The 56,648-nt window shown below is 63.8% G+C and carries 45 protein-coding genes and 1 pseudogene (1 of these 46 running past the window's edge); 19 read left to right on the forward strand and 27 right to left on the reverse strand.

From position 1 onward, the window contains the following. The 3 genes in view from gatA to DL237_RS17325 are tightly spaced (at most 33 nt apart) and all read right to left on the reverse strand, a layout consistent with a single transcriptional unit that may run on beyond the window. Positions 1-579, reverse strand: partial view of an Asp-tRNA(Asn)/Glu-tRNA(Gln) amidotransferase subunit GatA gene (gatA, locus tag DL237_RS17315; RefSeq protein ID WP_119400348.1) — the 5' end (the start) only. It extends 909 nt beyond the left edge of the window; 579 of the gene's 1,488 nt are visible here — the first part of the coding sequence; the start codon lies at positions 577-579; the stop codon falls past the left edge of the window. Continuing rightward, on the reverse strand, positions 579-866 hold the full coding sequence (gene gatC, locus DL237_RS17320) for an Asp-tRNA(Asn)/Glu-tRNA(Gln) amidotransferase subunit GatC (RefSeq protein WP_119400349.1): 288 nt from the start codon (positions 864-866) through the stop codon (positions 579-581). The genes gatA and gatC overlap by 1 nt, the downstream gene beginning before the upstream one ends. 33 nt (positions 867-899) lie before the next feature. Then, positions 900-1,574, reverse strand: a complete 675-nt coding sequence (locus tag DL237_RS17325) for a ceramidase domain-containing protein (protein ID WP_119400350.1) — start codon at positions 1,572-1,574, stop codon at positions 900-902. Positions 1,575-1,680: 106 nt separating this feature from the next. Here DL237_RS17325 and DL237_RS17330 point away from each other — a divergent pair, with 106 nt between their 5' ends. Beyond that, the gene (locus DL237_RS17330) at positions 1,681-2,373 is read left to right on the forward strand and encodes a metal-dependent hydrolase (protein WP_119400351.1); all 693 of its coding nucleotides are present in this window, start codon (positions 1,681-1,683) and stop codon (positions 2,371-2,373) included. 84 nt (positions 2,374-2,457) lie between these two features. Here DL237_RS17330 and DL237_RS17335 read toward each other — a convergent pair whose 3' ends face one another. The 6 genes and pseudogenes from DL237_RS17335 to DL237_RS17360 all read right to left on the reverse strand — a co-directional run. Further along, positions 2,458-2,886, reverse strand: coding sequence for a F0F1 ATP synthase subunit epsilon (locus DL237_RS17335; protein ID WP_119400352.1), 429 nt, complete (start codon positions 2,884-2,886; stop codon positions 2,458-2,460). A gap of 11 nt (positions 2,887-2,897) precedes the next feature. Continuing rightward, entirely contained in the window at positions 2,898-4,322 is a 1,425-nt protein-coding gene (gene atpD, locus DL237_RS17340) for a F0F1 ATP synthase subunit beta (protein ID WP_119400353.1), read from the reverse strand. A 19-nt stretch (positions 4,323-4,341) separates the two neighbouring features. After that, the gene (locus DL237_RS17345; RefSeq protein ID WP_119400354.1) at positions 4,342-5,217 is read right to left on the reverse strand and encodes a F0F1 ATP synthase subunit gamma; all 876 of its coding nucleotides are present in this window, start codon (positions 5,215-5,217) and stop codon (positions 4,342-4,344) included. A 17-nt stretch (positions 5,218-5,234) separates the two neighbouring features. Next, a complete protein-coding gene (gene atpA / locus DL237_RS17350) occupies positions 5,235-6,773 on the reverse strand; it encodes a F0F1 ATP synthase subunit alpha (protein WP_119400355.1) in 1,539 nt (512 codons plus the stop codon). Continuing rightward, positions 6,773-7,339, reverse strand: a complete 567-nt coding sequence (locus DL237_RS17355) for a F0F1 ATP synthase subunit delta (protein ID WP_119400356.1) — start codon at positions 7,337-7,339, stop codon at positions 6,773-6,775. The genes atpA and DL237_RS17355 overlap by 1 nt, the downstream gene beginning before the upstream one ends. Positions 7,340-8,243: 904 nt before the next feature. Continuing rightward, positions 8,244-8,987 (reverse strand): annotated as a pseudogene (locus DL237_RS17360) (hypothetical protein); the annotation flags it as partial. Positions 8,988-9,047: 60 nt separating this feature from the next. Between DL237_RS17360 and gloB the strand changes: the two are divergent. Next, positions 9,048-9,812, forward strand: coding sequence for a hydroxyacylglutathione hydrolase (gloB, locus tag DL237_RS17365; protein ID WP_199672132.1), 765 nt, complete (start codon positions 9,048-9,050; stop codon positions 9,810-9,812). Positions 9,813-9,985: 173 nt separating this feature from the next. Further along, on the forward strand, positions 9,986-12,325 hold the full coding sequence (gene clpA, locus DL237_RS17370; RefSeq protein WP_119400358.1) for an ATP-dependent Clp protease ATP-binding subunit ClpA: 2,340 nt from the start codon (positions 9,986-9,988) through the stop codon (positions 12,323-12,325). A gap of 945 nt (positions 12,326-13,270) precedes the next feature. Here the strand turns inward: clpA and DL237_RS17380 are convergent. From DL237_RS17380 to DL237_RS17390, 3 genes are all read right to left on the reverse strand, one after another. Beyond that, the gene (locus tag DL237_RS17380; protein WP_119400360.1) at positions 13,271-15,829 is read right to left on the reverse strand and encodes a peptidoglycan -binding protein; all 2,559 of its coding nucleotides are present in this window, start codon (positions 15,827-15,829) and stop codon (positions 13,271-13,273) included. Positions 15,830-15,831: 2 nt separating this feature from the next. Continuing rightward, complete coding sequence (locus tag DL237_RS17385) at positions 15,832-17,037, reverse strand: biopolymer transporter ExbB (protein WP_119400361.1); 1,206 nt, start codon at positions 17,035-17,037, stop codon at positions 15,832-15,834. Between the two features lie 80 nt (positions 17,038-17,117). Next, the gene (locus DL237_RS17390) at positions 17,118-17,648 is read right to left on the reverse strand and encodes a gamma-glutamylcyclotransferase (RefSeq protein ID WP_119400362.1); all 531 of its coding nucleotides are present in this window, start codon (positions 17,646-17,648) and stop codon (positions 17,118-17,120) included. A gap of 66 nt (positions 17,649-17,714) precedes the next feature. Here DL237_RS17390 and DL237_RS17395 point away from each other — a divergent pair, with 66 nt between their 5' ends. Then, positions 17,715-18,710, forward strand: a complete 996-nt coding sequence (locus tag DL237_RS17395) for a DUF2125 domain-containing protein (protein ID WP_119400363.1) — start codon at positions 17,715-17,717, stop codon at positions 18,708-18,710. On the opposite strand, the gene DL237_RS17400 is transcribed toward DL237_RS17395, so the two are convergent. The 8 genes from DL237_RS17400 to uvrB all read right to left on the reverse strand — a co-directional run bounded on the left by DL237_RS17400 (position 18,711) and on the right by uvrB (position 28,171). Further along, the gene (locus DL237_RS17400) at positions 18,711-19,634 is read right to left on the reverse strand and encodes an extensin-like domain-containing protein (protein WP_233545041.1); all 924 of its coding nucleotides are present in this window, start codon (positions 19,632-19,634) and stop codon (positions 18,711-18,713) included. It lies immediately after the preceding gene. After that, on the reverse strand, positions 19,631-20,545 hold the full coding sequence (locus DL237_RS17405; RefSeq protein WP_119400364.1) for a prephenate/arogenate dehydrogenase family protein: 915 nt from the start codon (positions 20,543-20,545) through the stop codon (positions 19,631-19,633). Before DL237_RS17405 ends, DL237_RS17400 begins: the two co-directional genes overlap by 4 nt. Next, on the reverse strand, positions 20,542-21,633 hold the full coding sequence (gene hisC, locus DL237_RS17410) for a histidinol-phosphate transaminase (RefSeq protein WP_119400365.1): 1,092 nt from the start codon (positions 21,631-21,633) through the stop codon (positions 20,542-20,544). Before hisC ends, DL237_RS17405 begins: the two co-directional genes overlap by 4 nt. Before the next feature lie 1,124 nt (positions 21,634-22,757). Then, positions 22,758-23,378 carry a 30S ribosomal protein S4 gene (gene rpsD, locus DL237_RS17415; RefSeq protein ID WP_119400366.1) on the reverse strand — a complete coding sequence of 207 codons (621 nt, stop codon included), beginning with the start codon at positions 23,376-23,378 and terminating at the stop codon, positions 22,758-22,760. A 330-nt stretch (positions 23,379-23,708) separates the two neighbouring features. Next, positions 23,709-24,611, reverse strand: a complete 903-nt coding sequence (locus tag DL237_RS17420; RefSeq protein ID WP_119400367.1) for a lipid A-modifier LpxR family protein — start codon at positions 24,609-24,611, stop codon at positions 23,709-23,711. Between the two features lie 482 nt (positions 24,612-25,093). Further along, positions 25,094-25,279: a PLDc N-terminal domain-containing protein gene (locus DL237_RS17425; RefSeq protein ID WP_119400368.1), complete on the reverse strand. Its 186-nt coding sequence runs from the start codon at positions 25,277-25,279 to the stop codon at positions 25,094-25,096. Positions 25,280-25,418: 139 nt separating this feature from the next. Then, positions 25,419-25,952: a YdcF family protein gene (locus tag DL237_RS17430; protein WP_119400369.1), complete on the reverse strand. Its 534-nt coding sequence runs from the start codon at positions 25,950-25,952 to the stop codon at positions 25,419-25,421. A 17-nt stretch (positions 25,953-25,969) separates the two neighbouring features. After that, complete coding sequence (uvrB, locus tag DL237_RS17435) at positions 25,970-28,171, reverse strand: excinuclease ABC subunit UvrB (protein WP_119400370.1); 2,202 nt, start codon at positions 28,169-28,171, stop codon at positions 25,970-25,972. Positions 28,172-28,398: 227 nt separating this feature from the next. Here uvrB and DL237_RS17440 point away from each other — a divergent pair, with 227 nt between their 5' ends. From DL237_RS17440 to DL237_RS17450, 3 genes are all read left to right on the forward strand, one after another. Then, positions 28,399-28,710: an ETC complex I subunit gene (locus DL237_RS17440; RefSeq protein WP_119400400.1), complete on the forward strand. Its 312-nt coding sequence runs from the start codon at positions 28,399-28,401 to the stop codon at positions 28,708-28,710. A 132-nt stretch (positions 28,711-28,842) separates the two neighbouring features. Further along, the gene (locus DL237_RS17445) at positions 28,843-29,511 is read left to right on the forward strand and encodes an alpha/beta family hydrolase (RefSeq protein WP_119400371.1); all 669 of its coding nucleotides are present in this window, start codon (positions 28,843-28,845) and stop codon (positions 29,509-29,511) included. 284 nt (positions 29,512-29,795) lie between these two features. Beyond that, positions 29,796-30,809, forward strand: a complete 1,014-nt coding sequence (locus DL237_RS17450; RefSeq protein ID WP_158585674.1) for an alpha/beta hydrolase family protein — start codon at positions 29,796-29,798, stop codon at positions 30,807-30,809. Here DL237_RS17450 and DL237_RS17455 read toward each other — a convergent pair. Beyond that, positions 30,754-31,860, reverse strand: coding sequence for a helix-turn-helix domain-containing protein (locus tag DL237_RS17455; RefSeq protein WP_119400373.1), 1,107 nt, complete (start codon positions 31,858-31,860; stop codon positions 30,754-30,756). The genes DL237_RS17450 and DL237_RS17455 overlap by 56 nt on opposite strands. A gap of 260 nt (positions 31,861-32,120) precedes the next feature. Continuing rightward, positions 32,121-33,020, reverse strand: a complete 900-nt coding sequence (locus DL237_RS17460) for a LysR family transcriptional regulator (RefSeq protein WP_119400374.1) — start codon at positions 33,018-33,020, stop codon at positions 32,121-32,123. Between the two features lie 93 nt (positions 33,021-33,113). On the opposite strand from DL237_RS17460, the gene DL237_RS17465 reads away from it, so the two are divergent. After that, positions 33,114-33,986, forward strand: a complete 873-nt coding sequence (locus tag DL237_RS17465; RefSeq protein WP_119400375.1) for an aldo/keto reductase family oxidoreductase — start codon at positions 33,114-33,116, stop codon at positions 33,984-33,986. Positions 33,987-34,249: 263 nt separating this feature from the next. On the opposite strand, the gene DL237_RS17470 is transcribed toward DL237_RS17465, so the two are convergent. Then, positions 34,250-35,890: a GMC family oxidoreductase gene (locus DL237_RS17470; protein ID WP_119400376.1), complete on the reverse strand. Its 1,641-nt coding sequence runs from the start codon at positions 35,888-35,890 to the stop codon at positions 34,250-34,252. Positions 35,891-36,162: 272 nt separating this feature from the next. Between DL237_RS17470 and DL237_RS17475 the strand changes: the two genes are divergently transcribed. The 3 genes from DL237_RS17475 to DL237_RS17485 all read left to right on the forward strand — a co-directional run bounded on the left by DL237_RS17475 (position 36,163) and on the right by DL237_RS17485 (position 40,159). Then, positions 36,163-37,014 carry a TauD/TfdA dioxygenase family protein gene (locus DL237_RS17475; protein WP_119400401.1) on the forward strand — a complete coding sequence of 284 codons (852 nt, stop codon included), beginning with the start codon at positions 36,163-36,165 and terminating at the stop codon, positions 37,012-37,014. Between the two features lie 84 nt (positions 37,015-37,098). Continuing rightward, complete coding sequence (locus tag DL237_RS17480) at positions 37,099-38,094, forward strand: TAXI family TRAP transporter solute-binding subunit (protein ID WP_119400377.1); 996 nt, start codon at positions 37,099-37,101, stop codon at positions 38,092-38,094. Between the two features lie 76 nt (positions 38,095-38,170). Next, positions 38,171-40,159 carry a TRAP transporter permease gene (locus DL237_RS17485; protein ID WP_119400378.1) on the forward strand — a complete coding sequence of 663 codons (1,989 nt, stop codon included), beginning with the start codon at positions 38,171-38,173 and terminating at the stop codon, positions 40,157-40,159. Positions 40,160-40,292: 133 nt separating this feature from the next. Here the strand turns inward: DL237_RS17485 and DL237_RS17490 are convergent, their stop codons facing one another. From DL237_RS17490 to DL237_RS17505, 4 genes are all read right to left on the reverse strand, one after another. Next, the gene (locus tag DL237_RS17490) at positions 40,293-42,602 is read right to left on the reverse strand and encodes a xanthine dehydrogenase family protein molybdopterin-binding subunit (RefSeq protein WP_119400379.1); all 2,310 of its coding nucleotides are present in this window, start codon (positions 42,600-42,602) and stop codon (positions 40,293-40,295) included. Next, complete coding sequence (locus tag DL237_RS17495; protein WP_119400380.1) at positions 42,599-43,105, reverse strand: (2Fe-2S)-binding protein; 507 nt, start codon at positions 43,103-43,105, stop codon at positions 42,599-42,601. Before DL237_RS17495 ends, DL237_RS17490 begins: the two co-directional genes overlap by 4 nt. Beyond that, positions 43,102-43,911, reverse strand: a complete 810-nt coding sequence (locus DL237_RS17500; protein WP_119400381.1) for an FAD binding domain-containing protein — start codon at positions 43,909-43,911, stop codon at positions 43,102-43,104. The genes DL237_RS17495 and DL237_RS17500 overlap by 4 nt, the downstream gene beginning before the upstream one ends. A 376-nt stretch (positions 43,912-44,287) precedes the next feature. Further along, the gene (locus DL237_RS17505) at positions 44,288-45,292 is read right to left on the reverse strand and encodes a LacI family DNA-binding transcriptional regulator (protein WP_119400382.1); all 1,005 of its coding nucleotides are present in this window, start codon (positions 45,290-45,292) and stop codon (positions 44,288-44,290) included. Between the two features lie 130 nt (positions 45,293-45,422). On the opposite strand from DL237_RS17505, the gene DL237_RS17510 reads away from it, so the two are divergent. The 8 genes from DL237_RS17510 to DL237_RS17545 are packed head-to-tail and all read left to right on the forward strand — an operon-like array spanning position 45,423 to position 56,237. Beyond that, the gene (locus tag DL237_RS17510; RefSeq protein WP_119400383.1) at positions 45,423-46,535 is read left to right on the forward strand and encodes an ABC transporter ATP-binding protein; all 1,113 of its coding nucleotides are present in this window, start codon (positions 45,423-45,425) and stop codon (positions 46,533-46,535) included. Between the two features lie 3 nt (positions 46,536-46,538). Beyond that, positions 46,539-48,605 carry a hydantoinase/oxoprolinase family protein gene (locus tag DL237_RS17515; RefSeq protein ID WP_119400384.1) on the forward strand — a complete coding sequence of 689 codons (2,067 nt, stop codon included), beginning with the start codon at positions 46,539-46,541 and terminating at the stop codon, positions 48,603-48,605. Then, positions 48,602-50,593, forward strand: coding sequence for a hydantoinase B/oxoprolinase family protein (locus DL237_RS17520; RefSeq protein ID WP_119400385.1), 1,992 nt, complete (start codon positions 48,602-48,604; stop codon positions 50,591-50,593). Before DL237_RS17515 ends, DL237_RS17520 begins: the two co-directional genes overlap by 4 nt. Before the next feature lie 35 nt (positions 50,594-50,628). Further along, positions 50,629-51,669, forward strand: coding sequence for an ABC transporter substrate-binding protein (locus DL237_RS17525; RefSeq protein ID WP_199672134.1), 1,041 nt, complete (start codon positions 50,629-50,631; stop codon positions 51,667-51,669). Positions 51,670-51,721: 52 nt separating this feature from the next. After that, the gene (locus DL237_RS17530) at positions 51,722-52,564 is read left to right on the forward strand and encodes an ABC transporter permease (protein WP_119400386.1); all 843 of its coding nucleotides are present in this window, start codon (positions 51,722-51,724) and stop codon (positions 52,562-52,564) included. A gap of 1 nt (position 52,565) precedes the next feature. Next, a complete protein-coding gene (locus tag DL237_RS17535; protein ID WP_119400387.1) occupies positions 52,566-53,357 on the forward strand; it encodes an ABC transporter permease in 792 nt (263 codons plus the stop codon). 16 nt (positions 53,358-53,373) lie between these two features. Beyond that, the gene (locus tag DL237_RS17540) at positions 53,374-54,822 is read left to right on the forward strand and encodes an aminotransferase class V-fold PLP-dependent enzyme (RefSeq protein ID WP_119400388.1); all 1,449 of its coding nucleotides are present in this window, start codon (positions 53,374-53,376) and stop codon (positions 54,820-54,822) included. Beyond that, a complete protein-coding gene (locus DL237_RS17545) occupies positions 54,819-56,237 on the forward strand; it encodes an NAD(P)-binding domain-containing protein (RefSeq protein WP_119400389.1) in 1,419 nt (472 codons plus the stop codon). The genes DL237_RS17540 and DL237_RS17545 overlap by 4 nt, the downstream gene beginning before the upstream one ends. The last annotated feature ends 411 nt before the right edge of the window (positions 56,238-56,648 follow it).

A 56,648-nucleotide genomic window follows, 5' to 3' on the forward strand; every position in this document is an offset into this window, starting at 1 on the left:
GGTGATGCCGGTAAAGGCCGCAGGCTGGCGAATCGAGCCGCCGGTATCGGTGCCGGTCGCCGCAAGGCAGAGGTCCGCCGCCACGGCCGAGGCCGACCCGCCGGAGGAGCCACCGGGCGTCAACGCGGTATCGTCATTGCCGCGCCGCCACGGGTTCACCGCATTGCCATAGGCCGAGGTTTCGTTCGAGCTGCCCATGGCAAACTCGTCCATGTTCAGCTTGCCCAGCATGACCGCGCCCGCGTCGAACAGGTTCTGCGTGACGGTGGATTCGTATTCCGGCTTGAACCCCTTGAGGATATTCGAGGCCGCTTGGCTCGGCACGCCTCTGGTGCAGAACAGATCCTTGATGCCAAGGGGGATGCCGCACATGTCTGGCGCATCGCCCGCCTGAATGCGCGCATCGGCGGCTTCGGCCTGCTGCATCGCAAGGTCGGGGGTGTTGTGCACAAAGGCGTTCAGTGCGCCCGCCCCTTCGATGGCCGAGAGGCAGGCCGCGGTCAGCGCGGCGGCGGTCGTATCGCCCTTGCGCAGGGCATCGCGGGCGGCGGCGATGGTCAGGGTGTTGAGATCAGACATTATTCGACCACCTTCGGCACTGCAAAAAAGCCCTCTCGGGCATCGGGGGCATTCGACAGGATCCGGGCCTGCTGATCGCCTTCGGTCACGACATCCTCACGCCGTTTCAGGCGCTGCGGGGTGACCGAGGTCATCGGTTCGACGCCTTCGACATCGACTTCGTTCAACTGCTCGATAAAGCCGAGGATGGTATTGAACTCTTCCGCCAGCGCGGGAAGCTGGTCGTCTTCCACCTTGATACGGGCCAGTTTCGCAACGCGGGCCGCGGTTGCTGTGTCGATCGACATGGAACGCCTCTTTCACTTGGATCGCGCACGGGTTTAGCGCCGCAAGGCCCCGCCCGCAAGCATATGGCGGGTTTGCATGTGAAACCTATAGGTCAGGATCATCCATCCCAGCATCGTGGCGTTCAGCAAATGCCAAAGGAAGTGCGTGCCGATGCCGTCGGTTGCGTCGCAAAGCGGCGCGTCGAGCGAGCGGAAGGTGAGCGAGAGCATCAACAAGGCGGCCCCCGCCGCCAGCCGCCCCGCCGTGGCGGGTGCCCGTTTCGCAAGCAGCGCCGCATAGAGGAAGATCAGCAGTGGCACCGGCATGTAGGCGGCGCTGGCGCCATAGAGCGGCAGCAGGCGCAGCACGGGCGTCAGCAGGACCGAGGCAGGCAGGAACAGCGCCGGGATCAACACGGCGACCCAGAGCGGCGCGCTGAAAAAGTGGCGCGTGGCGGCGAAGATGTAGATCAGGATGAACAGCAGGATGGGCAGGGTGTCGGCAATCCCTGCCCAGCCGGTCGCGAGGGTGTGAAACAGGCCCGATCCGACACCGATCACGAACAGCACGAGACAGAGCAGTCGCGCCAGCGGCAGACCGGCCACGGCGCGCCACAGCGCCAGCGCAACAGCGATGAAAGCAAGGTTGGTCAGCGCATTCAGCGGCTCGGCCCAGAGGCCGGGGCCAAGGCGTTCGCAATAGGCATCCACCTGCGCCATCAGGTCCATGGGTCTTTCCTTTCGTCCTTGCGACGCTAGTGTCTGGGCCAGAACAGACCCCGGACTGACCGCCAATCCTGACGGCAGGCTGGGTGCAAACCTTCGGAGGTTCAACATGAAAATCATCTGGCTCGGCCACGGCTCATTCCGGATCGAGATCGCGGACAAGGTTCTGCTGCTCGACCCGTGGTTCGACGGCAACCCGTCCTTTCCCGAAGAGCGCCGCGCCGAGGCGATCGCGGGGGCCACGCATATTTTCGTCACCCATGGCCACGGCGACCACGTGACCGATACGGCCGGTATCGCCAAGGAACTGGGCATCCCGGTCTTCGGTATGGTCGAGCTGATGGGCTGGCTGGCCGCCAACCACGAGATCGAGACGACGGGCTTCAACAAGGGCGGTACGATCAAGCTGGACGAGGTGTCGGTGACGATGGTTCACGCGACGCATTCCTCGTCGACGGATGGCCCGAATGGCCCGGTCTATCTCGGCTCGGAATCGGGGTTCATCATCGAGGGCGAAGGCCATTCGATCTATTTCTCGGGCGACACGGATGTGATGGCCGACATGAAGATCTTCCACGATCTGCATGAACCCGACATCGGCATCCTGTGCGCCGGCGGCCATTACACGATGGACATGAAACGGGCGGCCTATGCGGCCAAGACCTTCTTCAAGTTCAAGACGGTCATCCCGATGCACTACAAGACCTTCCCGGCGCTGGAGCAGAACGCCGACCTGCTGGCGAAAAGCCTGCCGGGTGTCATGGTGATCGAACCCGAAGTGATGACCGCCATCGAGATCTGAGGCACCACCGCCACACATCCCGCCGCAAAACGCAAAAGGCCCCGGACGCAATGCCGGGGCCTTTCGCTTGTTAGAAACGCGGGATCACTCGTAGTAGTTGGCGTGATCCGGGTCGAGACCGACATGGGTGCCCATGGCCACCATATCCGCCAACAGCTTGGCGGTATGGGCGACGGCATTGTCATCCGTCGCGTCTTTCCAGGCCTTGCGTGCCTCGACAACCCAGTCATTCAGAATGTCCTGGGTCATCTCTTTCTGGTGCAGTGCACGTTCGGCCAGGACGGTAACGCCCTCGGCCGAAATCTCGGCGAAACCGCCGGTGACGACGTAATCGTCTTCACCATTCGGGCCCGAGATGTGCAGCAGGCCGGGGCGCAGGGTGGTGATCATCGGCGCATGCCCGGGCATCGCTGTCAGATCGCCATCCGTTCCCGGAATCTGCACCTCGCTCACCGGGCCGGAGACAAGGCTCCGTTCCGGCGAGACAAGGCTGAAGTCCATCGTGTTTGCCATTTCTCAGCCCCTTACGCGGCTTCCGAGGCCATCTTCTCGGCCTTGGCGATCACCTCGTCGATGCCGCCGACCATGTAGAAGGCGGATTCGGGCAGGTGGTCGTATTCGCCAGCCACAACGGCTTTGAACGACTTGATCGTGTCTTCGAGAGGCACCTGCACACCGTCGGAGCCGGTGAACACCTTTGCCACGTCGAAGGGCTGCGACAGGAAGCGCTGGATCTTGCGCGCGCGCGTCACGGTCAGTTTGTCTTCTTCCGACAGTTCGTCCATCCCGAGGATGGCGATGATGTCCTGCAGCGACTTGTAGCGTTGCAGGATACCCTGAACGTCACGGGCCACCTGATAGTGCTCTTCACCGATGATCTGCGGGTCCATCAGACGCGAGGTCGAGTCGAGCGGGTCAACGGCGGGGTAGATGCCGAGTTCCGAGATCGCACGGTTGAGGTTGGTCGTGGCGTCAAGGTGGGCAAAGGTGGTTGCCGGCGCCGGGTCGGTAAGGTCATCCGCGGGAACGTAGACGGCCTGGATCGAGGTGATCGAACCGGACTTGGTCGAGGTAATGCGTTCCTGCATCGCACCCATGTCGGTGGCCAGCGTCGGCTGGTAGCCCACAGCCGAAGGAATACGGCCGAGCAGAGCCGAAACCTCGGAACCCGCTTGCGTAAAGCGGAAGATGTTGTCGACGAAGAACAGAACGTCGGTGCCGGACTGGTCGCGGAACTGTTCGGCCAGGGTCAGGCCGGTCAGCGCAACACGGGCACGTGCCCCCGGAGGCTCGTTCATCTGACCGTAAACCAGGGCCACTTGCGATTCGGCCAGGTTGTCGGGCTTGATGACGTTGGATTCGATCATCTCGTGGTAAAGGTCGTTCCCTTCACGGGTCCGTTCGCCAACACCGGCGAACACGGAGTAACCCGAGTGCACCTTTGCGATGTTGTTGATCAGTTCCATGATCAGAACAGTCTTGCCCACACCGGCGCCGCCGAACAGGCCGATCTTGCCGCCCTTCGCGTAGGGCGCCAGCAGGTCGATGACCTTGATGCCGGTTTCAAGAACGACGGATTCGGTCGATTGCTCGATGAATTCCGGCGAAGGCTGGTGGATGGCACGGTATTCTTCCGCTTCGACGGGGCCCTTTTCGTCAACCGGCTCGCCGATGACGTTCAGGATGCGGCCCAGGGTCGCGTTGCCGACCGGCACCATGATGGGTGCGCCGGTGTCTTCGACGGCCTGACCACGGACCAGACCTTCGGTCGCGTCCATTGCGATGGTGCGAACGGTGTTCTCACCCAGGTGTTGCGCGACTTCCAGAACCAGCTTGTTACCGTTGTTGTCAGTTGTCAGCGCGTTGAGAATTGCTGGCAGGCTATCCTCGAACTGCACGTCCACAACGGCGCCGATGACCTGGGTCACTTTGCCTTTTGCGTTTGCCATGTGTTGGTCTCCGGTTTCGTCAGAGCGCCTCGGCGCCCGAAATGATTTCGATCAGCTCGTTGGTGATGACGGCCTGACGCGAGCGGTTGTACTGGATCGTCAGCTTGTCGATCATCTCGCCTGCGTTGCGGGTCGCGTTGTCCATCGCGGACATCCGCGCGCCCTGCTCGGACGCAGCGTTTTCCAGCAGCGCCGCAAAGATCTGCGTGGCGATACCGCGCGGCAGCAGGTCGGCAAGGATGGCTTCCTCGCTCGGCTCGTATTCGTAGAGCGGGCCGGTGGTTTCACCGTCCTGCGCATCGAACTGCGCCGGGATGACCTGCATGGCCGTCGGCGTCTGCGCGATCACCGACTGGAACGAGGCGTAAAAGATCGTCGCGACGTCGAATTCGCCTTCGTCAAAGCGGTTCAGAAGATCACGGGTGATATCCTGTGCATTGACGTAGCCCAGCGACTTGATGCCACTCAGATCGATATGACCGACCATCGCGTCGCTGTATTCGCGACGCAGCTGCTCACGGCCCTTCTTGCCGACGGTGAGAATCTTCACCGTCTTGCCAGCCGCCTTCAGCTCTCTGATCTTCTGCTTGGCCTTCTTGACGATGTTCGTGTTGAACCCGCCGCAAAGGCCGCGCTCGGCCGTGATGACGACGAGCATGTGCACGTCGTCCTTGCCGGTCCCCGACAGCAGCTTTGGCCCGGTATCGGACCCGCCCACCGAAGCGGCGAGCTGGCCCAGAACCGCGTCAAAGCGTTCCGCATAGGGGCGGGCGGCTTCGGCAGCCTCTTGCGCGCGGCGAAGTTTCGCCGCGGCAACCATCTGCATGGCCTTGGTGATCTTGCGGGTCGATTTGACCGACGCGATCCTGTTCTTGAGATCCTTCAGAGAAGGCATGTCGTCCTCCCTCGGGCTTAGGCGAAGTCAGCGGCGAATTCGTCGAGTGCTGCCTTGAGCTTGTCCGCGGGTTCGCCCTTGATCTTCGGATCCTCGTCGGTGATCCACTGAAGGATTTCCGGGCGCGAGTTGCGCAGGAATTTCAGCAGCTCGGCCTCGAAACGACCGACGTCCTTGACGGCGACCTTGTCGAGATACCCATTGGTACCGGCGAAGATGACGCAGACGATTTCCGCGTTGGTCAGCGGCGAATACTGCGGCTGCTTCATGATCTCGGTCAGACGTGCACCACGGTTCAGCAGACGCTGGGTCGCGGCGTCGAGGTCGGAGCCGAACTGGGCGAAGGCCGCCATCTCGCGGTACTGGGCGAGCGACAGTTTCACCGGACCGGCCACGCTCGACATTGCCTTGGTCTGCGCCGACGAACCAACGCGCGACACCGACAGACCGGTGTTCACGGCGGGACGGATGCCCTGGTAGAACAGTTCGGTTTCCAGGAAGATCTGGCCGTCGGTGATCGAAATCACGTTGGTCGGAATGAACGCGGAAACGTCGCCACCTTGGGTTTCGATGATCGGCAGAGCCGTCAGCGAGCCGGAGCCGAAGTCTTCGTTCAGTTTTGCCGAACGTTCCAGAAGTCTGGAGTGGAGGTAGAACACGTCACCCGGATAGGCTTCACGCCCCGGCGGACGACGCAGCAGCAGCGACATCTGGCGGTAGGCGACGGCCTGCTTGGACAGGTCATCATAGATGATCAGCGCGTGGCGGCCGTTGTCGCGGAAGAATTCCGCCATTGCGGTCGCGGTGTAGGGCGCCAGGTACTGCATCGGTGCGGGGTCCGAAGCGGTTGCGGCCACGACGATCGAATATTCGATCGCGCCGGTCTCTTCCAGCTTCTTCACCAGCTGCGCAACGGTCGAGCGTTTCTGACCGATGGCAACGTAGATGCAGTACAGTTTCTTGCCTTCATCGTCGCCGGCGGCTTCGTTGTAGGACTTCTGGTTCAGGATCGTGTCGAGCGCCACGGCGGTCTTGCCGGTCTGACGGTCGCCAATGATCAGCTCTCGCTGGCCACGGCCGATCGGGATCATGGCGTCGACCGATTTCAGGCCGGTTGCCATGGGTTCGTGAACCGATTTGCGCGGGATGATGCCCGGCGCCTTGACGTCGGCGACGCGCCGCTCGGTCGCCTCGATGGGGCCCTTGCCGTCCAGCGGGTTGCCGAGACCATCGACCACGCGCCCCAGCATGCCGTTGCCGCAAGGCACGTCCACGATGGAGTTGGTGCGGCTGACGGTATCGCCTTCCTTGATGTCACGGTCGGACCCGAAGATCACGACACCGACGTTGTCGGTCTCGAGGTTCAGGGCCATGCCGCGGATCCCACCGGGGAATTCCACCATCTCGCCGGCCTGAACATTGTCGAGGCCATGCACACGGGCAATACCGTCACCGACGGAGAGCACGCGACCAACCTCGGCCACCTTGGCATCCTGGCCAAAGTTCTTGATCTGCTCCTTCAGGATAGCAGAAATTTCGGCTGCTTGGACTCCCATTATCCGACCTCTTTCATGACATTCTGGAGTGCGTTCAGCTTCGTGCGGATCGACGTATCGACCATGCGCGAGCCCACTTTGACGACCAGACCACCGATGAGGGATTCATCGACGGTCGTGTTGAGTTTCACGGTCTTGCCGACAGTTTCGGCAAGCGTGGCAGAGAGTTTCTTGGACTGCGCGGCAGTCAGCTTGGTGGCGCTGATGACATCTGCGGTCACTTCGCCGTTTTCCTCGGCGATCAGTTCGTTCGAACGCTGCACGAATTGCGGCAGCGTGAACAGCCTGCGGTTCTGCGCCATCAGGGCCAGGGTGTTCTGGACACTCGGCATCAGCTCAAGCCCGGCGGCAACGGCGGAGATCGCCTTTTCCTGCTCGGCACGGCTGAGGATGGGCGAAGCGATCACGTCGCGCAGGTCGGCGCTGACGTCGAGTGCTTCTGCAAGTTTGGCAATGCTGGCATCAAGTTCGGACAGCTCGCCATTCTCGCGCGCAATCTCGAAAACGGCCAAGGCATAGCGCGAGGCGATGCCGTAGGAGATCGAAGCTGGTTCGGACACGTCCACCCTTCCGATGTCTGGCCCCGTACCGGCAAAAACACCGGCGCAGGGGGTTTGCAGCCTTGGCGCAGCCAAAGCATCAAAATCGGCGTGGGTGTAGCAGAGCCCTGCCCCCCCATCAACCCGCTTGAGGTGCTTTGCGCGCTCAGCAAACCGGCCGCTTTTTCAGTGTTTTCAGGGGGTAACGCCGTATTGGCCCCCGTACGCACATCCAGCTTTGACCCCAAAGGGCTAGAAATTGTTCACCTTTTCGGGATTTCACCTATGGCAGCTTTTCCTGCATTATCAAGGATTCGTCCGAAGGTGGCACTATCAGTATTTCTTAAGAAATCGTGTGGGTCTTGCCGATAACCCCGCGAGACGTTGCAAGGATAACGCAGTCGAGGGGAATTTCACGCGATTTTTCCGGTCTGATCCGAGGTGGTTTCCCCGGCGCCCACGCGCCCTGCAGGGGGTGCCGGCGGAATGCGGTATTCACGTCGGTATCTTGACGGTATCCGAACGGTGCAAGGCCGACAAAAGGCCCATCCCTGCCCCGCCCACATCGGCCCCGCCCACATCGGCCCCGCCCATCCCTGCCCGTCCCGGCATCCGGCGGGGCGGTCATGGCCTGTCGCAAGAGGCCCGCGCCTGCCGCCGAAGATCTGCCCGCCGGACCGGAGCACCATCGATTCGGTGCGGCGCTGCCCGCGTCGTCAGCCCGCGTCGTCAGCCGTGCAGTCGTCAGCCCGCGTCGTTCGCCCTGTGGTGGTCAGCCCTGTGGTGGTCAGCCCTTCGCCAGCACCCGTGTGCGGCCCTTCGCCGGGCCGCTGAACTGGCCCCTTCGCCGGGCGCCCTGCTGATCCCCCTGCTGGCCCCCGAACGCCCCGTCGGGCTGGTCGTGACAGTTGCGACCCACACCGCCGCTGCGGGCGGTTTCGGGCTTTGGCGCCGCCAGCCCTTCGAGGACACGCAGACCCGAAGACCGGCGGACCTTTTCGCCCGGACCGGAGGGAGCCTGCACCCGTTTGCTGGCCTCGACCATCAGTACACCACCGGACACGACCATCGACAGCGTTCCGCCAAGCCGTTCCCAGAACGGGGCCGTCTTGCGCCAGAACCGGCGATGCGATGGCGGCTGGTAGAGGGTATGGACATGGCGTTCGGGCAGGAAGGAGTGCAGCTTGAGCTGGGATTCGAGCTGACCCTGGCTGTAGGGGCGGCCATAGCCGAAGGGCGTGCGATCCGAGCGCGACCACAACCCGGAGCGGTGCGGCACGATGAACAGCGCCTTGCCGCCGGGCCCGAGCACGCGGAAACATTCCTCGAGCAGATCCGTCGCGCGTTCGGAGGTTTCCAGCCCGTGCATCACCACCAGCTTGTCGACGTGGCCGGTGTCGATGGGCCACAGGGTTTCTTCGCACAGGGTCGACACGTTCGGCATTCCGGCTGGCCAGGGCATGACCCCCTGCGGCCCGGGCATCAGGGCGATCACGCGGCGGGCATCGGCAAGGTAGGGGCGCAGCAGGGGCACCGCAAAGCCGTACCCCAGAACCGTCTGGCCCTTTGCCTCGGGCCAGAGTTTCAACATCTGGTTGCGCACATTGCTCTGTGCCGCCCGGCCCAGTGTGGACCGATAATAGAAATTCCGCAGGTCCTGCACATCCAGGTGCATTGCAAGCCGCCCTCTGATCGGTTTCACTCAGGGACAATAGCAAGGAAGGACAATTTGACCATGGCCCTTGAACTCGTCACCGTGCCCTGCCTGAAAGACAACTATGCCTATCTGACGCATGGACCAGAGGGCACCTGCATCATCGACGCCCCCGAGGCCGGGCCGATCATCGCCACGCTGGAGGCGCGCGGCTGGCTGCCCGAGACGCTGCTGATCACCCATCACCACCATGACCACGTCGGCGGCATCGCCGACCTGCGCGCCCGGTTTCCCGATCTGACCGTGATCGGACCGCAGGCCGAGGCCGACAAGATGCCGACGATGGACCGCTATGTGGCCGAGGGCGATACCGGCGGTGCGGGCGACGCGGAATGGTCGGTGATCGAAGTTCCCGGCCATACGCTGGGCCATATCGCGTTTCACATGGCGGGGGCAAAGCTGCTGTTTACCGCCGACAGCCTGATGGCCCTTGGCTGTGGCCGCGTGTTCGAGGGGACGTTCGAACAGATGCACGACAGCCTGTCCAAGCTGGCGGCCCTGCCCGGCGACACGGTGGTCTGTTCGGGCCACGAATACACGCAGGCGAATGCGAAATTCGCCCGGACGATTGAACCGGAAAATCCCGCACTTATATCTCGTATCGACGCGGTTGACGCCGCGCGTGCGGCCGGTCAGCCGACAGTGCCGTCTCTCCTCTCTGACGAAATGGACACAAACCCCTTTCTGCGTTCCGGTCAGCCCTCTGTCGCTGAAGCCGTCGGTTTGCAGGGCGCCACCGCGCAAGAGGTCTTTGCCGAAGTCAGACGCCGGAAAGACGCTTTCTGAAACGCCGATTTGTCACGCTATACGCCGGTTGTGCAGCGAAATGTGATCACGCAGCCGCAGAAAATCCTTGAAGCTGGGTCCAGATCGACCAAACTTTAAGACTAAGAGGCCATGGTTGGAATTGGGGCTCGTTTTCTACCCCGCTCCGACACAGATCGAAAAGGAGCACCACAGTGCCTTCATTCTCGACCACCCTGGAACAGGCAATCCATGCAGCGCTGGCGCTGGCAAATGCCCGGCGTCACGAATTCGCGACGCTTGAACATCTGCTATTGGCCCTGATCGATGAACCGGATGCGACCCGTGTCATGAAAGCCTGCTCGGTTGATACCGAGGAATTGCGACAAACTCTTGTCGAATTCGTCGACGAGGAGCTTGCCAACCTCGTGACCGATATCGATGGGTCCGAAGCCGTGCCCACAGCCGCCTTTCAGCGCGTGATCCAGCGCGCCGCCATCCACGTTCAAAGCTCGGGTCGGACCGAGGTGACGGGGGCAAACGTCCTTGTCGCCATCTTTGCCGAGCGTGAATCGAACGCCGCCTATTTCCTGCAGGAGCAGGACATGACGCGCTACGATGCCGTCAACTTCATCGCCCATGGCGTCGCGAAAGACCCCGCCTATGGCGAAAGCCGCCCTGTCACGGGTGCGCCCGATGAAGAACGGCAGAATTCCTCGAATACGTCCCAATCCGCTGCAAGCGACAACGACGGGAAGGAATCTGCTCTGGACAAATATTGCGTGAACCTCAACGTCAAGGCGCGTGAGGGCGATGTCGATCCGCTGATCGGACGCGCATCCGAGGTGGAGCGGTGCATTCAGGTGCTCTGCCGCCGCCGCAAGAACAATCCGCTGCTGGTGGGCGACCCCGGCGTCGGCAAGACCGCGATCGCCGAAGGGCTGGCGCGCAAGATCGTTTCCGGCGAAACCCCCGAGGTTCTGTCGAAAACCACCATCTTTTCGCTGGATATGGGGGCGCTGCTGGCCGGCACCCGCTATCGCGGCGATTTCGAGGAACGCCTGAAATCCGTCGTGACGGAGCTTGAGGCGCACCCCGACGCGGTGCTGTTCATCGACGAGATCCACACCGTGATCGGTGCCGGGGCGACGTCGGGCGGCGCGATGGATGCGTCGAACCTGCTGAAACCGGCATTGCAGGGCGGCAAGCTGCGCTGCATGGGCTCCACCACCTACAAGGAGTTCCGCCAGCACTTCGAAAAGGACCGCGCCCTGTCGCGCAGGTTCCAGAAGATCGACGTGAACGAGCCCTCGGTCGAGGATTCGGTCAAGATCCTCAAGGGGTTGAAGCCGTACTTCGAAGAACACCACGCGATCAAGTACACCAACGATGCGATCCGCACCGCGGTGGAACTGGCGGCGCGCTACATCAATGACCGCAAGCTGCCGGACAAGGCGATCGACGTGATCGACGAAGCCGGTGCGGCGCAGCACCTGATCGCGGAGAGCAAGCGCCGCAAGACCATCGGCGTCAAGGAAATCGAGGCGGTTGTTGCCAAGATCGCGCGGATCCCGCCGAAATCGGTCAACAAGGATGACGCGGCGGTCCTGAAAGACCTGGAGGCCTCGCTGAAGCGCGTCGTCTTTGGTCAGGACGCGGCGATCGATGCGCTGTCTTCGGCCATCAAACTGGCGCGGGCCGGTCTGCGCGAGCCTGAAAAGCCCATCGGCAACTACCTGTTCGCTGGGCCGACCGGCGTCGGCAAGACCGAGGTCGCCAACCAGCTGGCCGATACGCTGGGCGTCGAACTGCTGCGCTTCGACATGTCGGAATACATGGAGAAACACGCGGTTTCGCGTCTGATCGGCGCCCCTCCGGGGTATGTCGGTTTCGATCAGGGTGGCCTGCTGACCGACGGCGTCGACCAGCATCCGCATTGCGTGCTGCTGCTGGACGAGATGGAAAAGGCGCACCCGGATGTCTACAACATCCTGTTGCAGGTGATGGACCACGGCCAGTTGACCGATCACAATGGGCGCACGGTGAATTTCCGGAACGTGATCCTGATCATGACGTCGAACGCGGGCGCGACGGAACAGGCGAAATCGGCCATCGGCTTTGGCCGCGACCGGCGCGAGGGCGAGGATACGGCCGCAATCGAGCGGACCTTCACGCCCGAATTCCGCAACCGTCTGGATGCCGTGATTTCCTTTGCGCCGCTGCCCAAGGAAGTGATCATGCAGGTGGTCGAGAAATTCGTGCTGCAACTTGAGGCCCAGCTGCTGGACCGTGGGGTGAGCATCGAACTGACCCGGCCCGCCGCCGAATGGCTGGCCGACAAGGGCTATGACGACAAGATGGGGGCCCGCCCCCTGGCCCGTGTGATCCAGGAACACATCAAGAAACCGCTGGCCGAAGAGCTGCTGTTCGGCAAGCTGACCAAGGGCGGTGTGGTCCGCGTCGCCGTCAAGAACGGCGAACTGGATCTGCAAATGGACGGGCCGGACAAGCTGCGTCTGGCTGGCAACAAGCCACCGCTGCTGACCGCGGAGTAATCCTGCGACGAGACCGGAAAAGGGCGGGGAGACGACTCCCCGCCCTTTTTCATGCCTGGCGGCCCTGCCGCAGGCCGGCCATGGCGCGAACGACAAGACACCGGGCGCGCGCCTTTTTTCGCTGCTGCCGGTGGACTGCACGCCGGGGCGGACATGCCATATCCAGAAACATGGCGATCACGACCCGAAAACGACTGCGACGGAGTTCACCTGACGCGGTCTGCCCGCTGATGGGCACAAGGGTGCCGATATCGCGCTGCCATCTCTGGCCGCGGTTCGGGTGCGGGCGGCGGCCCCGGGAATCCTGCGCGCACCCCGCGACGGCTTGATCGACCGGGCCGACACCTCCCCCGAAGATACCCGCAGCGAGGGTCAAGGCTGCGCCAATGGCGGGGTCATCGCGCAATCCGACGGTCGGGAAACCCAGCATCGCCACATGCGCGTGCAATCCGGCATCTCTGCACCGGGGAGCGCCCCGCCGGGGGTGATCGGACTGTCCGGGCGGACCCAGTTTGCCCCCCTTCACCTGACCCTGCGCAAGGGCGCGCGACATCCCCCCGTTTGCCCCGGACCTTCACAGGCGCGGCGGTGTGGGGGCACTGAGAAGCGACACGGCAATCCGATAACAGGGGCGGCTGATCAACCTGGGCTTTGCCCCCGCCGTGCCGTCGTGCGATGCGATCCGGGCCAGCACTGACGGGCGCACGACGCTGGGCGGCGATCTTGCTGTGGACATGGCCTCGGGGCGCAGGCCGGTGATGCGCTGGTATTTCGCAGCGCGGCAGGGACCACACCGATCCCTGCCGCCGGGGGGCAGCCGAGGGAAGGAGCGAGACCGCGCCGTTGCTTCGCGCCGCGGCCCCTATACCGGACGGTTCTGCGCGCCCCGCGACGGCTCGATCGACAGCCGTGGCGCCCGGCCCGCGTCGCGGCGTAGCGCGGCGCCTAGCGTTCGGTGAATTTCAGTTCGATCCGGCGGTTCAGGGCGCGGGCCTCGGGGCTGTTGCCGACGGCAATCGGTTGATACTGACCAAATCCGTTGGCGGACAGGCGGCGCGGCGGGATGCCAAGCGAATCGGCCATGTAGCGCACGACGGACAGGGCGCGGGCCTGGCTCAGCTCCCAGTTGTCGCGAAATTCACCCGCACCGGACAGCGGCACGTTGTCGGTATGGCCGTCGACACGGATGATCCAGTCAATCTCAGGGGGGATTTCGTCGCTGATTTCCCACAACAGGCCGGCGATCTGGTCGATCTGCGCCTTGCCCGCGTCTGACAGGTCGGCCTTGCCGGTGGCGAACAGCACCTCCGAGGAAAAGACGAACCGGTCACCGACGATGCGCACCCCGTCCTGCCCGGCCAGGATCTCTCGCATCCGGCCAAAGAAATCGGACCGGTATTTCTCAAGCCTGTTGGCCTCGGCCTTGAGGCGTTCTGCCTCTTCCTGAAGACGCTGGCGTTCTTTCTTTTCGACGGCGGCGACACGGGCAAGCGCCGCGTTGAGATCGGAGCCGAGCGACTGGATCTTGACCTGGCTGGCGTCTTCGCGGGCCTTGTAGTCATCCAGAAGCGCCTGCAACCCGGCGAGCTGGGTGCGCAGGGCGGACACCTGTTGATTGAGCAGGGCGGCGCGCCGCTGGCTTTCCGCCGATTTCGCCTCTTCCTGTTCCAGCGCCTGATTGGCCTGACGCAGCAGGATCTGGCGCTGCTCGGTCTCGCTCAGCTGGTCCCTGGCGTCCTGCTCGGCGGCAAGTTTGGCGGCAAGGGCGGCGGCGAGTTGCTGTCGCACCGTGTCGCGGTCGCTCGCCGCGGCCTCCGCCGCCTTTTTCGCGGCCAGCGCCTCGGCCAGACGTTTCTGGATCGAGGCCAGTTCCTCGGCATGGGTGGCGTCAGCGGCATCGAGGGCGGATTGCGTGCGCGTCAGCGCCGCCTCCAGCGTCGTCAGCTTGTCCTGCAGGGTGGCGATTTCGGCGGCACGCCCTTCGGCCTGCTGCTGCACGCGCGACAGCTCGCCCTCAAGCGCGGTCTTGTCGGCTTGCAGTTTCTCGGTCTGGCTGCCGGTCTGAAGCGCGGCGTTCAGGCGATCTTCCAGCCCGGTCTTTTCCTGCGCGGCACGGGCCAGCGCGGCCTCCAACGCGACGATGCGCAGGCGGATTTCCTCGACCGCGTCGACCTTTTCCGCGGTTTCGGCCTGCGCCTGATCCAGGGCAGCCGTCAGCGCGGCCTCTCGCTCTGCCGCATCCGCCCTCAGCGTGTCGATCTGGGTCTGCATGTTCTGGCGCAACGTCTCGGTGGCGGCCCGGGCCGTGTCGGTGGCGGTTTCGGCCTGCGCCTGCGCCGCGCGGGCCGCGTCGATCTGGTCGCGCAACCCGGCGGCCTGCCGGGTCAGATCGTCACGCGCGGTCTCGCTGGTGGCAAGGGTCTTTTCCAGCACTGCCAGACGCCCTTCGAGTTCGGCCAGCTTGGCATCGCGATCATCGACATCGGCCAGCGCCTGGGACAGCGCATTTTCCAGCGCCGTCAATTGGCCAAAGCTGGCTTCGCGCCCGGTTTCGGCCTCGGCCAGACGGTCCTGCGTGCGGGTCAGGTCGTCCTGCAACTGATCGGCGGAGGCCTGGGCGGTGTCGCGCGCCAGCAAGGCCGCAAGCAGCTTGTCATCCAGATCCTTTTCGGCGGCCTGGGCGGCGGCCAGCAGGGTCAGGGTATCTTCGGCCTTCTTGCGTTGTGATTCCAACGCAAGGGTCATCGAGGTCAATTCATCCTGCGCATTCTTCAGCTTTTCGCGCAGCTGTTCGGCGGCGGCGGCTTCGGCAAGGCGGGTCTTTTCCTCTTCGGAGAGCTGGTTTTCCAGGTCCTCGACACGGGCGGTCAGGGCGGTGTTCTGCGCGCCCACCTCGGCCTGATCGGATTTCAGACTGGCGATCAGGGCCTCCAGCGCCTCGCGTCTTGCGGCCGACAGGCGGGCCGCTTCGGCCTGCGCGTCGATTTCATCACGGGCCTGTGCCACGGCCAGTTGCAGCGCATCGCGGTCGCTGGCCAGTTGATCGCGCTCAGCCTCCAGCGCGGTGATCGAGCCCCGGGCCTCATCGCGCTGCGACAGCAGGGTCGCAACCTGCGCCTCGAAATCGGTGATCTGAGCCTGGGCCTGGCGCAGGGCATCCTGTGTCCGGTCGCGCGCCTGCGTCAGCGAGGCGATAAGCGCGTCCTGCTGATCGGCGCGGGTCCGGGCATTGTCCAGAGTGGAGGTCAGGCTGCCGACCTGCGTTTCCAGCTGCGCGGAGCGGTCGCGTTCCAGCCCCAAAGCCCGGCTGAGCGCGGCAAGGTCGGAGGAGAGATCGTCAAGCTCGGTCTTCTGGCCGGTAATGGTTTCCTGCAACGTGAACTGGACGACCATGAAGATGGTGAGGACGAACATCAGCACCATCAGCAGACCGGTCATCGCGTCGACGAATCCGGGCCAGATATTGGCCTGAAGCCGGGCGCCGGATCTGCGGGACAGGGCCATGGTCAGCCGTCCTGATCAATGTCGGAGCGGGGCGGCGCGACGCGGCTGATCTGGCCCCGCTGGGTTTGCGAAATGACCCGGCTGAGGGCGGCGATGTCGGTGCGCAACTCGGCCATCGTCTCGTGTCGGCCGGCGCTGATTTCTTCAAGGATACGAAGCAGTTGCACGTCCATTGAGCGCAGGCGCATCCGGCTTTCGGCGTCGATCCCCTCAGAGGTTTCCGCCAGCTTGGCCAGCAGCGCGTCCTGGCCGTCGGCAATACGGCTCAGCGCCTCGGCAATCGGGCTGGTGACGGCGTTCTGCGCCGCCATCCGGTCCGTCAGGCGTTCGATGGTGTCGGCCAGCGCGGAGAGCTTGTAGTCGACCTCGGCGCGGGCCTGATCCGAGCGGGCGAACATCTGCTGCATCCCCTCCATCTGCTCGCCGATATTGTCGAGCACGCCGACCAGAATCGACTGGTCCGCCGCACCGTCGCCTTCGGCAAGGCCGAGCCGGGTGATGGTCGACAGCCATTCCTCAAGCTCGCGGTAGAAACGGTTCTGGCCGTGGCCCGCGAACAGTTCCAGCAGACCGACGATCAGCGATCCGGTCAAACCCAGCAGGGAGGAGGCAAAGGCCACGCCCATGCCATCGAGTTGCCCCTGCAACCCGGCCATCAGGCGGGTGAACACCGCGATGCCATCCTCGCCGTCCTGCGGCGCAAGGCTGCGGATGGTTTCGACAAGGGCGGGCACCGTGGTGGCGAGGCCGTAGAACGTGCCCAGCAGCCCGAGGAAGATCAGCAGCGAGGTGATGTAGCGGGTGATTTCGCGCGCCTCGTCGATGCGCGTGACGACCGATTCAAGGATCGAGGTCGCGGCAGTCGAGGAAATCTGCATCCGCTTGTTGCGGGCCCCCAGCAGGGTCGCCAGCGGCGTCAGCAGGCGCGGCGCATGTTCGATCGATTCGAGGTTGCCCGAGGTAAACCGTTCGATCCAGCGCACGGAAGAGATCAGCTGCACCACCTGCCAAAAGCAGGCCAGCACGCCCAGCACGAAGACAAAGGCGATAAAGCCGTTCAGATAGGGGTTCGGAATGAACACCGGCAAGACGCTGGGCGCAGCAAAAACCGCCCCTGCCCCGCTCATCCCGATGACAATCAACATCAGGATGATCTGGCGGATGGGCTGTGAAAATTGCTGCGCGACCTCGCGGTCCGTATGATCCATCCGGACGTGCCCCGATTTTGGTTCTTGGTGTGGTTCTCGTTGCATCGAGTCTATGGTTTTTCCCATTGCAAGGAAAGGATTTATCCCAGAATTGCGCTGACTCGCGCGGCCAGCCATGTCAAATCTTCATCGCCCAGGCCGAGGTCGTCCAGATGCCGGGCGGTGTTCCAGAGATACTCCGAGTTGGGGCCCATTCCGCCCGTGGCGCGGGCGATGATATGGGCCTGTTCCTCAAGCGGCAGACCGCCGCAATATTGCACATGCCCGGCATCGATCACATAGGTGACGGCGTCGACGGTGCGGCCATCCGCCAGTTCGACCGGCAGGATCTTTTCGATATAGGCCGAGGAGACCAGCTCTCGTTCGCGCAGATAGGCCAGCACGCTCTCCTCCTGATCGGGGGCAACCTCGAGCGCGAGGCCGGTGCAGGCGGCGCCGGGCTGTTCGTCCAGCGCCAGCACCAGACCAGGCTCTTCCTGCGAACCGCGATGATGGATCGAGGACATGCAGAAGGAGCGCGCATACCCGGCCAGGCGCGCGACGACCTGCGCCGTCGGCGTGAACCCCGGTTTCCACAAAAGCGATCCGTAGCCGAAAACCCACATTGGCATCACTGGTCCTTCTCTTTCGGGGCCGTATAAACAACATGGGCGAGACACCGAAAAGGGGGCAGCTGCATGAAACGTCTGTTGATCGTGATTTTGGCGGCGGCGGCGCTGTGGTCCGGCTACTGGTTCATCGCCGCCCATACGGAAAAGCGCGCGCTGGAGCAGTGGTTTGCCGCGCGCCGCGCCGAGGGGTGGCAGGCGGAATACGCCGGATTCGGGGTGCAGGGCTATCCCAACCGGTTGGATGCGGTGTGGCGCGACATGGCGCTGGCCGACCCGGCGACGGGTGTCGCACTCGAGATGCCGAAGTTCGCCATCATGGCGCTGTCCTATCAGCCCAACCATGTCATTGCCGTGGCACCAAAGCAGCTGACGGTGCGCACGCCCGAGGCCACGTTTCCGATCACGAACGACGATCTGCGGGCCTCTCTGCGGCTGCACGCCGGCCCCAGCCTGCAACTGGATCGCGCGCAGCTGACGGGCGATGCGCTGGTGGTGTCCGGACCGCAGCCTGCGGCGCTGGATCACCTCAGCCTGGCGATGTCGCAACACGCGGACGACGAGAAGACCTATCGTCTGGGCCTGCTGGCCACCGGCGTCGCCCCGCCCGAGACGCTGCGCAACCGTGTCACCACGGGAATGGCCCTGCCCGATCGCCTGCAGGAAATGCGGCTGGATGCAACGGTCACCTTTGACAAGCCGTGGGATATCTCGGCGATAAACCAGGCGCGCCCGCAACCGCGCCACATCGACCTTGCCCTGGCACGCGTCGAGTGGGGCGAGCTGGCGTTGCAGGTCGCGGCGGATCTGGAGGTCGACGAAAACGGGCAGGCCAGGGGCGATGTCAGCCTTCAGGCGCGCAACTGGCGGCAGATGTTGCAGGGCGCAGTGGCCGCCGGGGCGCTTGATGCGTCGGCCGCGGGGCTGGCCGAATCGACGCTGGGGCTGATGGCGCGGATGGGGGGCAATCCCGATACGCTCGATATCACCCTCAGCCTGCGTGACGGACGCATCTACCTCGGCCCGGTGTCGCTGGGCGCCGCGCCGGTTTTTCGGCTGCGCTGATCAGCGGCAGTACCCGACCCCACGGCTACGCGGGGCCGTATCGAAATGAAAGTGGTTGCGGTGCTGGGCGTCGGATTCAGGGCCCAGCGTGGTGCCGAAGATCTGGCAACCCGCCGCATGTGACGCCTTCAGGATGCGGCCCTTCTTGCCCTTGCCCCAGTCGTTCAGCACGCTGAGGGTGCTGCCATCGCGCAGGCGTATCGCGGCAATGTCGATGGCGTGCCCCTTGCCATGTTCGGAAATGCGCGCGCCCTTGACGTGGTTTCGGGTACGGCAGGCATAGCTGCCCGCAATCTGAAGCCCGCTGACGCCGCCGCCGTAATTGCCCACAACCGGCAGCAGCCCCTTGTCGACCCAGGTGCGCACCGCCGTCGCGGTGTTGCAATCCATCAGGGCGCTGGTCGACAGCTTGACGCCGCGGACGGACTGCACACGCACGGCATTGTCGATCCCGCAGGCCGACAGGCCGGCGGTGACACGCCCGACGACGATACCCTGCAACGCCGGGTCGCCGCAAATCTGGCCCTTGACCTGCGCGACCTTTGGCGACGGCGGTGCCGACTGCTGAACGCGGGCCAGCGTGCGGATGTCGCCAGGCCGAGCCTTGGGCCGTCGGGAGATCTGGATGCCGTCCGGGGTGGGTGGCAATTCGCGCGTCACGCCCATCGTCTCGGCCCGCGCCGGATCACGCGGCGCGGTCGCGATCGCGGCCAATGCGGCCTCGGGCCGGGCAAGCGGGCGGAGTTTCGGCGCGGGACCAGCGGCCCTGGCTGATGGCTCGGCGGCAGGGTCCGCAGCGACCGGTGGCGTTGCAGGGGCCGCCAGCACGCGGGGCGAGGCAAGGGGGCGCAGCGACCGTTCGGGGGCCTGCGCAACCGCCGCAAGGGGCAGAAGGCAGAGCAGCCCGAACAGCAGCGGCTTCACTTGCGCCCTGCCACGCGCCCGAAGTCGGGCGCATCGGTATCCTGTCCCGCGTCGATGATGCCGCGCCGGATGGCACGGGTGCGGGTGAAATAGTCGAACAGCAGATCGCCGTCGCCGGTGCGGATGGCGCGTTGCAGGGCGAACAGTTCCTCGGTGAAACGCCCGAGGATTTCCAGCGTCGCGTCCTTGTTGGTCATGAAGACATCGCGCCACATCGTCGGATCGCTGGCCGCGATCCGGGTGAAATCGCGAAACCCGGCGGCGGAATACTTGATGACTTCGCTGTCCGTCACGCGGCGCAGATCGTCGGCCACGCCGACCATCGTATAGGCGATCAGGTGCGGCGTATGCGATGTGACGGCCAGCACGAGGTCATGATGCTCGGCATCCATTTCCTCGACGTTGGACCCCAGCCCTTCCCAAAAGGCGCGCAACTCTGCCACCTTGGCCGCGTCGCTGCCCTCGACCGGGACCAGCAGGCACCAGCGGTTGTCGAACAGTTCGGCAAAGCCGGATTTCGGGCCGGAATGCTCGGTGCCTGCAAGCGGGTGCGCCGGGATAAAGTGCACGCCATCGGGGATATGCGGCTGAACCGCCTCGATCACCGCTTTCTTGACCGATCCGACATCCGAAATGACGGCCCCCGGTTTCAGGTGCGGCGCGATTTCAGCGGCGACCGCGCCCATGGCCCCAACGGGCACGCAGAGGATCACCAGGTCGGCGTCGGCCACGGCCTCGGCCGCCGTGTCGCATATGGTGTCGCACAACCCGATGCGGCGCGCAGTGTCGCGGGTGGCGGCAGAACGGGCATAGCCCGTGACCTGCCCTGCCAGCGCGCCACGTTTCGCAGACCAGAAGATGGACGAGGCGATGAGGCCCAGCCCGATCAGAGCAACCTTGTTGTAGATCACGCGTCCGCTCCGGCCTTGAACTGGCCGATCGCATGGGCCACGCGGCGGCAGGAGGATTCGTCGCCCACCGTGATGCGCAGGCAATGCGGCAGCTTGTAACTGGCGACCCGGCGCACGATCAGGCCACGCCCCTTGAGAAAACTGTCGCAGGCCTCGGCTTCCTCGGCGCTGGCGAAACGGGCCAGGATGAAGTTGGCGCAGGACGTATCCGAGGGCACGCCGTGTTCGGCCAGCGCCTCGGCCAGCCAGGACCGCATCCGCGTGTTTTCGGTGCGGCTGCGAGTGACATGCGCCTGATCCTTGACGGCCGCTTCGGCGGCGGCAAGCTGGGCATTCGACAGGTTGAAGGGGCCGCGAATGCGGTTCAGCACGTCGATGATCGCCTTGGGGCCGTACCCCCAGCCGATGCGCAGACCGCCCAGACCGTAGATCTTTGAAAAGGTCCGCGTCATCACCACGTTTTCACGCTGCTCCAACAGCGCCGCACCGCCATCGAACCCTTCGACGTATTCGGCATAGGCCCCGTCCAGCACCAGGATCGCCTGCGGCGGCAGACCGTCGGCCAGACGCGCAACCTCGTTCCCGCCGATCATCGTGCCGGTGGGGTTGTTGGGGTTGGCGATGAACACCAGCTTGGTATTTTCGGTGCACCCCGCCAGCAGGGCATCGACATCTGTCACCCGCTCACGCTCCTTCACCTCGACCGGGGTGGCCCCGGCGGCAAGGGCGGAAATGCGGTACATGCCAAAGCCATGCTCGGTGAACAGGACCTCGTCGCCCGGACCGGCATAGGCCTGACACAGAAAATGGATGATCTCGTCCGACCCGACGCCGCAGATGATGCGGGCGGGATCAAGACCGTGCTGGGCGCCGATCGCCTCGCGCAGGGCGGCATGGTCGGTGTTGGGATAACGGTGCAATTCGTACGAAGCACGACGGAAGGCGTCGATTGCCGCCTCGCCCGCGCCATAGGGGTTTTCATTGGACGACAGTTTGACGACGTCGCTGACGCCGTCGACTTTCGACTGGCCACCCTCATACAGGGCGATTTCGAGGATTCCCGGTTGGGGCGTAATCGTTTGGGTCATTGTCTCGCACCTTGCAACGGACCAACTTCTAGCCGCGAAACAGGGGCAATGAAAGATGAAGTCTGTACCAGCCGCGAAAAGCCTGCCGCGCCCGCACACTGACCCAGCGGCAATGGCACCCGGCGGGCAGAGGGGACAGGACCAACAGCGGCAAGAAAGCAGACCCATCAGTCCAAAGATTTTTCAGCCAAATCAAACGGCTCGGCCCAAGGCGGCAAACCGACGGCCTGTGCTCGCTCTGGCGCGGGTTGGCCCGGGGGCGCCCCGCCTCGCCGGACGCGGGATATGGGGGCTGACATTTATGCCTCAGAAACAGCGTTCAAAGCTGCCCGGCGCGTCCTGTAGCTTGTCGCAGCTTTCCGTTTGCACCGGTTCCGCGATGTCCAGTCGCAGCAGGCCACCGCCGGTGCGCAGCATGAACGCCCCCCCCCGACAGGGATGCGCAGGCCGAAACCGTCGTCGACCATGCCCGCGCCACAGATCCCGCCGCCGCTTGCACCCATCGCCCAGAGGCTGCCCGTATCGACAAAGATACCCGGCGTGATGTGGGCAGCAATCTCGGGCAGCAGGCGGGCCGCAACAGCTTCCGGCACGGGGCAACCAGACGCGCCAGCGCGCAGAGGTTGCCGCCAAGCGCGGGCCGCCCCGCCACTGCCGGATGGCGCAACCCGGAACCACCGCAGGAAAAGCCGCGCATCGATGCCCGGCCGACGCAGAAGCGGCCGCCGATGTGCGACGTACCAGATTGCGACCTGATCGTCGGGCCGCGCAGGCCTCCGGTCAGCATCACGCCCTCCGCAGCGCCCAGCGCCCAGCGCGGCAAGGTCACGCAGCGCCCCGCGGGACATGTTCCTCCCGCCGCACTCATCCGCCTGCCGCCCTCCCCATCGACGGGGCAATCCAGAGGCCCCGACGCCGTTTTCCACACCGTTCGGAAACCGTTTCGATACCGCCCAGATACCGACGTGCGAATTACGCAATATCAATGGCTTGGCCCGGCCCATCCGCCACTGCACCGACATTGCACCCGCGGATCCGCATGTCCCGCGCTGCGGGGCACCCCCAAACGAAAAAGGGCCGCACCAGCGGTGCGACCCTTTCGGAGTTTTCGGCTCTGAACCTGATCAGTTCTGAGCGTAGAATTCGATGACCAGGTGCGGTTCCATCTGAACCGGGTAGGGCACATCGCTCAGACCCGGGGTCCGCACGAAGGTGGCCGTCAGCTTGGAGTGGTCGGCATCGATATAGTCGGGCACATCACGCTCGGACAGCTGCGTGGCTTCCATGACGACGGCGATCTGCTTGGACTTCTCGCGGACCTCGACGACATCGCCTTCCTTGACGCGGTAGGACGGGATGTTGACGCGCTTGCCGTTCACGGTGACGTGGCCGTGGTTCACGAACTGACGGGCGGCAAAGACGGTCGCCACGAACTTGGCACGGTAGACAACCGCGTCCAGGCGGCGTTCCAGCAGGCCGATCAGGTTCTCGCCGGTGTCGCCCTTGACCCGCTCAGCTTCCGCAAAGATGCGACGGAATTGCTTTTCGGTCATGTCGCCGTAGTAGCCTTTCAGCTTCTGCTTGGCGCGCAGTTGCAGACCGAAATCCGAAACCTTGCCCTTGCGGCGCTGACCGTGCTGGCCGGGGCCATATTCACGACGGTTGACCGGGGACTTCGGGCGACCCCAGATGTTTTCGCCCATGCGGCGGTCGATCTTGTACTTGGCAGACGTGCGTTTGGTCACGGCTGATATCCTTTCTCTAGTGCGTCCCCGGCCCCTGTGAAACCGGCCCTTTTCCGGCGAACCCCTTGAAAACAAGGGAGGTCAGCGGACAGGGCCAGCCCCGGCAAAGCCTCGGACTGAAAGGGCGTTGTCCTCTTGGTACGCGGATCCGATCGGGTTGCCCTGCTCTGATCCTCGCCCATGACAGGCATCCCCTTGCGGGGGCCACCAACACCAATGGAGCCGCGCTTATATACGCGACCCGGACAGAGTCAATCAGGCAAGGTCATAAAAATACGGGCGTCGAACCAGTGTTTACAGGGGCCGCGCGCCGCCGAGCAGGGCCCCGGATCAGAACTCGAACTTCAGCCGTGCGGTGCCGACGACCTGGCCCTCCGGCTGGCCCTCGAACTCCGGCCCCATCCAGGTCAGCCCGTAAAACCCGCTGCCGCGGCGCAGCTGCACATGCACCCCCGCACGTACCCGGCTGCGGGTGTCGCGCGGTCGGGGCATATAGATCGTGTCGTGCACATAGGCATAATCCGCCCCCACGACCAGCGCCGCACCGGGGGCCTTGTCCTGCACCACCCGGTAACGCTGGCCCGTCACCCGGTCACGCACCAGCAGCTCCGCGATGCCAACCGGGCCAAAGCTGACATCGGCGCCCGCGCGCAACAGCGTCTCGTCCCCCCAACGGCCTGACAGAAAAGGCCTGAGCCGCGCCGCCCCGATCGCATAGCCGCGCCCGGTTTCGAAGGCCAGCGTCGGATGGACGCCGTCGGGCACCTCGGCCGCGCGCACCCGCGCCGACGCCGAAGAGATGCTGAGCCAGTCATGCACCGTTTCCTGCAACCACGGCAGCCCGGTCATCGGCCCGGTCAGCACCAGGTCGCTGCCAAGCGAGGTTTCCAGCCCCTGCCAGTCGAAATGGCTGTGCAGGCCAAAGGACAACATCGTCGCATAGGGTCTGTCGCCCGGCTCGGGCCGACGCAGCTTGGCCGGGGCCATGATTTCGCCCGCGATGCGCAATTCCAGAATGTTTCCAAACTCTTGCGGCAGCCGCCCCAGCCAGGGATCGCCCCAGATCCGACTGGCGCTGGCTGACCCGGTGTGCCAGCGGTCCTTGCCATCGCCCAGAAAGTCGTTGCTGACCTGGCGGCCATACCCCAGGAACTCGCGCGCCGACGCGCCCCCCGGCAGGCACAGAAGGGCGGCAAGAACGACCGCCACGACCTGGATCCCCTTGCGGTTCATGATGCCTCTCCCCTTCAACTCTGTCCCCACATCCGGCGCGCCGTCTCGCGGCATCTCGCCGCCGGGTCCCCGGGCCGATGTGTCCGGCCCCATTTTTCCCGGCCCCATTTCCCCGGCCCGATCGGCTTTGGCCCGTTCGCCTTGGTCCCGATCTGTCTGCTTCCCGCATAACACACATCGAATATTAGAAATTTATTACACCCCACCGGCGAATCCGGGCCAGAACCAGCGTCGGCGGGCACGCAACTTGGTCAGCCTTGTTGCAAATCTGGTGCAGTCGCGCGGTGGCCCATATCCTTTCGCAACCGCAAGGCCCCCTGCGCCCAAACGCCCCCTGCACCCATACGAAAAGGGCCACCGCAAATCATGCGATGGCCCTTCTGTTCTTGGTCGTGTCTGGTTGGCGCATTCAGCCGCGACCGGCCAACCGCAAGTGGTCAAGCCTCAGGAAGCGGTCAAGCCTCAGGGCCAATCCTGCAAGGTCAGACGCGTACGCTGCCGCCGCGCGGACCAGCCACCAGCCAAAGGATGAAACCGATGACGGGCAGGATCAGGATCAGCAGCACCCAAAGGATCTTGCTGCCGGTCGATGCGCCGGAGGTCAGGGTTTGATAGATGGCATAAATGTCGGCGATAAGGACGATAAGTCCCAGAAGTCCATATTCCATTGTCCGGCTCCAATTGCTTGCATGGGATGTTGCATTTGAAACGCCGCATCACCCGGTTTTGTTCCGCGCCCGCGCCTTATGCCCTTTGCCAGCACCCCCGGCCGGTCCCTGCCTGCACCGCCAGTTAGGTAACGCCAGATCAGTGGTGCAGCGCCATCCAGATGGTCGTTTTCACCATGGCCCCCGCCTCACGCAGCCGCGCCCGAAGCATCAGGCCGGGCGGAATGTCGTCGTCGGGCGCATTGGCGCTTTGCGCATCCAGCCCGAACCACACCGCGATACGGCGGGCGCGATAGGCGTGAAAGCTGTCGGTCACGACCAGAACCGGCCCATCCCACAGCTCGGGGTATTGCGCCAGGGCGTTGCCGATATTCGAGATGGTGTCCTTCGAACGCACCTCGACGCCGATCACCTCTCCCGGCACCCCGGCCTCGATCAGCATCCCGCGCATGACCTGCGCCTCGGCGGGGGGATGATTGCCGACACCGCCGCAACAGATCAGCCGCCCCACCGCGCCGGCCTGCCAGAGGTCGATGGCATGGCGCACGCGGCGCTCCAGCGCGGGCGACGCGACGCCACCGGGCCAGACCGCCGCCCCCAGAATCAGGGCCACCGGCAGGGCTGTCGTGCCCTCCTCGCCCGGCGCCGCGTCCTCCGTCGCACGCAGCGGCATGGTCTCCCCTGCGCGGCTCACCGCTTCTTGCGCCTTTGCACATTGCCACCGTGCTGACCCGGGCGCCCCGCGGTGGACCGGCCGCGCGATTTCGACCCGGCCTCGGCGGCGGCTTCGATGGCGGATTGCCGCGCCATCGGATCATCCGCAACGGCCAGCTCGACCGCCTCCAGCCGCTTGACCTCGTCGCGCAGGCGCGCGGCTTCCTCGAACTCCAGGTTCTCGGCGGCCTTGCGCATCTGCACGCGCAGCCCGTCCAGGTGGGCCTGAAGGTTGGCCCCGACCATTGGCTTGTCCACCTTGGCCGTGACGCGGTTCATGTCCACGTCGCCCTTGTACAGACCCTGCAGGATATCCTCGACGTTCTTCTTGATCGTCGTCGGCGTGATCCCGTGCTCGGTGTTGTAGGCAATCTGCTTTTCGCGGCGGCGGTCGGTTTCGGCCAGGGCGCGCTCCATGCTGCCGGTCACCCGATCGGCATACATGATCACCCGCCCTTCCGAATTGCGCGCCGCCCGCCCGATCGTCTGGATCAGCGACGTTTCCGATCGCAGGAACCCCTCCTTGTCGGCATCCAGGATCGCCACCAGCCCACACTCGGGAATATCCAGCCCCTCGCGCAGCAGGTTGATCCCGATCAGCACGTCAAAGGCGCCCAGGCGCAGATCGCGCAGGATCTCGATCCGCTCGATCGTGTCGATATCGCTGTGCATGTAGCGCACCTTGATGCCCTGCTCATGCATGTACTCCGTCAGATCCTCGGCCATCCGCTTGGTCAGCGTGGTGACCAGCGTGCGGAATCCGTTTGCCGTGACCTTGTGCACCTCGTCCAGCAGGTCATCGACCTGCATCTCGACGGGGCGGATCTCGATCTGCGGGTCGATCAGGCCCGTGGGGCGAATGACCTGTTCGGTAAAGACACCGCCCGTCTGCTCCATCTCCCACTTGCCCGGGGTGGCGCTGACATAGACCGACTGCGGGCGCATCGCATCCCATTCCTCGAACTTCAGCGGACGGTTGTCCATGCAGGACGGCAGACGAAAGCCATGTTCGGCCAGGGTGAACTTGCGCCGGTAGTCGCCTTTGTACATGCCGCCGATCTGCGGCACGCTGACGTGAGATTCATCGGCAAACACGATGGCATTGTCGGGAATGAACTCGAACAGCGTGGGCGGCGGTTCGCCCGGCGCGCGCCCGGTCAGATAGCGTGAATAGTTCTCGATCCCGTTGCAGACGCCCGTCGCCTCCAGCATCTCCAGATCGAAGGTCGTGCGTTGTTCCAGCCGCTGTGCCTCCAGCAGCTTGCCATCGCCCACCAACTGATCGAGACGCTGCTTCAGCTCTTTCTTGATGCCGATGATCGCCTGCTGCATCGTCGGTTTCGGGGTGACGTAGTGGCTGTTGGCATACACGCGGATCTGCTTGTAGGTATTTGTCTTTTCGCCTGTCAGCGCATCGAATTCGGTGATGCTCTCCAGCTCCTCGCCGAAAAAGCTCAGCCGCCAGGCGCGATCCTCAAGGTGGGCCGGGAAAATCTCCAGGCTGTCACCGCGCACCCGGAAACTGCCGCGCTGGAAGGCCTGGTCATTGCGCTTGTACTGCTGCGCCACCAGGTCGGCCATGACCTGCCGCTGGTTGTATTCGCCGCCCACCTTCAGATCCTGCGTCATCGCGCCGTATGTCTCGACCGACCCGATACCATAGATGCACGACACCGACGCGACGATGATCACGTCGTCGCGCTCCAGCAGCGCCCGCGTGGCCGAGTGGCGCATGCGGTCGATCTGGTCGTTGATCTGGCTTTCCTTCTCGATATAGGTGTCGGACCGCGCCACGTAGGCTTCGGGCTGATAGTAGTCGTAGAAGCTGACGAAGTATTCGACGGCATTGTCGGGAAAGAAGTTCTTGAACTCGCCATAGAGCTGCGCCGCAAGCGTCTTGTTCGGCGCAAGGATGATCGCCGGGCGCTGCGTCTTTTCGATGATCTTGGCCATGGTAAAGGTCTTGCCGGTGCCGGTTGCCCCCAGCAGCACCTGGTCCCTTTCGCCCTCCAGCACGCCTTGCGTCAGTTCCGCAATCGCTGTCGGCTGGTCACCGGCGGCGCTGAATTCGGTCTGCATGACCAGCCGCTTGCCGCCCTCCAGCTTTTCGCGCGTCTTCACGTCGGGCGCGGGGGCATGCATCATGGGCATGGTCTTGTCGCTGTGGGCGTAGGGCATGGGCTCTCCGATCAGTCTGCCTCTAGAATTGGCCCCTTTTCGCGGCTTCGCAACCCCGCGCAGATGCACATCCTGCCCGCAGGGACGGCAAAAAGGCGGCGCACCGCACGATCGCCGCGCCGGGTGGCCCGAAACCGCCCGCGCAACCGGTCCCGAAAGGCCCCGTGACGCTTGCAGTACGTTAAGAAATTCCCGATAAGGAGACGTCATCAAGGAGCCACCCCATGCTGCAGGCACGAATCTATCGCCCCACCAAGACCGCCATGCAATCGGGCACCGCCAAGACCCGGTCCTGGCTGCTGGAATATTTCCCCAGCACCGCACGCGAGGTTGATCCCCTGATGGGCTGGACCTCTTCTGCCGACACGCAGACACAGGTGCGCCTGCGCTTCGACACCAAGGAAGCCGCGCTTGAATATGCGGCAGAGCATGGCATCGAAGCCGTGGTCACCGAACCCCAGGTGCGCAAGGCCAATGTCCGCCCCGGCGGCTACGGTGAAAATTTCGCCACCAAGCGCCGCGGTGCCTGGACGCACTGATCCCGTTTCGCGGTCAGGCAGGCTGGCGGGCGCAGGTCGCGCCGTAGACGTCGCGCCAGTTTCCGGTACCGCATCGCAATCGGATAGAGGGCGCCTTCGGGCGCTCTTGCTGCATCCGCAGGTGGCCCTCGCATGACGACGCAACTCCTGATCAACGGCGCTGACACGGCGCCAGACCGTGCCACGCCGCCCGCAACCGTGTTGCTTGCACACGGCGCCGGCGGGCCCATGGACACCCCCTGGATGACGACCCTTGCCGAAGGCCTGGCCGGACGCGGCATGCGCGTCGCGCGGTTCGAATTTGCCTACATGGCCGCCCGCCGCGGCGGCGCATCCAAACGCCCGCCACCCAAGGCCGCGCTTTTGTGCCCGGAATACCTCTCCGTGATCGAGGCGTTGAAGTGTTCCGGCCCGCTGATCATCGCCGGCAAATCCATGGGGGGCAGGATCGCCAGCCTGATCGCCCAGGACCTTTTCACCCGGCAGCAGATCGCGGGCCTCGTCTGCCTTGGCTTTCCATTCCACGCCCCGGGCAAGGCGATGTCGACGCGCGCGGCGCATCTCGCCCACCTGACCTGCCCCACCCTGGTCTGCCAGGGCACCCGCGACCGCTTTGGCACCCGCGGCGATGTCGAAGGCCAGCCGCTGTCGCGCCATGTCCGGATGCACTGGGTCGAAGATGGCGATCACGACCTCAAGCCGCGCAAACGGGTGACGGGCCGCAGCCAGGACGACACCCTGTCCGAGGTCTGCGAGACCATCGCGGCATGGGCGCAGGACGTGCTGGTGCCGACACGCTGAGCCGCTCGGCCCTGCCCGCCGACCAACCGGCGCGCCCAATCATGCGGCCCACCGGCGCAACGCCTCCGCAGCTCCCCCAACCTTGCGCAAGGCAAAGGCCCCGCCGCGCCACCCGACCAACCCTGTGCCCTGCCTCGGCAGACAGACCATACCCCCCGCCGTCGCGCCACTGCCCGCCGCCACGCTCATACCCGTCCCTCGTGCGGTACTTGATCGCGTTCGAGGTCTCGCCCGACGGAAATCTTCTTCAGGAGCATGGGTATTGAATGGCAAAGGAGCCTCCCATGCGACCTCTCTCACTTCTGATGATCCTGCTTTTCGCCAGTACCGGCGCACAGGCACAGACCGCCGCGCCCGTGGGCCACGACAGGCTCGATATTCCCGGGATCGAGGCGCGGGTGCTGTACCCCACGACCCGACCGGGGCCGGTGACGATGATTGCCGACAACCCGGCCTTTGTCGGCGTGCCCGTGGTCGATCAGGCCCCCCTGGCCGATGGCCTGCACCCGGTGGCCCTGCTGTCGCACGGCTATAGCGGGCTGTGGCGCAACCAGGCCTGGCTGGCCGGGCGGATGGCGGCGGCGGGATATGTCGTCGTGACGCTCAATCATCCCGGCACGACCTTTGGCGACATGTCGCCCGACTGGGCGCAACACTCAGCGGACCGCGTGCATCAGCTCTCGCGGGCCCTCGACGCCCTGCTGGACACTCCGCGCTTTGCCGCCAGCCTCGACCGGGACAGGATCGCGGTGATCGGGCATTCGCTCGGCGGCTCGACGGCGCTGATGATGGCGGGTGGTACATTTTCCTTCGACCGCCTGATGACGGCCTGTGGTGATGCCACCGACGCGCTGGTCTGTTCGCTCTATCGCAAAAGCGGCAGCGGCCAAGCTGTTGCCCCCGCCATGGCCCGCGATCCGCGCATTCGTGCAGCCGTCCTGCTGGATATGGAGGGGATTCGCGCCTTTCCCCCCGAAAGCCTGGCCGGCATTTCCATCCCGGTCCTGGCGCTGGCCGCCGGGATAGAAGATCCGGCGCTGCCACTGGGCTGGGAATCGCGCGAACAGGCCGCCCGCCTGCCCGCCGCGACATCGCGCTATGCGGAAATCATCGGCGCAACGCATTTCACCTTTATCAGCGAATGCAAACCCGGCGCCGAGGAACTGTTGGAGGAAGACGCCTATATCTGCCGGGGCGAAACCGCACCGCGCGCCGTGCTGCATGATGAAATCGCGAAAACCGTCATCCGTTTTCTGACTGCCGGTACGCAGATGGTGTCCGCCCTGCAACAGCCCTGAAGGCGCGATTGAAATTCGACTTGGTCTGGAACCCGGCATCCAGCATCACCTCTGTGACCGGCAGATCGCTCTCGCGCAGCAGCCGCATGGCTTCGCGCACCCGATAGCCGTTGACCAGGTCGGTCACGGTGCAGCCCCTGAACCGGTTCACGGCGTAGGAAATCTTGCGCGCCGTGATGCCGGTGCGGCGGGCGATCCGTTGCAGTGTCAGGTCGTGGTCGCGGTAAAGGCCGCCCGCCAGCGCGGCCTCGACCTGCAAGAGAACCCTCTGCGCACTTTCGCGATCCAGCTCCTCGTTGCGCGGCGCCTCCGCTTCTCTGGCCTCGGCCTGCCCGGCATCCGCCAATGCCCTTCCGCCCGCCGGGCGACCGGTCGGCCCCGCATCTGCCCGCCGCGCATATGCCCGCCGCGCATCTGCCCGTGCCGCTCCGCCAGCCTCGGTGTCCGGCAGGGTGGCGACCGTCCGCCTCAAGAGAACTGCGGCCAGCCCCACCAGCATGATCCCCATCATCGCCGCGATGGCCGGTGCCGCGTTGGCAACCGCGTGTTCGGCCAGCATCACCGCCACGACCGTATCGACAACGGCGCTCAGCAACAGCAGGGCGGCAACGCCATATCGCGCCCGTGTCACGGTCCATTCATCGCCAAGCCTGACCCGCTTCAGCGCGTCTTCGGGCAAGGGCAGGATCATGATGATCAGGCCGTACAGCGCGAATTCAAGGATCAGGACGGGGTCAATCGCAATGGGCCGCAAAACCGACACCCCCAGGATGCACAGCGGCCATAGGCCGCCGACAAGCGACACCTTTCGCCCGCGCAGGGAATTGAACGCCGCCAGGGCAAGCGGCGGCAGGCAGGCGGCCAGCACCGGTTGCACCATCCGCACCCAGGCGGGGTCGACGCTCCATCGCAGGCCGACCACCCCGGTCTGCAACGCGCAGGCGGCGACGAACAGCGCGAACAACGGCGCGCCCTGCCGCGCTCGCAACATCTCAAGCAGCAGGACAAGCAGAACAGCCGTCACGATAAACGGAAGGGGGATCGCCGGCATGGTCTCGGATCACCTCTGCTTGGAAACGGCGTTCCACCGCCCGGATACCGCTTTGATACCGACGTGAATACCGATGTCCAGATTGCCCGGTTTCCGGGGCCGGATGCCACCCGGAAAAGAGGCCCTAAATCCCGGCACAGATCTCTGCCATCGCCCTGCCCCCTCCGTCCCTGCCCGCTCCGTGCCACCCCGCTCCGTCCCGTCCCGCCCGAACCGGCGCAGGTCACACGGTCGGCGCGCCCGTCGATGGGGGAACGGCCTCAGGATCTGGGCCATGCCTTCACGAAATCCACAAAGGCCCTCAGCGGCAGCGGCATGTGATGCCTGCTTGAATAGTATAGAAACGGCCCCTCGAACGTCGGCCACCAGCTTTCAAGCACCGGCAGCAGACGCCCGTCGTCCAGGGCCGGTCGCAGCCATGCCTCGAACGATGCAACAATGCCCAACCCCGACACCGCCGTCGCAATGGCGATCTCTGCGGCTTGGGTGCTGACCGTCAGCGGGCCGCTCGGGTCGACGCTCAGCACCTCTCCGTCCCGCTCGAATTCCCATTCCGTCAGGGCGCCCCCCGGAAATCTCGTGCGAATACAGGCATGTGACAGCAGCTCTCGTGGATGCTGCGGGGCACCGTGGCGGGCAATATAGTCAGCCGAGGCCGCCGTCGCGCCGCGTTGAACCCGGGGTCCGATGGGAACGGCAATCACATCCTGCGCAAGGGTTTCGCCATAGCGGATCCCCGCATCCGCACCCTCGCTCAGAACATCGACCAGTGAATCGTTGACCGTCAAGTCGACGGAAATATCCGGATAGGCCTTCAGGAAACCTGTCAGGATGGGCGGCAGGATCTTGCGTGTGACCGCGCCCGGAACGTTGAGACGCAGGGTACCACGCGGCCCCCTGCCAAACCCCGCCGCCGATTCCAGCGCGCTTTCGACACCTTCCAGCGCCGGAACGATCCGCTCCAACAGCGCGCGTCCAGCCTCGGTCAGCGCCACGCTGCGGGTGGTCCGATGCAACAGGCGCACCCCCAGCCGATCCTCGATCCGGCGCACCGCCTCACTGATGGTCGAGACCGGAACACCGGTCACGCGCGCCGCCCCGCGAAATCCCCCATGGGTCGCCGCGGCAATGAAAAGGCGCAGATCTCGTAGCTCGCTCATTGTTCGCATTATCCGGACGGGGTGTTCCACGATCAATGTATTCCCGAACAGTCATTGATGTCCATATCACCCCCAGGAACAGGAGAGAGACACATGACAACGACTTCCCCCCTAGGCGGCACATTCACCTTCAAGAACACCGATATCACCGTGAAACGAATGGGATACGGTGCGATGCAGCTGGCCGGGCCGCATGTATTCGGCCCCCCGAAAGATCGTGCCGCCGCGATGGACGTGCTGCGCACAGCCATCGACAGCGGCGTCGACCATATCGACACCAGCGATTTCTACGGTCCCCATGTCACCAACCAGATTATCCGCGACGCCCTGCATCCCTATCCCGACGATCTGACAATCGTGACCAAGATCGGTGCCGTACGGGGCAGCGACGGGTCGTGGAACCCGGCACAATCGCCCGAGGCGCTGGCGCAGGCGGTGCGCGACAATCTGGAAAACCTCGGACGCGAGGTGATGGATATCGTCAACCTCAGGATCATGTTTGCCGAGGGTCCGGCGGAAGGGTCCATCGCCGCGCCACTGGAAGCCCTGGCAGACCTTCAGCGCGAGGGGCTGGTCCGTCATATCGGGCTGAGCAACGTCACACCGACACAGGTTGCCGAAGGCCGGCAGATCGCGGATATAGTCTGTGTTCAGAACCTCTACAACCTCGCGCATCGCGCCGATGATGCGTTGATCGACGACCTCGCGGCAGACGGAATTGCCTATGTCCCGTTCTTCCCGCTTGGTGGCTTTTCCCCGCTTCAGTCCGACGCCCTGTCACGCGTTGCGCAGGATCTAGGGGCGTCGCCGTTGCAGGTCGCACTGGCATGGCTGTTGCAACGGTCGCCGAATATCCTTCTTATTCCAGGCACTTCGTCAGTGGCCCACCTGCGCGAAAACCTCGCATCATGCGACCTTGTTCTGCCGCAGGACGCGCTGCGCACGCTGGACGGGATCGGCAAATAGAGGGCTTGGCAGCCCCCGGCACTTGCACCGGCGCCCTGCGCACGCGCAAAGACTTGCCCGCGCGAAGACCTGATCGAAATGCCCGACGTCGACCATGGCGTCGGGCTATCGCTTAGGTCCCTGGCACAAGGGTCGGCGCACTAGGGTCGACGCACAAAGGGCAGCGCAAAAGCGTACGCTGGTTGTGCCGACAGCCCGCTGTCATTCCGACAGCCAGCGTCGCTGCTGCCCAGCCTCGCCGCACCCGCCGCACCCGCCGCGCCCTATGTGTCGGCAAGGATCAGGTCGGCACCTTTCTCTGCGATCATGATCGACGGCGCATTGGTGTTTCCCGACGGGATCACCGGCATGACGGACGAATCCGCCACCCGCAAGCCCGCCACACCGCGGACCCGCAACGCCGGATCAACGACCGCGCCGTCATCCCCGCCCATCCGGCAGGTCCCCACCGGATGATAAACCGTGCTCGCCGCGCCGCGCAGATGGGCTTGCAGGGCCTCAATGCTGGCAACGCCGGGCCCCGGCTCGACTTCCTCGCGGAGGCGATGCGCGATGGCTGGCTGGGTCATGATTTGCCGAATGCGCAGCATGCCCTGCGCCAGGATCTCGGCGTCACGCGGATCGCTCAGATACCCCATATCCAGCGTTCCCTTGACCGCATCCGGTCCGGTAATGCGATACCGCCCACGGCTGTACGGTCGCGTCTGGATCGCGGAAACCGTGATCGCGGCAAAGTCGTCGATCTTCAGCCCCGACGGCGTCAGGTGAAAGGACAACGGGCGCATGGATAGTTGCAGGTCGGCCCGCCGCGCGGTCGCAGACGAACGGATGAATCCCGTGACCTGCGATGTCGGCATGTTCAGCGCCCCTTTGCGCGTCAAGATCCAGCGCAGCGCCTCGAGGCCCATGCGCGGTGTACTGGACAACACCCGGTTATGGCTGTCACTCGTGCTGTTGGTCGCGAATTTCAGATGTGCGAACAGGTGGTCCTGGATGTTTTCGCCGACCTCCGGTGCTGCAATCACCGGCGTGATGCCCAGCTGCGCCAAATGGTCCGGCGCCCCGATGCCGGAGCGTTGCAGCAACGCCGCGCTGCCCAGGGCCCCCGCTGCCAGAACAACCTCGCGGCCCGCGCGCACGATCTGTTCCTTCCCCTGCGCATCCCGCAGCCGCACCCCGGTCGCGCGCCGCCCGTCAAACGTCAGCGACAGCGCCTCGGCCCCGGTCAGGACCTCCAGGTTTTCGCGTCCCATCGCGGGCCGCAAAAAGGCCTTGTCGGTCGACTGGCGACGGCCTTTCCAGATCGTTGCCAGCAGATGTCCGACGCCATCCTGATCGCCGCTGTTCACATCAGGGTTGAAGGGCAGGCCGTACTCCTGCGCCGCCCGCAGGAAATCCCACGAGGTATCATGCAGGTCCTTGATCCAGCTGAGCCGCAAGGGACCGTCGCGACCATGCGCCCCCTCGGCGCCGCCGATGTCCAGGCGCTCCGACTTCCGAAAGTAGGGCAGAACCCCGTTCCAGTCCCAGCCCGTACACCCCATTTGCGCCCAGAGATCGTAATCCTCACGCTGGCCACGCATGTACAGCATGCCGTTGATCGCGCTGCCGCCGCCCAGGCCCCGACCCTGCATCATGACCGTTTCGCGACCGCCATAGGCCTCGGTCGCCAGGGCGCGGTACAGCCATAGGTATTTCGGGTTGCTCAGCAGGTAATAGATGCCAGCGGGAATTTCGAACCACGGCCCCCGCGTTTTCCCGCCTGCCTCGACCAGAAGAACCCGGTGACGCCCGGATGCGCTCAGCCGGTTTGCCAGCACACAGCCCGCCGCGCCGCCCCCCACAATGACAAAATCGTGTCGCACGTCGGCAGGCCCATGGCCCTTGGTCGACTCCTGCACCATTCGCCAGCCCCCAGATCATGCGCTTTCGCGGATAAATTCATAAATGAACGAATTGTTCATAAACAGGGCGATTTCAGCAAGCTGTCAAGCGGCGGGGCCCGCCCTTTCGATATTTTCACAAATAAACTTGACTCACAGTGCCTCGATGCTGAGCATTCAATTATGGCAACTATGTTCTAATATGAACACATAGCAAGACAGCAACCAGACGCGACACTGCGCAGGATCAGCCCGTGGGCGGGCAGTCTGGCGTGGAAATGGAGATTGATCCCATGGACTACAAAACATTCACCGCCGTGCCCTACGGGCCCATGCTCGGCGCGGAAATTCTGGACATAGACCTGACCAGCCCCCTCTCCTCCGAGAGCGAAGCCGAGCTGAAGCAGGCCTTTCTGGAGTACCAGGTGCTGTTCTTCCGGGATCAGAAGATATCCTTCGACGATCACGCGCGGATCGCCGGCCTGTTCGGCCCGCTTGGCACACACGTCGGTAAAAAGACCATCTCGAAACCCACCGACCACCCCGCCGTGCGCCGGTTCCACGCAGATGAGACATCCAAGAAGGTATCGGGCGACGTCTGGCACTCGGATCAGAGCTGCGCGGCCGTGCCCCCAATGGCGTCCATGCTCTACATCCATACCGTCCCACCGATGAGCGGCGGTGACACGATGTTCGCCTCGATGTACGCCGCCTACGACGCCCTGTCGCCGCGCATGAAAACCTACCTCGAAGGGCTGACCGCGATCCACGACGGCGTGCCGATCTTTGGCGAAGGCACGCCAGCCACGGAACACCCCATTGTCGTCACCCACCCTGAAACCGGACGCAAGCTGCTGTTCGTGAACGTCGCATTCACCACCCGCGTCGTCGGCCTGTCCGAAGTCGAAAGCAAGCACCTGCTGGCCTTTCTCTTCGAACATTGCGCGATGCCGGAGTGGCAGATCCGCTTTCGCTGGCAGCCGCATTCCATTGCGTTCTGGGACAACCGCTGCGCGCACCACCGCGCGATCTTCGATTACTGGCCGCATGTCCGATCCGGCTACCGCGTCCAGATCGAGGGCACGGACAAGCCACGCGCAGACCTGGCGCCCGGCAATGACACCAGTGACGTGGCTGCCGAATAATCCAGGCAGACCACCCCGCTCACGACCCCAAAAAGACCAAGGCGCAAAGCCACGAACGACCTCCTAACCAACAGGGAAATTTCAATGTCCGTACTGTCAAAATCTCTGCGAACCCTCAGCGCGACGGCCCTGATTGCCGCCGCTCCCCTCGCCGCGCTCTCGCAAACCGAAGTGATCATCGGCGCGCGTGAATCCGGCTCGAACGACTATGTGGTCGGTGCCGCCGTCGCCGCCACCGTCTCCGAAGGCGCCGATCTGACCGGCAAGGTGCTGACCGCGTCCGGCGCGGGTGTCTGGATGCCGATGATGGACTATGGCGAAGTCGATCTCGGTGTCACATCGCACTACGAGGCATGGCTGGGATGGAAGGGCAAAGGGGCCTTCAACACGCCGCACGACATCCGTGCCGTTGTCGTCGGGGGCGGCATCAACGTCGGTCTTTTCGTACCCAACGACAGCCCCATCATGTCGCGTGACGAAATGGCCGGCATGAAGATGGCCAGCGAATTTTCGGGATCGCCAGCCGTGGGGGATTACGCGCTTGGCGAAATCGCCAACGCCGGGCTGACATGGGACGATGTCCAGCCGATTCCGCGGGCCTCGCTCTACGCCTCGCTGCGCGAAGACGTGTCCGAAGGCCGCCTTGATGTCTATTACGCCTCCGTCGGGTCCGGCATCACGGGCGAGCTGGACTCGACCATCGGCATTCGCTTCCTCGGGCTGGATACATCGCCCGAAGCGCTGGCAAAAATGCGCGAGGTCTACCCCGCCCTCGTCAGCGAGGTACCGGCAGGCCCTCCGGGGATCCGCGAGCCGATTTCCCTGACCTACCTCGCCACCTACATCGTCGCCTCGGCTGCCGTGTCAGATGACACGGTCTATGCCGTGACCAAGGCAATGTACGAAAAGAACGACGATTTCCGCGCCATCAACAAAAGCCTCGGCGGCTGGAAATCGGAAAACTTTGCCACCGCCGATGTCGTTGTTCCCTATCACGACGGCGCCATCCGTTACTTCAAGGAAGCAGGCCTTTGGAGCGATGCGATGCAGGCCCGGCAGGACGTGCTGCTCGCCGAGTGATCGCCTGATCCCCTGATCGTCCGCAGGCGCAGGCTTGCGGGCGGTCACCTTGCCCTTCCGACAGCGGACACAGCGGATGAACCAAAGCGACACTTCCCCCTCAGGCAGGCCAGCCCCCACCGACAGACCAGACCTGCCCGCGAACATGCTGCCCCCGGAAGAACGGCAGCAGACATTTCAACCCACGACCCTGCCCGGCAGGATCGCCAAGGCTCTGACCCCGGCGATCGGCCTTGCCATCACGCTGGTCGGGTTGATCTATACCCTGGACGTTTTCGTCTACATCAACGTCTTTCTGTTCAGCGAACAGTTCTACGCCATTCTGTACGGCCTGATCTTTGCGGGCGGCTTTACCATGCTGCCGATGACCAAGGCACGCGCCAGCACCGGACAGACCTGGTTCGATCTGGCACTGGCGGTCGTCGGCTTCGGCGTTGGCGTCTACCTCGGCGTGACCTGGCCGCAAATCGTGCGCACGGCAGGTATGCTGATCACCGAACGCACGGTCGTCAGCACGATCGCCCTGATCCTGATCCTGGAACTGACCCGGCGCGCCTTTGGCTGGTCGCTGGTGCTGCTGACCGCCGCCTTCATGGCCTATGCCCTGTTCAAGAACCACATCCCGGGGCCGATGGGCGGGCGGGCGACCTCCTGGGCACGGCTGTCCAACTACATGGTGACCGATACCTCGGCACTGCTCGGAATGGTGCCTGCCGTGGTCTTCGGCATGGTCTTTGCGTTCCTGCTGTTCGGGCGGGCGTTGTTCCTGACCGGCGGGGGGAATTTCTTCACCGAAATCTCGATGTCGCTGATGGGCCATCGGCGCGGCGGCCCGGCCAAGGTGGCGGTCTTCGCCTCAGGCCTGTTCGGCTCTCTCTCCGGCTCGGCCTCCGGCAACGTCGTCGTTACCGGCACGATCACCATCCCGATGATGATCCGCAACGGGTTCCGCCCCGCGACGGCCGGCGCAGTCGAAGCGGTCGCCTCGACCGGCGGGTCGCTCCTGCCCCCGATCATGGGGGCCACGGCATTCGTCATGGCCGAGTTCCTGCAACTGCCCTATCACGAGATTGTCCGCGCCGCGCTGGTGCCCGCGCTGCTCTACTACATCGCGCTGTTCGTGCAGGTCGATCTCGAGGCCGGGCGCCTGGGCCTGCGCGGAATGAAACGCTCCGAGCTGCCGAAACTGCTGACGACGCTGCTGCGCGGCTGGAGCTACATGGTGCCCCTCGCCGCACTGCTCTACTGCCTCTTCGTGCTCTACCTGACGCCCACGAAATCCGCCCTGATCACCACCGCCGTGGTCATCGCGATTTCCTACTTCGGCCCGCAGCCGATGACCTGGACCAAGTTCAAGGACACGCTGATCACCTCGGGCACCGGGATGATCGAACTCGGCCTCGTGGCGGCCATCGCAGGGCTGATCCTGGGCATCATCAACCTGACCGGCATCGGCTTGCTGATCTCGCAACAGGTGCTGGCGCTGGCGGGCGGCAACCTGATCGTCATGCTGGTGCTGACCGCGCTTTGCTCGATCGTGCTGGGCATGTCGATGCCCGTGACCGCGTCCTATGTCATCCTGTCGGTCCTGGCCGCCCCCGCCCTGACGCAGGCGGGCATTTCGGAACTCTCGGCGCATCTCTTTGTCTTCTACTTCGCCGCGTTGTCGTTTCTGACGCCCCCGGTCTGCGTGGCGGTCTTCGTCGCCGCGACAATCGCGGACTCCGATCCGATGGACACCGCCTGGCAATCGATGAAACTGGCCATCGTCGCCTACATCGTTCCCTTTGTCTTTGTCATGGACCCCGGGCTTTTGCTGATCGGGTCGTTGTCCGGTATCGCGCTGAACATCACCTCGGCCCTGCTCGGTCTGGGGGCGATTTCCATCGCACTGGTCGGCTTTGCCCGTGGCCCGGTAAAGGCACCCCTGCGGATCGCCTTTCTTGCGATCGGGATCGGTGCCTTCCTGCCAGATGTCACGACCAGCCTGATCTGCATGGTGCTGATCCTTGCCGGCCTGGCCCTGGTGCTGCGTGGCGGACAAGAGGAACGTTCGACCGCCTGAGGCGACCTGACCAGCAAAGCGACCTGGCCAGCAAAGCAACCTGGCCGCCAAAGCAACCTGACCGCACAAACCGAAACCGCCCGCAGAACACTCTGCGGGCGGTTTGCATTTCCTGCGATGGGTGCCTCAGGCCTCAGCCCTGCGCAGCGACGATCGCGGACAGAATGCGTTCGGGCGTCAACGGCAGGTCCCTGATCCGCACGCCCACGGCATCCTCGATGGCATTCGCAATCGCAGGCGGGACAGGCAGCATCGTGCCCTCGCCCATCCCTTTCGCGCCGAATGGTCCCGGCCCATGCCCCTGTTCCTGCAGGATCGAGGTGAACCGATCCGGCAGATCCTCAGCCAGCGGCACGCGGTACATGAGCGCCTCTCCGTTGATCAGGCGACTGCCGTCATAGACCATCTGCTCAAACAGCGCCTGTCCAAGCCCCATCAGCGCCGCGCCTTCGTCCTGACCACGGCAGACCAGCCTGTGAATGGCACGCCCGGCATCGCCGCTGACCGCCAGCGCATGGATCTTGACCTGACCCGTTTCCCGATCGACCGACAGATCCACCCCCGCCCAGCCGATTTCCCAGAATACCGATTTCGTCTCCAGCGGGGCCTGATGGTCGTTGGCCTGCTTGTGAAAGCCGTCGCCGGTAAACTCGAACCCCGTGCCCCCGTAGATATGCATGATCATCGGCGCCAGCGGATGCGCTTCGTTGCCGTGGCGGATCGTCCAGTCCTCCAGCTCCAAGGCTGCGGCGTCGGTCCCCAGGTGCTCGGCCGCCATCTGCAATACCTGATTGCGTACCGAAACCGCCGCGCGCTGCACCGCCTGCCCCATCACCGTGATGGCCGAGCTGGCGTTGGTGCCCTGATCGAACGGCGTGTAGCGCGTGTCGAGCGGCAGATATTCCACACGCGCCAGCGGTGCGCCCAGAATCTCCGCGACCACCTGCGCCAATGCGGTGCGCGCGCCCTGGCCAATTTCGACCGTGCCGCACATCAGGTGGATGTCGCCCCCGGTCGACACCTTGACCCGCGCCTGCGCAGGTTTGTTGACCCCGCCGCCATCCTTGAACCCGATGGCCAGGCCCCGCCCGCGCGACCAGCCGGGCGCCGCATCCCTGGGGCGATCATAGCCGATCTCCTCGGCCACCAGCGCCAGCCCCTCGGCCATGTCGCTGTCGACGCCACTCTCGCCCGGCATCCACGGCTCATGCAACGCAACGAGGTTCTTCAGGCGCATTTCCATCGGATCAAGCCCGAGCCGGCGCGCGATCATGTCGATCTGGCTTTCACTGGCCCAGGTCGCCTGTGTTCCGCCAAAACCACGATACGGACCCGCAGGCGTGGTTGTCGTCAGCACGCATTCACACAGGGACTCCACGTGTTGATACCGATACGGTCCCGACACCCTGTAACCGGCCTTTTCGGCCACGAGCGGGCTGGCATCGCTGTACGCGCCGCTGTCCAGCAGGATGTGGCTCTGACGCGCCACCAGCGTTCCGTCCGCCATTACACCGGTCTTCAGTTTCAGAACCGCCGCATGCTGCGTATTGGTCAGGAACCCCTCTTCCATCGTCATGCAGAACCGCACGGGCCGTCCCGTCATCTTTGACAGGACCAGCGCAATTGGTTCGGTCTTGCAATTGTTCTTGGCCCCGAAGCCCCCGCCGACGAACGGCACCTTCACCGATATCCGGCTTTCGGCCAGCCGAAAGATCCGCGCGATTTCCTTGCGCAGGGGGAACGGGTTCTGACAGCTCGTCACGACCTCTATCTCATCCCCCTCGCGCCACTCAGCGACGCAGACGAAGGGCTCAAGATGAAGGTGGTTCATCCGGGAAAAGCGGAACTCGTCGTCAAAGACGTGATCGCACCGCTCAAATACCGACGCGTTACCGCTGGCGTACCGAAAGGCATAACAGACGTTTTTTCGGGGCCAGAGCTGTGCGCTTGCCCCTTGTCCATAAGGTGGAACGACGCCGCGCGGCGTTTCGGGAAAAAGGTCTGGCGCGTCGGTGTCAAGCGCGGCATCGATATCCGGCAGGTCCGGCAGGGCCGCATATTCGACCCGGATCAGCGCCAACGCGGCATTTGCCTGCGCTTCGGTATCGGCGGCGACGGCCGCGACCATATCCCCCTCATAACGCACCCTGTCCATCGCCAGGATCGGCTGATCCTTGATGAAATAGCCGTATACCGGCATGGCAACCCACTCTGCCAGTTGCGGCCCCGTGGTCACGGCGCGCACGCCAGGCATTGCAGCGGCCGCCGCAATGTCGACCGAGACCACGCGCGCATGTGCATGGGGCGATCGCAGCACCTTGGCATGCAACATGCCCGGTTTTGCCAGATCGACGGTGTAGCGCGCGCGACCGGTCACCTTGGCATGGGCATCGGCCCGCTCAACGGGCTGCCCCACAATGCGCAACGGCTTCTGATCACTCATGATTTTGGCCCCTCCCGCATCGCGCGTGCCGCGTCTTGCACGGCCTCGACAATCAGTTCGTACCCTGTGCATCGGCAAATGTTGGAGCTTATCCACGCGATGATCGTCGCGCGGTCCGGGTCCGGGTGTGTGGCCAGCAGTGATTTGGCCAGCAGGATCATTCCACTGGTGCAGAACCCGCATTGAAACGCGCTCTTGGCTGCAAAGGCAGCCTGCACCGGGTCCAGTGTTCCATCGGGCGCCTCGACGCCTTCGATGGTCTGGACATCCCGTCCCTCCACCTCGAATGCGAACGTTGAACAGGCCGCCCGCGGAAAGCCATCCACCAGAACACTGCATGCGCCGCATACAGTTCGCCCACATGACACCCGCGTTCCCTTGAGGTTCATGTCGTCCCGCAGAAGGTCCGACAGCACGCGCGACGTAACCGTTTCCACAGTCGTCTCCCGCCCGTTGAGCGTGAAGGCCACGCGCAGCGCCCCGTCTTTTGAAATCAGGCTCATGCGAGATCCTCCAGCCGTGCAATCTGGCGTTTCAGGAACACGCTGCCCGCGCGCACCAAGTGCGCCCTGCTGACCGCTGGGTCGTGGAAATCGGCAGGAAGTCCCGACATCATCTGGCCCGCGTCAGCGTCCAGCGGCGCATCCTTGAACCAGGGCTGCAACCACTCTGTCGCCATGACGCAGCGCAGGGCCTGCCCGCGCCGGCACAGCGCCTGAGTGAAGGTCGGACGCATCGAGCGTTCGTATGCAAGCATCGGCGCGTTATCGAGCGGAATGGTAATCGACGCCAATAGTGGGGTTTTCTCCAGGTCCGCCTGCCAAAGATCCTGAACTGGCATATCCACTTGCAGTTCTGGCCCAACCATCCGGGCAGTCGCCCCCAGGGCCGTCAACAGGATCGACAGCTCGTAACGTTCGCGCCGCGCCATCAGGTTGCCACCAAGCGTTGCCTGATGCCGAATACGTACCGTGGCAATTTTCGACCACGCTTCGGCAAGGCCCGGCACGGCATCCAGTTCGGGCGCTGCGACACTTTCATCGTGGGTATTAAGCGCGCCCATGTGCAGCCCGTTGCTGTCGATGGTGCATCCCTTCATTTCCGCAATTGCGGCGACCCATATCAATGCCTTTGGCGATAGCCCCTGGCGAACCCCTGCAAAGAAGTCGGTCCCCCCCGCATATATCGTCCCGCCACTTTCGTGCAGGGCCGCCAGCGCCTCTGAGATCGTCTCCGGCCGATACAAGGGCATCGGTGCCAGATCGGCAGGTGTTCGTGCGACCTGGCGCGCAGAGGGGGAATGAAACATCTCAAGGTCCGATCAATAATGAACACTTAATTCGCTATTGATCATGCAACCATGTTCGCAATCTCCGATCAACAGATTTCACGACCGGAGTTTTCCATTTTCACGACCAGCCTGACAGATGGTGACTTTGGTGACCGTCGTTGGCGGACCAAGGGCACCCCCGGGACCGGTTCATCGACCACCGCCATCCAGTCGGATCGAAAGCTGCACCAAGCCCCTGCTGAACGCTCGCCTCAGCATTCGTTCAAGCGCATCGGGCGTGAACAGCGCGGCCCCCAGCGTAGAGGCGACATGATACGCCATCGCTCGGACCGGAATTCACCCACCGCAGCACGTTCAGCGGGTCACCGTGCGCAGGCGATTTGACTCCGTAACGTCACGCGCTTTCACGTACCAGCAAGGCAAACCGGGTCTGAACCCGCGTTTCAGTCCTTGCACCATCCAGCAGGGCCCGAATGGCACCGACGCCGATTTCGTCAGAAAACGGCGCGATAGTTGTCAGCGATGGGGTCAGCTGGCGACCGATGTCATAGTCGCCCCACCCTGCGACCGCGATTTCGTCAGGCACAGACAGCCCCCGTCGGTTACAGGCGAAGACCGCCCCGGCTGCAACCACGTCGGACGGGCAAAGGATGGCATCCAGACGCGGCTCCTGCGCCAGAAATTCATCGACGATCTGCCCGCCGGCCCCGAAGCCATCGGCAGCGCGCACCTTGAGGACAAGCGCGTCAGACAGGCCTGCCGCGAACATTTCCTGTCGAAACGCAGGCAAACGCATGGAATATCGCAGGCCTCCGCCACCCGAGACGTCGACGAATCCGATGCGACGGCGGCCTTGGGCGATCAGGTGTTGCGTCAGCTCTCGACTGGCGGCGCCGACGTCGTATCCCACGCCGCACCCGATCGCATCCGCACCGCCCCAGCTTTCGACAGCGGGCATTCCCGACAGGTCCAGCAACTGCCGCAGCGCAGGCGCATGGGGGCCAGCGACCAGCGCGATCCCGGCCACCCTCAGCCCCAGCAAGGTCTGTACCGCAGACAACTCCTCTTCAGGGGTTTCCGCGATCATCGTGATCAGCCTGTGCCCCCTCGCAGCAGCCGCATCACGCAGCCCGAGCGTGTAATTGTAGAACGACGAATTCCGAACTGACGGCAGAACGGCGCCAATGACCCGGCTGGTTCCGGTGGCAAGCAACCCCGCAGACATGTTCGGGACGTACCCCAGGTTCGCAGCGACCTCCAACACGGCTGCCCGGGTCGTGTCCTGCACCCTTTCAGGGTACCGAAAACAGTTCGAGACAGTCATCGGAGACACCCCGGCGACTGCGGCGACATCCTGCATCGTTAGCTTCTTGGCGGACGGGCGCGGTGCGTCTTTCATCAGGTCTCTCTTCGCTGCCCTGAAAATGCGCCGGGCGTCTGAGATTGGCAAGACATCCAAGCGCACTTCATTTTTCCCTTTACAAATTATTGTAGCGCTACAATCGTCAAGGAAAGATAGCGGAGCCGGTATGACCAATGATCCCTCAGCACTGACCCTCACGGCGATCAGCAAGAAATTCGGAGGTCTGGTTGCCGTCGATGACCTTGATCTTGTCGTCGAACCCGGTGCGCTGGTGTCTCTTCTGGGGCCATCTGGGTGCGGCAAGACCACGACCTTGCGAATGGTCGCGGGTTTCGAGACCCCTGACAGCGGACAAATTCGCATCGCGGGCGAGGACGTCACGCGCCAGCCCCCCAACCGGCGCGGGTTGGGCATGGTGTTTCAAAGCTATTCACTCTTTCCCCATAGGACCGTTGCGGAAAATGTCGCCTTTGGCCTGCGCATGGCCGGCGCTTCGAAGCAGACACAGTCGGACGAGGTGCGGCGCATGCTGGACATGGTGCACCTGACGGGGCGCGAAGACATGTTTCCTGCGCAATTGTCAGGTGGCCAGCAGCAGCGCGTTGCCTTGGCGCGGGCGCTTGTCGTCAATCCGCGGGTTCTTCTTCTAGACGAACCGTTGGGCGCATTGGACAAGGCCCTGCGCGAACAGATGCAGTTCGAAATCCGCGAAATGCAACAGCGCTTGGAAATCACGACGCTTCTGGTCACCCACGATCAGGAAGAGGCCATGTCGATGTCCGATCAGATCGCCGTGATGCACGGCGGACGAATTCTGCAACTGGGTGCACCGAACCAGATCTACGACCGACCCGAAACCGCCTTCGTCGCGACGTTCCTGGGCACGTCCAATCTGTTCGCCGGTACGGTCATGCCGCACGGATATCTTGACACCGTGGCGGGCAAGCTGCCCCTGCCAGGCCCGACGCCTGACCGATCGCACGAAATGTTCACCCCGGGTGCGACGCTGACCTTGTCGGTACGCCCCGAACGGGTCGTTCTTGGTCCTGACGCCGCCAGTCTGCCGCAGGGGTTGACGGGGCGGATCATCGCCGCCTCGTTCCGCGGATCCTACGCCGCATACCGGATCGCCCTTTCCGACTCGGAGACGGAAATCACCGCCTATCGGCAGGCGGACGCATCGCTCGGGCAAACCGGCCTTTCCATAGGGCAGAGCATATCCCTCGGCTGGCCGATCGAGGACAGCGTGATCGTGACCGATGCCGAACCGCAGGAGTAATTCATGAACGACATTTCCCAAGGCCTGTCCGGACGGCTGCGGATCGGCATCGACGTCGGCGGTACATTCACCGATTTTGTCATGGCCGATGCCCAGACGGGACGCGTTTCGCTCTTCAAGGAACCCTCCACCCCGGACGACCCCGCGCAGGCACTGATCGAAGGGTTGGGGAAATTCCTCGAACGCGAAGGGATGACGGCGCGTGATGTGGGCGGCTTGATGCATGGCACGACCATCGGACTGAACGCGATCATCCAGCGCCGTGGCGCGGATATCGGTTTGATCGTGACAAAGGGGTACCGCGACATCCTCGAAATCGCCCGATGCCGGATGCCGTCGTCTTTCGATCTGCACGCGCAGAAAGAGGTTCCCCTGGTGAGCCGTGCCCGCGTGATCGAGATTGATGCCCGCTTTGACCGCGACGGCAACATCACACGAGAGCCCGATGCCCAGGAGCTGGATCGCGTTGCTGGCGAACTTGCCGCGCTGAAGCTCGATGCCGCGGCCCTGATGCTGATCAACGGCTACGCCAACCCCGAAGCCGAAGGCCGCATCGCGCAGGCGCTGGCCCAACGGCTGAAAGCGCTGCCGATATCCTCTGCCGCGCAGATATGGCCGGAGATCCGTGAATACGAACGCACGTTGGTCGCCTGCCTGAATGCCTATATCCAACCGTTGATGGCCGCCTATTTCGACCGCCTGACCGGCGGGCTGAAACGGATTGGCGTTACGGCGCCCTTGCTGGTCACGGCCTCGAACGGGGGATCCTTGTCCGTGGCATCGGCGATGGCCCGCCCCGTCGAAACCATCCTCTCGGGTCCCGCATCCGGCGTCATGGCCGCCGTGCGTCAGGCCGGGCAGTCCGGAATGGAAAATATCATTACCTTCGACATGGGGGGAACGTCCTCCGACATGGCCGTTGCAACCGATGGTACCGCAGGCATAGCCACGCGCACTGATATCGGAGGGCTGCCGCTGGTGTTGCCGGTGGTGGATGTGAACGCAATTGGCGCGGGTGGCGGATCAATCATCTGGGCAGACGCGCAGGGTGTCCTCAAGGTTGGCCCGCAGAGTGCCGGGGCGCACCCCGGCCCGGTTTCCTATGGGCGTGGCGGAACCGAACCGACCGTTACGGACTGCTTTATCGCCTGCGGCTTCATCGACCCCGCCATGTTCGGGGGCGGCGCCATGCCGCTGGATGGCGACGCCGCCCGAACCGCGCTGAACGGGGTGGCGGATCGTATTGGCCTGACGGGGGCCGACCGCGAAGCTCGCCTTGCCGAAGGTGCCCTGGCCGTTGCCTGCGCAGGAATGGCCGGTTCGCTGTTTCGCACGATGGCCGAACGTGGCCTGGACCCGCGCGATTTCGTGCTGCTTCCCTTTGGCGGTGCAGGCCCGACCCAAGCCAACCTGCTGGCCGAAGAAATCGGCATAGCGCGAATTCTTGTCCCCCAGGCCGCAGGGGCCTATTGCGCCATGGGCGCTGCGGGCGCCGATCTACGCCGCGATTTCGTCCGTTCCCTGCGCGTCGAACTGAACGACGACACGGTAAAATTGGCTGAGGAAACCTTTGCGTCACTTCAGGCCGAAGGTGAGACATGGCTGGCGGACGAGTTGCCCGATATCAAGGAACAGCGCGCCGAACGCTCTGCCGACATCCGTTATGCCGGCCAGGCCTATGAACTGCGGGTATCCTTGTCTGCCGGCGACGATGTTCAGGCCTACGCCGAGGCGTTCCATCGCGAACACGAACGGATCTATGGGTTTCGCGACACCGATGCCCCGGTAGAGATCGGCACGATCCGCCTGGCCATGATCGGGGCGGGACAGCCGCTGGCGGCAGCGACGGCCACGGGCAGCGGCGCGCCCATACGCACCCGACGGGACATCTTTCACAAGGGCACATGGCATACCGCAGACGTCTATGATCGATCAGACCTTGGACGGGCTGCGACGCTATCCGGTCCGGCCATCGTCGAGCAACCCGAAACCACCACGGTCATCCTTCCAGGTTGGATGGCCACCGTCGACGACCACGGCAACCTGATCATCGAAAGGACCAAGGCATGAGCAGCCTCGACCCCGTTCTGCTTGAGATCCTGGGAAACAAATTCGCCTCCGTCACCGAAGAGATGTGCCTGACGCTGCAACGCACGGGACGGACGCTCTATGTCAAGGAAACGGCTGATTTCGCCTGTGCGCTGGCTGGGCTGGATGGACGGTTCTTCGCTTATCCCCGCTCCATCGGCGTATCTGGTTTCGTCGGATTGGAGTGTCTGCCCGCAATCCAGTCTGTCATCGATACTCAGGGGGCCTTGCAGCCTGGCGATGTGATCCTGACGAATGATCCCTATCGGTCGACGGGGCTGGCGACACACCTGCCTGATCTGCACATGATCGAACCCTATTTTCATGAGGGTGAAATCGTCGCCTATGGGTGGTGCTTCGTTCATTGCTCGGACGTAGGGGGACGGGTCGCCTCCTCCATTTCACCCCTCAACACCGAGATTTTTCAGGAAGGGCTGCGCATTCCGCCGGTCAAACTGATGCGGCGTGGAGAGATGAGCCCAGAGATCAAACTGTTCCTCGATGCCAACTCGCGCACACCAGAGGCAAATATGGGCGACATTCGCGCCATGCTCGCGTCTCTTGCCACCGGGCGTCGGCGGACAGAACAAATGCTGCGCCAACATGGCGTGGCCGAATTGACAGCGGCACAGGAAGCTCTGATGTCCTATGCTGCCGGCAAGGCCGAAGCGGTTCTGCGGCAAATGCCCGAAGGGCGCTACAGTTTCTCGGACTACCTTGACGATGATGCGGCCAGCCGCTTGCCTGTGCGCGTCTCGGTCACGGTTGAGATTGCGGATGGCAAGGTGCATCTGGATTTCACGGGCACCGATCCCCAGGTCGCCACGGCAATGAACATCCCCTCGTGTGGGCGCCCTCACGCGTGGCTGACCTTGCGAATGCTGGCGCTGGTGCAAACCCTGGACAAATCCGCGCCCCTGAACGCAGGTCTGCTGCGGCCCCTGTCCGTCACCACGCCCTTGGGCACTCTGGTCAATCCGCAGGAGCCGGCAGCGACTGGCGTACGCCATGCCGCTGCAATCAGGGTGAACGATATCCTGAACGGTGCCTTCGGACTTGCCTTGCCCGACGTCCTGCCTGCGGCCGCATCCGGCACCGTGATCCCCATCGTGATGAGCGAACCTACGGCCAGAGGGGGTCGGATGGTGCAGGTGATCGAACCCCTGATCGGGGGAACCGGTGCGCGGCACGGCCACGATGGTGTGGACGGTCGCGACAGCGGCATTTCGAACCTGGCAAACAACCCCGCCGAAACGGTCGAGGCCGAGTTGGGTGTCGAAGTGCTGCATTATGCGCTGCGCGCGGATTCGGGTGGTGCGGGGCAATGGCGTGGCGGCTGCGGGATGGAATTGTCCTTTCGTGTCCTGACCGATGGCTCTCACGTACTTGGCCGCGGCATGGAGCGAATGCTTTTCAGGCCATGGGGTCAGGCTGGCGGCCAGCCCGGGCAACCCGGTTCGCTTATCGTCAACGAGGGCAGACCGCGCGAAATCCGGCTTGGCAAGATCGACGTCCTGGAGGTCAACGCAGGCGATATCGTGACCTTCCGCACCCCTGGCGCCGGGGGATGGGGCAATCCGACGGATCGCGATCCAATGGCCGTTCTGGCAGATGTCGCCGCCGGGTTCGTCACCCCGGATGCAGCCCGGCGGGCCTACGGCGTCGTGCTCTGCGACGGACACCTTGATCCGGAGGCGACAATGGCCCTGCGTGCGGAAATGCCTACCCAGGACGGCACGGTCTTCGGGCCGGAACGCGATACCTGGGACAGCATCTTCGCACCCGCCCTGATGGATCAATTGAATTCGGCGCTGCTGAGCCTGCCCTTGTCACGCCGCCAGACGCATCGCCGGAAAATCTTTGAAACGGTTCTTGCGGATCTGCCCTCAAACTTTCCGCGCAGTCCTGCGTCCGACACCCAACGAGACACCGCGATCAAGCGGTTCGAAACGTGCCTACGCTCCTTCTAGCTACCTGTTAACCGGCCTAACCAACGGAGAGACCCATGAAACTGAACAGACGTACCTTCCTTGGCACCGGCGCTGCGGCGACGGGCCTTATCGGCCTGAACGGCCTGCCACTGCGCGCGCAGGATCGAACCCTCAATGTCACCGCCTACGGTGGCGTATGGGAACGCGCGATCCGCGACTGCTTCGTTGCCCCCTTCGAGGCAAAGACCGGGGCGACAGCAACCGTTTCTCTCGGCGGTCCGGCCCAATGGCTGGCGCAGGTCGAGGCCAACCCGGAAAACCCGCCGCTCGATGTGTTGATCATGTCCCCCGACCTGGCCGTGATTGCCGCCGAGGGCGACCTGATGGACGATTTCACTGTCGAAAAGCTGCCCAACCTCGCGAATATTCCGCAAGAGTTCACTGATGCCTGCCTGGGCAAGGGCACCTATTTCGATTATGGCGTCGGCGGCATCACCTACAACAAGCAAGTCGTCTCTGACGCGCCCAAGAGCTTTGCCGCCTTCGTCGACCGGGTGGCCTCGGGGGAATTCATCGCCTCCGTTCCGTCCATCCAGTACGGTCCGACAACCGTGTTTTTCCTCTGGGCCCTGAACAATGCACTGGGCGGCACGGTCGACAACGTGGACCCCTTCTTTGAGGCAATGGCGAAAATGAAGGACAACCTTGTCTTCTGGGCTGGCCCGAACGATTTCTTCAATCACCTCGCATCGGGCGAAGCGGATCTGGGCATCTATTTCGATGGTCGGACCTGGAACCATGTCGACGAAGGTGTCGACTGGATCAGCTTCATCAACCCCGAGGAAGGTGGCGCGATGACCGCCGTGGCGATTCAGAAGCCCAAGAACGCCTCGGATCTTGCCTGGGACTACCTGAACGAGGTCCTGGCGCCAGAGAACCAGTCCAAGTTTGCCGAGATACTGAACTATGGTGTGACGAACACCAAAGTCGAATACAGCGAAAAGCTCGCCTCGCGCGTGACGCCACTGTCCGAGGCAAACTTGCCCCCCTACGCCGAAATCGCCAGAGTTCGAAACGACTGGGTCGACCGCTGGAACCGCGAAATCGGCATGTAAGCCGCTGGTCCCGCCGGTGCGCCGGCGGGACATTCACGTCGGGGGAAGACCCATGCCGAAGACTGCCCACGTTTCAGCCAGAATGCGCCAGGCCTTGCTGCTGGCACCTTCGCTGATTTTTCTTGTCGTCTTTTTCGTGATGCCGCTGGTGGATAACTCATCGCGCTCATTCATGACAGAAGACGGCAGCCTGACGCTTGCCCGTTACGGCAGTTTTCTCAGCGACCGCTTCTATTTGGGTATCATCGTCGAGACCGTCGTCCTGTCCGCCGCTGTTACTGCCATTTCCGTGCTGATCGCCTATCCCGTCGCCTATGTTCTGGTGCGCAAAGCGGGCCGCCTGTCCGGGCCGATTATCTTTCTGCTGATCGCGCCACTGCTAACGTCGATCATCATGCGCACCTATGGCTGGCAGGTCCTTTTTGCCCGGCGCGGCCTCGTTAACCAATGGCTTGTGACGGACCTCGGGATCCTCGACGCCCCGTTGCGCCTCCTCAACACCCCTGGCCTGGCCATCGCGGCGCTGGTGCATGTGCTGGTACCTTTCGCCGTCCTTTCCATCGCATCCGTCCTGCAAGGCGTCGACAGGCGGCTGGAAGAAGGCGCCCTGATGCTGGGCGCATCGCGGTTCCGCACCTTTTTCGAAGTTACGCTGCCCTTGACCATGGATGGCATCGGGACCGGTGCGATCCTTGTCTTCATGATCGCCAATGGCTCTTTCGTGACACTCGTTCTGCTGGGTGGCGGTTTTCAGACACTGCCCCTGCTGATCTACCAGCAGTTCAACACCACCCGCGATTTCGCCCTCGCCTCGACGATGAGCACGATCCTTCTGGTGATCGCACTGGCGTGCCTGTGGTTGCAATTGCGCCTCGTGCGCCGCCAGGGAGCGTGACATGCGCCTGACCGACATCGCCTTGTGGATCTTCACCGCAGCCTTTTTCATATTCATGATACTGCCAATTGCGGTCGTCGTCGTGATTTCCTTTACCTCGGCGGGGTATGCCAGTTTTCCCGTTCCCGGCTGGTCATTCAAATGGTTTGCGCGGATCTTCGAATATCAACCTTTCATCGACAGCCTCTGGGTCAGCCTGCAGCTGGCCGTCGTGGCGACGGTAGCATCCTGCCTGCTGGGCATCCCGGCCGCGCTGCATCTAAGCCGCGCCCGATCGGGCTGGGCGACGGCAATCACGACCTTTCTCCTCTCGCCCTTGTCGATGCCGATGATCGTCATCGGTTTCGCATCTCTATTCTTCCTGTCCTGGCTGGGCTTCGGTATCTCGTTCGCAGCCCTGTGCATCGTCCATACCGTGATCTGCCTGCCTTACGTCATTCGCACCGTCACCGCAGTCTATCGCTCCGTTCCGCCCGCCTACGAAGAAGCGGCCCTTATACTGGGTGCCTCGCGTCTGACCACATTTCGCGAAGTGACCTTGCCGCTGATCCGCCCGGGAATAGCCGCCGGATGCCTGTTTTCCTTTCTGACCTCGTTCGACAACCTGCCTGTCAGCTATTTCTTCGGGTCGGCGCAAACCAACACCCTGCCCGTGGTGATGCTGGCCTACATGGAACACCAGTTCGACCCCTCGATCGCTGCCCTGTCCAGTTTGCAACTGCTCCTCGCGGTGATTGCATTGGTCGTGGCCGAGAGGCTTTACGGGATCGAAAAAATGACCGTCGCCACCTGATCTTCGGAGCCCGCCCATGACCCACCTTGCCAGATTTCGCGCTTCGCTGGAGCGTACGGATATCCTTGATCATCTCCGCGACGGTCTGATCGGTCGGGATATGCCCTTTGACACGCCTTATGGCACGCAGCGGATGCTCTACGCTGACTACGTCGCCTCGGGCCGCGCCTTGCGCCAGGTCGAAGATTTCGTCGCGCAACACGTCCTGCCCTGGTACGCCAACAGCCATACCGAGGCGTCCGCCTGCGGCGAAGCGATGACACGAATGCGGGAAGAGGCACGCACGACGATCGCGCGTCTGGTCAATGCAGGCCCCGACGGACACGTCATTTTTGCCGGATCAGGTGCAACGGCCGGCCTGAACCGTATCGCGCGGCTTTTGCAGATCGAGGAACGGGTGCGAAACGGCGACCGGATCGTCGTCATACACGGCCCATACGAACATCATTCCAACATCCTGCCCTGGCGCGAAAGCGGTGCAGAGGTCCTGGTGGTTCGCCCGGGTGCCCGCGGCGGGGTCGACCTCGACCACCTTGAAAGCTTGCTCAAGCAGCAGCAGGCAGATCTGATCATTGGCAGCTTTTCCGCCGCTTCGAACGTGACCGGCATCCTGACCGACCCGGATCCGGTGACGCGCCTCCTCAAGGCGCATGACGCGCTTGCGATCTGGGATTACGCCGGCGGCGCCCCCTACCTGCCGATGGACATGACGCCGACCCCCGATGCGGCAAAAGACGCCATCGTGTTTTCAGCACACAAGTTTCCCGGCGGTCCTGGCGCATCGGGGGTGGCCATCGTGCGGGATAGCCTGGTGCAACGTAGCACCCCGACCGTTCCGGGTGGCGGTACGGTTACGTTTGTCTCGCCTTGGCGACACAACTATTCCCCACGCGTCGAGGCCCGCGAGGAAGCCGGTACTCCCAATGTGGTGGGCGATATTCGCGCGGCGCTGGTCATGCTGGTCAAGGATGCCGTCGGATCAGCCCGGATTGTCGACCTCGACCGCCACCTGCGGACACAGGCTCTTTCTGCGTGGTCGGGGACGCCACAGATCGACCTGTTGGAACGCTCAGAGGCAGAAGCACTGCCCATCCTGTCCTTTCGGGTTCAGGGGCAGACAGGGCTTGTACACCATCAGCTCTTCACGCGGATGCTCAGTGATCTTCACGGCATTCAGGTGCGCGGCGGATGCGCCTGCGCCGGCCCCTATGCGCATCAGCTGCTTGGGATCGACGAAGAAGGGTCGGACACTCTGTTCGGGCGCCTCTCGGAGGGTCACGAAATGGAAAAACCGGGCTGGGTCCGACTTAACCTTTCATGGCTCCATTCCGAAGACGAAGTGACGCGCATTCTGCAAGGGGTCGCCGATTTGGCCAGGGACGCCGACACATATGCCCGCGACTATACCTGTGATCCCGCGACGGCACGGTTCCGCCACCATTCAGGCACAAGGCAGTCGGCATGAGTCTTGCCGATCTCGAAACGCGGCTCGCCCAGGATCTGGCCTTTCTCAACCTTCCCGCGTCACCTTGGGTGCCACCCCGCGACGGTGTCCTCGATGTCTTGATCGTCGGCGGGGGTATGTGCGGATTGGCGGCGCTAGCACAGCTGCGTTTCCTCGGCATCGACAACAGCTTTGCGATCGATGCTGCCGCCGAAGGCTTCGAGGGTCCTTGGGAAACCTTCGCCCGGATGCGAACCCTACGCTCGCCCAAGTCACTGACCGGCCCCGCATTGGATCAGCCATCCCTGACGTTCCGCGCCTGGTTCACCGCCCAATGGGGTGCAGCGGCCTGGGATGCCCTGGACAAGATCCCAAAGCCGCAATGGATGGAGTATCTGCGTTGGTATCGCCGCGTTCTGGCCCTGCCCGTGCGAAACGAGACCCGTTTGAGAGACCTGCGCGGAGAGGGAACGCTGCTGCGCGTCACGATGAACGGACCGGAAGGTCCGGCACAGCTCCTGGCCCGCCGGGTGGTGTTGGCAACGGGCCGATCGGGCCTTGGCGGCGGCGCAGTCCCGTCGCCGCTTCGCGGTCTGGATCCACGGTATTGGGCGCATAGTGCGGATGACATCGACTTCTCCCAACTCCGCGGGCGTGAGGTGGCGGTCATTGGCGCAGGGGCGTCCGCCTTCGATAACGCCGCCGTGGCGCTTGAGGCCGGCGCGGCACGGGTCGATCTGCTGATCCGGCGCGCAAGCATTCCCGCTGTCAACAAGCTGACTGGCATAGCAAGTCCCGGTACTGAGCTGGGGCTGGGTCACCTCCCTGACGACTGGAAGCTGCAAATTCACGGCTATGCCGCTGCTCAGCAAGTGCCCCCACCGCGCCATTCGGTTCGCCGGGTGTCTGCACATGACAACGCGTATTTTCACTTGGATTGCGCGCTGACCGGCGTCACCCCGGCCGGTGATCGCGTAAAGATCGAAACCTCGCGCGGTCAGTTCGAAAGCGACTTCGTGATCGCGGGAACCGGATTTCGAAATGATTTCTCTGATCGAGCGGAACTGTCCCAAATCGCTCCTCATGTGCTCTCATGGGCAGATCGACCCGGCTTTCCCCTCAGCCAACGCAACAGCAATTTCGGCCAGTCGCCCTATCTGGCACCCGATTTCTCCTTTATCGAAAAGCAGCCTGGCATGTGCCCTGCCCTGGCGCAAATTCACTGCTTCAACGACGCTGCCATGCTGAGCCACGGCAAGGTTTCCGGCGATATCCCCGCAGTTTCAGTTGGCGCAAAGCGCCTGGCACGCGCCATCGCGCGCGCCTTCTTTGCGGAGGATATCGAGGTGCATTTCGACAGACTTCGCGCCTATGACACGCCCGAACTGCACGGGGATGAATATCTGCCCGCAGATCATCTGCCGAATCGAGCGTGAAGCGCCCCGCCGTCGCACTCATCGAGATCCCCCAACCCAATCCGTGAAGCGCTCTCCTTTGTATGCTCTGCGTTGCTCGGCGCACAATATCCCGCTTCGTTCACACGCACCGAGGATGCAGGGAGTTTACAGCGGCATAGCTCCCGCCCCGAGGGCGAAAACCAACTCTGGTCCCCTCTGGCGGGCTGCGCCCAAGAAGAAGTATTTGCCCTCTTCGCCCACGCGACGAAGCAAGTTAAGTTCTCTATTCCACGGCTGCTGACCGCGTGCGCTTTCGTATGCGAAAGCAGAATGTCAGTCCCATGAAATCTTTCTGAAAAGGGCTATGATTTTGGGTTGCGCCTGATTGTATTGGGGGTTAGATCGGGGCTCCACTGCTTAGTGGTTTTGTCGCGGGGTGGAGCAGCCCGG

It is taken from the genome of Pseudooceanicola sediminis (assembly GCF_003575965.1).
In the GTDB taxonomy this organism is placed as follows: Bacteria; Pseudomonadota; Alphaproteobacteria; order Rhodobacterales; family Rhodobacteraceae; genus Pseudooceanicola; species Pseudooceanicola sediminis.

Excerpts from the sequence above, each read along its gene's own strand:
- gatC (WP_119400349.1), bottom strand. The coding sequence starts at position 866 with ATGTCGATCGACACAGCAACCGCGGCCCGCGTTGCGAAACTGGCCCGT.
- DL237_RS17325 (WP_119400350.1), bottom strand. The coding sequence starts at position 1,574 with ATGGACCTGATGGCGCAGGTGGATGCCTATTGCGAACGCCTTGGCCCC.
- DL237_RS17330 (WP_119400351.1), top strand. The coding sequence starts at position 1,681 with ATGAAAATCATCTGGCTCGGCCACGGCTCATTCCGGATCGAGATCGCG.
- DL237_RS17335 (WP_119400352.1), bottom strand. The coding sequence starts at position 2,886 with ATGGCAAACACGATGGACTTCAGCCTTGTCTCGCCGGAACGGAGCCTT.
- atpD (WP_119400353.1), bottom strand. The coding sequence starts at position 4,322 with ATGGCAAACGCAAAAGGCAAAGTGACCCAGGTCATCGGCGCCGTTGTG.
- DL237_RS17345 (WP_119400354.1), bottom strand. The coding sequence starts at position 5,217 with ATGCCTTCTCTGAAGGATCTCAAGAACAGGATCGCGTCGGTCAAATCG.
- atpA (WP_119400355.1), bottom strand. The coding sequence starts at position 6,773 with ATGGGAGTCCAAGCAGCCGAAATTTCTGCTATCCTGAAGGAGCAGATC.
- gloB (WP_199672132.1), top strand. The coding sequence starts at position 9,048 with ATGGCCCTTGAACTCGTCACCGTGCCCTGCCTGAAAGACAACTATGCC.
- DL237_RS17380 (WP_119400360.1), bottom strand. The coding sequence starts at position 15,829 with ATGGCCCTGTCCCGCAGATCCGGCGCCCGGCTTCAGGCCAATATCTGG.
- DL237_RS17385 (WP_119400361.1), bottom strand. The coding sequence starts at position 17,037 with ATGGATCATACGGACCGCGAGGTCGCGCAGCAATTTTCACAGCCCATC.
- DL237_RS17390 (WP_119400362.1), bottom strand. The coding sequence starts at position 17,648 with ATGCCAATGTGGGTTTTCGGCTACGGATCGCTTTTGTGGAAACCGGGG.
- DL237_RS17395 (WP_119400363.1), top strand. The coding sequence starts at position 17,715 with ATGAAACGTCTGTTGATCGTGATTTTGGCGGCGGCGGCGCTGTGGTCC.
- hisC (WP_119400365.1), bottom strand. The coding sequence starts at position 21,633 with ATGACCCAAACGATTACGCCCCAACCGGGAATCCTCGAAATCGCCCTG.
- DL237_RS17420 (WP_119400367.1), bottom strand. The coding sequence starts at position 24,611 with ATGAACCGCAAGGGGATCCAGGTCGTGGCGGTCGTTCTTGCCGCCCTT.
- DL237_RS17425 (WP_119400368.1), bottom strand. The coding sequence starts at position 25,279 with ATGGAATATGGACTTCTGGGACTTATCGTCCTTATCGCCGACATTTAT.
- DL237_RS17430 (WP_119400369.1), bottom strand. The coding sequence starts at position 25,952 with ATGCCGCTGCGTGCGACGGAGGACGCGGCGCCGGGCGAGGAGGGCACG.
- uvrB (WP_119400370.1), bottom strand. The coding sequence starts at position 28,171 with ATGCCCTACGCCCACAGCGACAAGACCATGCCCATGATGCATGCCCCC.
- DL237_RS17445 (WP_119400371.1), top strand. The coding sequence starts at position 28,843 with ATGACGACGCAACTCCTGATCAACGGCGCTGACACGGCGCCAGACCGT.
- DL237_RS17450 (WP_158585674.1), top strand. The coding sequence starts at position 29,796 with ATGCGACCTCTCTCACTTCTGATGATCCTGCTTTTCGCCAGTACCGGC.
- DL237_RS17455 (WP_119400373.1), bottom strand. The coding sequence starts at position 31,860 with ATGCCGGCGATCCCCCTTCCGTTTATCGTGACGGCTGTTCTGCTTGTC.
- DL237_RS17460 (WP_119400374.1), bottom strand. The coding sequence starts at position 33,020 with ATGAGCGAGCTACGAGATCTGCGCCTTTTCATTGCCGCGGCGACCCAT.
- DL237_RS17465 (WP_119400375.1), top strand. The coding sequence starts at position 33,114 with ATGACAACGACTTCCCCCCTAGGCGGCACATTCACCTTCAAGAACACC.
- DL237_RS17470 (WP_119400376.1), bottom strand. The coding sequence starts at position 35,890 with ATGGTGCAGGAGTCGACCAAGGGCCATGGGCCTGCCGACGTGCGACAC.
- DL237_RS17475 (WP_119400401.1), top strand. The coding sequence starts at position 36,163 with ATGGACTACAAAACATTCACCGCCGTGCCCTACGGGCCCATGCTCGGC.
- DL237_RS17480 (WP_119400377.1), top strand. The coding sequence starts at position 37,099 with ATGTCCGTACTGTCAAAATCTCTGCGAACCCTCAGCGCGACGGCCCTG.
- DL237_RS17485 (WP_119400378.1), top strand. The coding sequence starts at position 38,171 with ATGAACCAAAGCGACACTTCCCCCTCAGGCAGGCCAGCCCCCACCGAC.
- DL237_RS17490 (WP_119400379.1), bottom strand. The coding sequence starts at position 42,602 with ATGAGTGATCAGAAGCCGTTGCGCATTGTGGGGCAGCCCGTTGAGCGG.
- DL237_RS17495 (WP_119400380.1), bottom strand. The coding sequence starts at position 43,105 with ATGAGCCTGATTTCAAAAGACGGGGCGCTGCGCGTGGCCTTCACGCTC.
- DL237_RS17500 (WP_119400381.1), bottom strand. The coding sequence starts at position 43,911 with ATGTTTCATTCCCCCTCTGCGCGCCAGGTCGCACGAACACCTGCCGAT.
- DL237_RS17505 (WP_119400382.1), bottom strand. The coding sequence starts at position 45,292 with ATGAAAGACGCACCGCGCCCGTCCGCCAAGAAGCTAACGATGCAGGAT.
- DL237_RS17510 (WP_119400383.1), top strand. The coding sequence starts at position 45,423 with ATGACCAATGATCCCTCAGCACTGACCCTCACGGCGATCAGCAAGAAA.
- DL237_RS17515 (WP_119400384.1), top strand. The coding sequence starts at position 46,539 with ATGAACGACATTTCCCAAGGCCTGTCCGGACGGCTGCGGATCGGCATC.
- DL237_RS17520 (WP_119400385.1), top strand. The coding sequence starts at position 48,602 with ATGAGCAGCCTCGACCCCGTTCTGCTTGAGATCCTGGGAAACAAATTC.
- DL237_RS17525 (WP_199672134.1), top strand. The coding sequence starts at position 50,629 with ATGAAACTGAACAGACGTACCTTCCTTGGCACCGGCGCTGCGGCGACG.
- DL237_RS17530 (WP_119400386.1), top strand. The coding sequence starts at position 51,722 with ATGCCGAAGACTGCCCACGTTTCAGCCAGAATGCGCCAGGCCTTGCTG.
- DL237_RS17535 (WP_119400387.1), top strand. The coding sequence starts at position 52,566 with ATGCGCCTGACCGACATCGCCTTGTGGATCTTCACCGCAGCCTTTTTC.
- DL237_RS17540 (WP_119400388.1), top strand. The coding sequence starts at position 53,374 with ATGACCCACCTTGCCAGATTTCGCGCTTCGCTGGAGCGTACGGATATC.
- DL237_RS17545 (WP_119400389.1), top strand. The coding sequence starts at position 54,819 with ATGAGTCTTGCCGATCTCGAAACGCGGCTCGCCCAGGATCTGGCCTTT.